The organism is Cobetia sp. Ld8 (assembly GCF_045066615.1).
GTDB classification, from domain to species: domain Bacteria; phylum Pseudomonadota; class Gammaproteobacteria; order Pseudomonadales; family Halomonadaceae; genus Cobetia; species Cobetia amphilecti.
Map to the genome: position 1 here is coordinate 745178 of NZ_JBISHF010000008.1, position 57671 is coordinate 802848.

Here is a 57671-nt window from a genome sequence, read left to right on the forward strand (position 1 = left end):
GGACAGCCCCAGGGAGGCAAACGCCGGGACGGAATTGGCAGTAGTCTCAGTCATCAATATCTCTTCGGCTGACCGGCCACGTGCTGGTCGATCATTAAGGAATGGCGCCTGGCCGGGCACGTGCCGGGAGAGGGAGCGAGGCGTATCAGGCGCAGAGAAGAAAGAGTCGGTCAGAGGGACCTCATCAGGCTGCTGCCAGTCGCTCGCGTCAGGCGATGGCCCAGTCTACCATCTTCCGCCGTCGCCTGCAGAAACGCGCATCCGATGGGCTCAATGCCAGTGCAGCGGATAGCGACGATGACGCGCCAGATTGTTGATCAACACCGCCAGCACCAGCATCGCCAAGCAGCCAAGCCCCACCGGCAACAGGGCGTACCAGTAGCCCAGCTCGTGCAGCGGCTGACCGCCGATCACCGCGATCAAGGCCGTGGCGCCACCCGGCGGGTGCAGGGTGTGCGTCAGCTGCATGACCAACAGTGCCACCGAGACCGCCATGGCCGCCGCCAGCCAGCCATCGCCCAGCCAGTGATAGCAGGCGACACCGACCAGTGCCGACAGCATGTTGCCGCCCAGCACATTGCGCGGCTGAGCCAGCGGACTGTGCGGCGCGCCGTAGAGCAGCACCGAGGTCGCGCCGAAGGACCCCACCAGCAACAGCGAGCTGACCGCCAGGTAGTGCGAGGACAGCCAGCCGATCAGCGCCATGCCCAGAAAGGCCCCGAGCCACGACCACAGGGCATCGGCAACATGCGGCCTGCCCCGCTTCAGGGGGCCACCACGCATCTTGGCTACGTAAGGCTTGAGCATCGTGCGAACCATCTCCGGCGTTGTCCTGTCAGTGTCGAGCGCTGCACCCTAGGCGATCTCCACACGAGGAACAACTCTCATATGGCAATAAGCTGATGCCGACGCTGTCTTCATCATGACTCGCTGCGCGAGGCCACGATGGTGCGCGAGATCACGATCACCGGCAGGATGCCGACCACCACGATCACCAGCGCCGGCAACGCCGCCTGCTCGAGCATTTCATCCGAGGCGTACTGATAGACGTGGGTGGCGAGCGTGTCGAAGTTGAAGGGCCGCAGCAGCAAGGTGGCCGGCAGCTCCTTCATGGCATCGACGAACACCACCAGCGCCGCGGTCAGCAAGCCGGGGCGGATCAAGGGCAGGTGCACCCGGCGCAGTGTCGAGAAGGTGTTCTCGCCCAGCGAGCGCGCCGCCATGTCCATCGAGGGCGTGACCTTGTCGAGGCTCGATTCGATGGAACCCGCGGCGATGGCGAGGAAGCGCACCACGTAGGCGATGATGATCGCGCCCATCGTCCCCGTCAGCAGCAGGCCGCTGGAGAACCCGAAGTTGGCGCGCAGGAAGCTGTCCAGCGCGTTGTCGAAACCGGACAGCGGCACCAGCACGCCCAGCCCCAGCACGGCGCCCGGCATGGCATAACCGAGACTCGAGAGCTTGAGCGCCTGCTGTACGCTGGCGGTGCGATCCAGCCGCTTGGCGTAGGCCAGCAGCACCCCGATGATCAGCGTCAACACGGCAGCACTCACCGACAGCATCAGGCTATTGAGCGCGTAACCGGCGAAGTCCGGCGTCCACGACTCCTCGAAGTAGCGAATGGCATGCCGCGTCAGCAGGCCTACCGGCAACAGGAAGCCGAACAGCAGCGGCAGCAGGCAGGCCAGTGTCGCCAGTCCGGCGCGCCAGCCATGCAGGGTCGGGCGACGATAGCGACGATAGCGATCGCCCTTGCCGAACTGACGCTGCCGGCGCCGGGCATGCCGCTCCAGCCAGATCAGCGTGACCACGAAGATCATCAGGCACAGCGCGATCTGGGCCGCACCGCGCAGGCTGCCCATGTTGAGCCACACATTGAAGATGCCGGCGGTCAGCGAACGCACCGCGAAGTAATCGACGGTGCCGAAGTCGTTGAGCGCCTCCATCATCGCCAGCGCCAGTCCGACGGCGATCGCCGGGCGTGCACTGGGCAGCGCCACGCGCCAGAAGCTCTGCCAGCCATTGCAGCCCAGGGTGCGGCTGGCATCGCGCAATGACGGCGATTGATCGAGAAATGCCGAGCGCGCCAGCATGAAGACATACGGAAACAGCACCAGCGACAGCATCAGGATGGCGCCGCCCAGACTGCGTATCTCGGGGAAGTAGTAATCCTGCGGCGAGTCCCAGCCGAACAGCGCACGCAGCGCGCCCTGGAAGGGCCCGGCATACTCGAAGACATCGGTGTAGATGTAGGCGATGACGTTGGCGGGAATCGCGAACGGCAGCAGCAACGACCACTCGAAGGTACGCCGCAGCGGGAACTGATACATGGTGGTCAGCCACGCCGACACCACGCCCATGCTGCCGCTGAGCACCGCCACGCCGGCCACCAGCGCCAGACTCGTCATGACGTAGTCAGGCAGCACGGTGGAGACGAGGTGCGGCCAGATGCCGTCACCGGCCTGATCACTGCCATCATCGCCGAACAACGCCAGCCAGATGACGGCCAGCACCGGCATCACCACCAGCGCGGCGACCCCCCAGGCCGTCGCGAACCACCCCATGTGCGTGCCCAGGCGCCGCTGACGGCGTCTTATCGCCGCGTCTTCGGCGACTGACGTGCTGTGAGTCGCGCGCTCCAGGGCGAGCTCCGTCGCGCTGGTTGCCGTGCAGGCTTCCTCTTCAAGGCTCGCACCTCGCTTTGCCAACAGCCGCTTGCCTTGCGTCATCTGTTCTTCCTCACTGACCTGCCAACTGCAATTGCGTCTATTTTACATTGTTCACTCAAACGAAGAGGGGCTGTCGCATCGCGACAGCCCCTCTTCGTTCATGACATCCCACCCGATGGCTTACGCCAGCGGTGAGTGCCGTTACTGGTTGAAGCCGACTTCATTGACCATCTGAGCAGCACGCTTGCGGTATTTGGCGACCTCGGTCAGCGAGAGGTCATCCTGCTTGAACTCGCCCCAGGACGTCAGCAGCTCCGAGCTTTCGGCAGCCGGGTTGGCCGGGTACTCGAAATTGACCTCGGCATACATGTGCTGGGCGGTCTTCTCGGTCAAGAAGCGCATCAGCTTGAGCGCATTCTCTTCGTGCGGCGCGTACTTGGTCATCGCCATGCCGGAGATGTTCATGTGCGTGCCGACACCGTTCTGGTCCGGGAATTCGATGCGTGCCTTCTCGGCCCACGGACGCTGCTCGTCGTTGTCGAGCATCTTGCCGTAGTAGTAGCTGTTGCCGATGGCCACGTCACAGACGTTGTCACGAATCGCCTTGATCTGATCGCGGTCCCCGCCCTGCGGCTTGCGCGCCAGGTTGTCCTTGAAGCCTTCCAGCCATTCGCGGGTCGCTTCCTCGCCGTTGTGGGCGATACGCGAGGCGATCAATGCCACGTTGTAGGGGTGATCACCGGCACGCGAACAGACACGGCCCTTGAGGCTCGGGTCCGCCAGGTCGTCATAGCTTGCGACCTGACCGGCCTCGAGGCGCTCGACGCTGGTGTAGAGCACGCGGGCACGGGTGGTGATACCGAACCACTGGTTGTCAGGACCGTGATACTGCTCGGGCAGGTTGGCTTCGATGACGTCGTCATTGACGCTCTTGACCAGCTCTTCGTCGACCAGCTCCTGCAGGCGACCGATATCCACCGTCAGCAGGACGTCAGCCGGCGTGTTGCGACCCTCACGCTTGAGACGCTCGGCCAGACCCTGCTTGGCGAATACCACGTTGACCTTGACGCCGGTCTCCTCGGTGAACTCCTTGAGGAACGGCTCGATCAGATAGGCCTGACGATAGGAGTAGACGTTCACCTCTTCCTGGGCTTGCGCCGGCATGGCCGTGACAGCCGTCACGCCGACCAGCGCACTCAACAACAGCTTGCGAGCGGAGGATGCAGAAATCATGGATACAGCAGTCATCGAATACCCCTGTTCAAGGTGTCCTGTCCTGACGAGGACTGCCATGAGCAGACCTGCAGGCCAGTAAAAGCGGAACCATTGTGTCAATGCGAATCATTCTAATCACAAAGCCCTGACACCTGCAACGTGAGTGCAACGCTGATTTGCAGATAATGCAATCCCGCTCAGGTAGGCGAGTTCCGGGAGGCAACCCCAGCGGGCGACATCACTACCGCCCGGCATGCTCAGGAAGGCATCACGCCAGTCGGCCGTCCTCCCCCACCGCAGGCAACAGGGGCCTGGCATGGGCGATGGCCTGCTCAAGCGGCATCCCCTGCTGCCAGACACCGGCGAGTGCGTGGCGGAAGGCAGCAGCGCGGGCGGGCAGGCCGCGCTGCTCGACATCGGCAGCGCGCTGCATCACACGTTGCGCGAAGGCGTCTCGATCCACCTCCAGCTCAAGATTGTCGACGCTGACATGAAACGGCTTGCCCACCGCCCGGTGAAACAGCAGCTCCAGCGCTTGCGGCGCGACCTCGACACTCTCGAAGGCGCGCTGCTGCTCGGCGTCGCGGCCATCCGGTGCATACCAGTAGCCGTAATCTTCCTCGAGCCGCCGTCTGGCGCCTGCGATGCACCAATGGCTGATCTCATGCAGCGCGCTGGAAAAGAAGCCACGTGCCAGATAGATGCGGTGATAGCCAAGCTCTGATTCCGGGACATGCCTGCCTTCCCCCTGCATGCCGGCCGGAAGATACAGTGGCTCTTCGGGATCACAGCGCAGCAAGGTGTTGAAGGTGTCGCCGAACAGGCCGTCGAACAATGCCATCAAGGTGGCGAGGTCATGCGCACGACGGGGACTCCCGCTGGCGGAATCAGAGCAATGGACGGCAGGTAGGGACTCATGGGACGACACGGCAATTCTCGGCAAGCGCTGGCAGTGTGTGGGCATTCGATGGCGGCAGGAAAACCTGCTCTGTCGGATGGCTCATTGTACGTGGCTAGCGTATAGCGCGTCATTTCAGCTGACAGTGTCGCTTACAGCCGTGATAATTCATCAGCTTGCGTTCATGAAACCTGCTTATCTGCTAGGATGGCGCGCCAAGCAAGAATGATTCTCGATTACTAGCAGGAGCCTGCCGTGCCCCCCGCCGATTCATCCACCCCCTCCAAGCCTCAGACGGCCCCCGGTTCTCCGCCTCCGCCACTGATTCCCCGCGTCAGAGCGGAAACCTCACGCCTGCTGACCCTGGCGCTGCCGATCTGTGGCGCGCAGCTGGCTCAGGCAGGCATGAGTGCCGTGGACGTGTTGATGACGGGACGCTCCTCGGCCACGGACCTGGCAGCCGTGTCGGTGGGCTCAAGCCTGTGGGTGCCCCTGCTGCTGCTGATGGCGGGCACCCTGATGGGTCTGACGCCGGTGGTCGCGCAATTGATGGGGGGCAATCGCAGCGGTGAGGTGCGTGGCAACGTGCATCAATCGCTGTGGATCTCGCTGGTGCTCGGCAGCCTGTCCGGGCTTGCGCTGTGGTATCTGGCCGCGCCGATCTTCACCCTGATGGAGGTGCCTGAGGCCGTGGCCGAGCAGGCGACCCTCTATCTGATGGCCATCGCCTGGGGCATGCCGGGTGCCGCCTTCTATCAGGTCCTGCGCGCCTACTCGGACGGCATGAACCATACCCGCCCAGCACTGATCATCAGCCTGATCGGCCTGATATCGAACATCCCGCTCAATTACGTGCTGATCTACGGGTCTGCAGGCGTGGATGACCTGCTGGGGATCACCTTGCCGGGACTGTTGGGCGACATTCCGGCCATGGGCGCCGCCGGCTGCGGTATCGCCACCGGCCTTGCGATGTGGATCATGTGCCTGAGCATGTTCGCCTACACGCGTTACAGCAGCGCGTATCGCGCCGTGGCGCTGTGGTGCCAGCCCAGCGCCCCCCACTTCAAGCAGATGGGCGAACTGCTCAAGGTCGGCCTGCCGATCGGGATCGCGATCTTCTTCGAGGTCACGCTGTTCACGGTCATCGCCCTGTTCGTGGCCAGCTTCGGCGAGATCAAGGTCGCGGCCCACCAGGTCGCGCTCAACTTCACCTCGCTGCTGTTCATGCTGCCGCTGTCGATGGCGATGGCCCTGACCGTGCGCGTCGGCCACACCATCGGCCGCGGCGACATGCGCGAAGCACGTTTCGTGGCCTGGAATGGCGTGGCCTTCTCGCTGGTGGTGGCGCTGGTGAATGACATCGTGATCTGGGTACTGGCCGAGCCGGCCGTGGCGCTCTACACCAGCAACCTCAAGGTCCAGGCCCTGGCCATGTCGCTGATCACCCTGGCGATGCTCTATCAGGTCTCGGATTCCCTGCAGGTCGCGATGGCAGGCGCACTGCGCGGCTTCAAGGACACGCGCATCATCATGCTGATCACCATGTTCGCCTACTGGGTGGTCGGGCTGGGAGGCGGACACCTGCTGGGTGTCGGCAGTGAGGCCTTCCCGATCTCGCCCTGGTCCATCGAGCAGATGGGCGTCTATGGCTACTGGATCGGCATGGTGGCCGGTCTGACCGTGGCGGCGCTGCTGCTCGGCTGGCGCCTGTGGATCATCGCGCGCCGTGGCGTTCGTGACGAGGCATTGGCGAGCCAGTAATGCCTGGCGGATAGCGCCTGCATCTCAGCCTGCACTCCAACAGGAAGCTCGGCCTGGATGCTGGGCTGACAGCTGCCTGAAACGCCTTGATGAGCAAGCCCCGCGACACCCGACAGGGTGACGCGGGGCTTTTGCGTTTAAACACGAAAAAGCTGATAGACGGTCATTTCGTCCAAGGAGGGGTTACCGTCAGGGCTCTGGCTGTGCTAATGGTTATTCAAGGCAGTGCTCTCTCGCTGACGACACACATGGCAGAAGCGAGAGAACGCACCAGCACACGCCGAGGACGATCGACAAGCTGCTGAGGAGGGTTCGTCATGGGCGTACCAGTATCTTCCCCCCGCTCCGCCAAGGTCATCGACCTGAGTGTCATGCGTGACAGGATGCGTGCACGACGTCGTATTCTCCGGCTGGCGCCGGAACACGACGGGTTGGAAATGCTCTATCAGCTCGACAGCGATCCGGACAGCTATTACAGCATTCCGGTACTGGCCTGGGGGCTGCGCGAGGATGGTGAAGTCGTCGGCATGGTGCCGTGGATGGAGGGGCTGATGCCCTGCCACGAGCTGGAAGACCCCCAGCAGGGGCATTTCGTCGGCTATCGCGACCCGGAAACCGACGAAGTCTTCATGCTGGCGCCTGACCACAAGGTGTTCGAGCTCGAACATGCCGCGGCCTATTACGACTATGAAGTCTCGGACAAGACGACGCTACTCCAGCAACTGCCGGACACGCTGGGTACCCACGCGCTGTGCATGACCAACGGCGAGACACAGTGGCAGCTCAAGCAGGTCTTCGGCTGGCGCCTCTACAGCGATGGCAACATTGAGGCCTTGCTGGTCGATGAGGCTCGCGTCACCCAGACACCCGTGCTGGCCGGCGACGACTGCCTGTACCCGGGGCGCAGCCGGCATGATGTGGTCTATTTCTTCCAGCGCGCCATCGCCAATCAGATTCGCGAGCAGGACCCGGCGACGCTGGAGGCTCTCGCGCTGATGATGACTGGCGAGAGCGACCAGGTCTGCGTCGAGGTCCATGACCGCGAAGCCTGAGGGCCAGTCATGGCCAATGACTCAGCGGCTGCGGATGGCGCTCAACTGATGCGGATGTAATACAGGAACTGTTCCGGCGTCTCGTGGCTCAGCTCCAGGGTGTGGCCGAGAAAGGCGCAGAACTTGGGCACATCACGGGTGGTGGCAGGGTCGGTCGCCACCACCCGCAACAGATCACCCGAGGCAAGCTCACGCACCTTGTTGTGCAGCATCATGATGGGTTCCGGGCAATACAGGCCACTGGTTTCCAGTTCGGCATCGGCCTCGGGCAATGTGATATCGGTCATCGAAGACTCCTGACAATCCTGCCGCCCTGGCTGGCGGCACGTACAAAAAAGGGGAGACAGGCATGATCAAGGTTCTGATCGAACGGCATATCATGCCGGGACTGGAACAGGATTACGAACAGGCCTCGCGTGAAGTCGTACGCGAGGCTACGCATGTCCCGGGCTTCATCTCGGGCGAGAACCTAATGGAAACCGGCCGCGCGGGTCACCGCATCCTGATCACCTCATGGCGCGATGCGCGAGCGTGGCAGGAATGGTCGGTCAGTCCGGCCAGAGATCGCATGATGGCGCGCCTGGCGCCCATGCTATCCCAACCGGAGCGGATAATCCTGCTGGAGCATACCTGAGCGCATCTCTCCGGCGAGCGGAGGCATCAGGCGCCCCATACAAGAACCCCACGACCTGTCCAGGCCGTGGGGTTCTTGTATGGGGCATGTGCCACTCGTGCATGCTGATTGAGCAACAGCCAATCAGTGCGTGATGCGCACGTGCACAGTGACCTCTTCACGGTCGTGATACAGATGACGACAGCGAATCTCGGCACCGACGTTGGAACGCTCGAGACTGGCGGCCAGATAGTCGAGGCAGCGAGAGACTTCCTTCCAGCGCTGTTTCATCGGCAGCTTGAGATTGAAGACGGCCTCGTTGCACCAGCGCTTCTTCAGCCAGCGCTCGACCATCTCGGTCACACGAATCGGCTTGTCGACGATATCGCAGACCAGCCAATCCAGGCGCAGCGGTGGCTCCCAGGTGAAGCCATCTTCCTTGAGATGCTCGACCTGTCCTGTCGCCATCAGGTCCTTGTTCATCGGGCCATTGTCGATCGCGAACACGAACATGCCCTTCTCGACCAGCTGGAAGGTCCAGCCACCCGGGGCGGCACCAAGATCCGCTGCCTGCATGCCAGTGGCGATGCGACGCTCCCACTGATCGCGCGGCACGAATTCGTGCCACGCCTCTTCCAGCTTGAGCGTGGAGCGGCTGGGCGCACGACTCGGCGAACGCAGGTGACGAATGCCATTGGCATATTCGCTGCGGTTGCCCGGGAAGCTCATGCCCAGCTGGACTTCATCGCCATCCGTCCAGAAGACATGCAACGCCCGACCACCGGCCTTGCGGCGCAGGGCGCCCCGCTTCTTGAGCGCGGACTCCAGCGGGCGACCGACGGCCTTGCCCAGCCCCGACAGCGCCTTGCCATCATTGGTATCCGGCATCTCGTGGCGGATCTCCTCGAAGCTCCAGCCGGCGTCGACCACCTGCTGCAGAATCGGCGAGACACGATTCTCCCGCGACATGCCCACCAGCGGCTCCAGTGCCACCAGGGTCTGACGAGCGAAGACCAACGCCTGTAGCGGCATGTCACGATGCAGGGCGTTGGCGGGCTCATCTCCCGTCACCACATAACGCACGAAGCCACTGTCGCGTGCCGCAATCGGATAACCCGGCGTGCCGATATACGCCGCTTTCTCGCTGACTTCTGCGGCCAGGTCGGCCTCGAAGCCAGGGCGGCAATACAGCAACAGTTCTTGAGGTTGCATCATCATCTCCAATACAGAAGGCTGGGGAGTCTAGCTTCTCGCCGCTGCCTTCTACAAGCGTGCATGTACGTGATGGGGCTGTGACAACGCTCAGGCCGTCGTCATGGGCGCAGCAGACGCCTCACGAAGCGCGTACGTCTCTTGCTTTGCGCAACTTTTCTCACCACAAAGAGAACCGCCCCTGCAGCAAGGCTGCAGGGGCGGTTCGGTATAAGTGCCTGACGATGACCTACTCTCACATGGAGAAACTCCACACTACCATCGGCGCTAAGCGGTTTCACTTCCGAGTTCGGCATGGGATCGGGTGGTTCACGCTCGCTATGGTCGTCAGGCGAGTGAGAGGCTTGCTCCGATATTTGGTGACCTTGTCACCACTCATCGGCAAGCGCTCACACGAATTACCTGATCAAATTTTTAAAGAGCGTCGCTGTTAAGCGAGGAGGCATATTCTACCCGGAACGCTTGAGAAGTCAAGCACTTGATGATGAGTCAGTCGACTGCCTCTAAGCATCATCAAGCGGTGAGGAGCGTTGCTCGATCACCTGTTCCGTAAGGAGTGCGGCGTATTCTAGCGAATCGCCCGGGATTGTCAATCGATGAATTCGAAGCGGGCTTCAAAAACATCAAGCAAAACAATCACCTGCAAACCTCTTCCACCGCTGGTAACGCCATGCGTCCCCGGCAGCGGATGCGTACTTTACGCAGGAATCGGTTTGATGGCAAGGGCTTTGACGCAGAAAACAGCCACTCGCCTGATCAATACTCAGATCGCCTTGCCGTCCGCGGGCCGAGATACTGGGCGCGCCTGCCAGCCACCACGCGAATGCGACTGTGTCTCAAGCGCCGCCTCCAGGCGCGCCTCCGGCAGCTGCATGACGCGAGCCAACAGTGTCAGCAGGGCCACCTCTTCATCGGCCAGCGTCTGGTCGGCATGCACCACCTGGGCTAGCGCCGTGAACCAGCGCTGCTTGTCCATCGGGCGCAGGTGAGCCAGCTGCGTGAGATGGCGGCAGCGCAGCGCAGGGTTATCCCCATCCAGCTGCGACTGCGGATACGCAAGCGCCAGACCAAGTTCCGCACTGGCGTCCAGGAAGATGTTCTCGCGCAGCGCTTCATCGTCGATGAGTCCGACCATCAGCATGAGCCAATGCTGACAGGCCGGCTGGCACTGCTGCAGGGCCAGCGAGTCGCTCTTGCGATCGATTCGCGGGTCCAGTGACTCCAGCAGCAACTGCCACAGACACCAGATGAACATGTCCTGCGGAGGTGTCTGCGCCTTGAGCATGCGATGCGCGCGCTCATCCGCTTCCCGCCAGCGCGGTATCAACCGGTTGAGCAAGGGGATCCACTCGACCCGCGGCAAGGACTCGAGCTTGCGCCGCGCCTCGCGCACGCGCTTGCCATCCAGCCAGTCATGCTGACGCTCAAGCTCGGTGAGCCAGACCCCACGCCGGGTGAGCTCCGAGGGCGCGATCATCGCCACCACCAGCTGCGGGCAGAGAAAGCGCGACAGCGTCAGGTTCTCGAGCTCACCCCGGGAACGCGACAGCTCGCCGATGACGGCCGCGCCGGCGATACCCGCCATGACCCCGCCAAGCACTTCTGCCCCGATGGGCCCCTGCTGCTCGAAGGTATGCACCGGTTGCTGGCGCGCGCTCAGATATTGCCTGTCCCAACGGGGTTCCAGGCGCTTGATGCGTTCATCCAGCGGCGGATGCGAGTCGAACCAGCCCGTCAGCCATGGCGGACGCGCTTCGACGAAGAAGAGATGGTTGTAGGTCATGGCGCGTGGATGCTGGATACGCCCCTGCCAACCCATGCCACCGATACGCTTGAGGGCCGAGGCGATGCCATCCGGGAAACGCGTCAGGCGCACTGCACTGGCATCGGCGAGATATTCGCGTGAGCGCGCGACCCCGCGCTGCAACAGCCTGCCGCCCAGCCCGCCGAGACTGCCGAGCAACCACAGCGCCACACCGACCAGCATCAGCTGTGGCATGCCGCCTTTCCTGTCGGAACCGGAGGAGCGCGCCCTGCCCAACACGAAGCCGATGCGCCCCGCCCCCATCAGGAAGCGCCCCGCCTCGGAGAGAAACACCAGGCCGTGAACCGCACTCGCCAGACGCAGGTTGAGGCGAATATCGCCATTGGCGATATGGGCGAACTCGTGAGCGACCACGCCCTGCAGCTCGTTGCGATCCAGCTGCTCCAACGCCCCGCGACTCAGCGCGATCACCGCATCATGTGGCCGATAGCCCGCCGCGAAGGCATTGATCATCGCCTCATGCGGCAGCAGGAACAGCTGCGGCGTGGGCAGATTGGCGGCGATCGCCATCTCTTCCACGACATTCAGCGCCCGCCGCTCATTCGAGTCCTGGGTCTCGACATCCACCAGCTTGCCACCCAGGCGTGCGGCCACGACCGCGCCGCCCTGCTGCAGACGCCGCAGCTCGCGCGCCGCGACCAGGGCATTGCACAGGAAGATGATGCTCGCCACTGGCCAGACATATTCAAACGTCGTGGCGGCCGGGCGCCCAAGGAAACTGCTGATCGCGACATGCACCACGGCGCCGGCGGCAAGAGACACCACCAGCGACATGGCCGTGAAGGCCAGCAGTAATAGCCGCGTTCGACGCCGCGCACTGTCCTGCTCATGATAGAAATTCATTCGCGCTCGCCATCTACCCAGTCAGGATCACAGCGCAAGGCCGCTGCGAGAGAAGCATCAACCGGTCGACTCACGAGAAGCTGACATCCGGGGCCTGGCGGATCTTCACGCTGTCATCGAAGGCCAGCAGGCCTGCATCACTGCGATGACCAAAGGTCGGCGCGAACACCACCTGCGGGAAGCTCTGGCGATAGACGTTGTAGTCGGTGACGGCATCGTTGTAGGCCTGACGCGCGAAGGCGACGCGGTTCTCGGTGGCGGTGAGCTCTTCCATCAGGTCGCTCATGGTCTGGTCCGCCTTGAGCTCCGGATAAGCCTCGACCACCACATCCAGCTTGCCCAGACTCGCCGCCAGCCCCTGCTCGGCACCGGCCAGACTGGCCAGCTTGTCCATGCTGCCGGGATGCGCCGCTGCGGCATTCAAGGCGGCCATCGCCTTGTTGCGGGCATTGATCACTTCTTCCAGGGTGCCACGCTCATGGCTCAGATAGCCCTTGGCCGTCTCGACCAGATTGGGAATCAGGTCATAGCGCCGCTTGAGCTGTACCTCTATCTGCGCGAAGGCATTCTCGAAGCGCGCCTTGAGGCTGACCAGCTTGTTGTAGATCGAGATCACGTAGATGACGATCAGCGCGATGGCGCCCAGCAGCAGAAATGTTTTCATGATGAGTCCCTTGTGATGATGCCTTTGCAATGAAGGCCCGGCAGGCGTTGCCCCGCTCTCCGGCGAGTCTTTGCAAGCGCCCCTGTCGATCTTCCTGTGCAATCCGCTTCCAGTTTACCCATACCGGATGACGGCACCAGTCAATTGGATGACTGATTGCCAACGGGGCATCATGCGGCCGGCAACCTCACGGCACCCAATGCGCCATGAACTCGTGCACCGGCAGTGCTTCGAGTCGCTCGCGATCGCCCAACAACGCCATCAAGGTGTCGCACCGCGAAGGCGGGAAGCAGGTGGCCAGATTGGCCCGACACTTGTCCTCGAGCGGGGCGAGCGACTCTTCACGCCGCCGACGATGGCCCAGCGGGTATTCCACCGTCACCTGCTCGGTGGCACTGCCATCGCAAAAGATTACCCGCAGGGCATTGGCGATCGAGCGCTTGTCGGCTTCCAGATACTCGCGGGTGAAGCGCGCCTCTTCCTTGACGACCATTCTGTCACGCAGCCGGTCGATCTCCGGGTGAGCGGCATGGAAGCCATCTTCATAGTGGTCCGCGTTCAACTCGCCGAAGATCAGCGGCACCGCGACCATGTATTGCAGGCAGTGATCGCGGTCCGCCGCATTGGCGAGCGCACCCTGCTTGGAGATGATGCGGATCGCCGATTCGTGGGTGGTGATCTCGATGCGCTCGATCTCCTCGAGGCGGTCGCGCACCTCGGGATGGAGCTGGACGGCCGCCTCGGCGGCGGTCTGGGCATGGAATTCAGCCGGGAAGGAGACCTTGAAGAGCACGTTCTCCATCACATAGCTGCCCAGAGGGCGCGCCAGCGTCAGGTGCCGTTCGTCTTCAGGCTTGAGCGCAAGATCGCTATTGCCGTGACTGAAGGAAACATCATTGAAGCCCCACTGCGGCGCGCTGAGAACACTTGGGACGCCCATCTCGCCACGCAGGGCGATGTCCGCCAGCCGCACGCCGCGTGAAGTGGCGTCCCCCGCCGCCCAGCTCTTGCGCGAGCCCGCATTGGGCGCATGACGATAGGTGCGCAGGCTCTGGCCATCGACGAAGGCGTGCGACAGCGCCGACAGCAACTGCTCGCGATTCGCCCCCATCAAGCGCGCCGTCACGGCGGTGGTCGCGACCTTGACCAGCATGACATGGTCGAGCCCGACGCGATTGAAGCTGTTGTCCAGCGCCAGCACACCCTGGATCTCGTGGGCCATCACCATGCTCTCCAGCACATCGCGCATCACCAGGGGCGGCTTGCCCAGCGCGACACGCTGGCGCGAGAGGTGATCCGCCACCGCCAGAATGCCGCCGAGATTGTCCGAGGGATGCCCCCACTCCGCCGCCAGCCAGGTGTCGTTGTAATCCAGCCAGCGGATGGTGCAGCCGATGTCCCACGCCGCCTTGACGGGATCGAGACTGAAGGCGGTGCCGGGCACCCGCGCACCATGCGGCACCACGGTCTCGGCCACCAGCGGGCCGAGATGCTTGGTACATTCCGGGAAGCGCAGCGCCAGGATGCCGCAGCCGAGGGTATCCATCAGACACAGGCGAGCGGTGTCCATCGCCTCTGCCGAGGGACCTGAGCGCACGCTCTTGCCGGCCAGGCCATCCGCATCCGTATCCGCGATACGAAGATCGTCGCAATACCCCAGCACATAGTCGGCGATCTGCTGCAGCTCCGGGTCATAGTCCGGGCGCTGGTTGGCGCTGGCCTGGTTGGTACTGACCTGACTTGTACTGGCTTGAGTGGCACTGAGACGGCTTTCGCCCGTCTGATCAGAGGATGGCGTGCTCATGTGTGACCTCCTGTCGTGGATCGTCTTTGCTCGCATGCATCTCCCGCGATACCGGCACATCCCCCGAAATACCCGAGTCCGCACCACAGACATACGAAAGCCGACCCTCTGCACATGCATGCCAGGCCGGCTTTCATCGAGATGCCGCAGGAGGGATATCAAGAGGGATATATTGACAATAGACCATCGCCTGCCAATACCGGCGCTAGCGCATCAAGGTCTCCGCCGGCACCCGTACCCAGCCTTCCATCAGGATACGCGCGCTGCGACTCATCACGGCCTCACTGACGGTCCATTCGCCCTCGCCTTGCTGGCCGTCACTGACCTGACCCGAGGGTGACTGACGATGGGCACTCGCGCCGACCCTGAGCGTGCCGGAGGGATGTCCGAAGCACACCGAGTCACGCGCGGTGCCATTCTGCCCAGATTCGGCCTCGGCCCCGCCAGCGGCGGCAAGATTGACCAGCGTGCCGGGTACCGCAGCCGCCGCGGCGATGGCGACGGCCGCGGTGCCCATCATGGCGTGGTGCAGCTTGCCCATCGATACGGCGCGAATCAGCACGTCGATCTCGTCGGCCTTGATCTCGCGACCACTGGAGACGACGTGATCCACCGGCGGCGCCACGAAGGCGACCTTGGGGGTGTGCTGACGTCTGGCGGCCTCGCCCAGCTCCTGGATCAGTCCCATGCGCAGTGCGCCGTGGGCGCGCAATGTCTCGAGGCGCGCGAGGGCCTCGCCATCCGCGTTGATCGCCTCCTGCAGCTCGGTGCCCTGATAGCCGAGATCGCGGGCAGCGACGAAGATGGTCGGGATGCCGGCATTGATCAGGGTCGCCTGGATTCGCCCGCCCACGACCACCGATTCCGGCACTTCCAGCGTATCGACCACATTGCCGGTGGGGAACATGCTGCCCTCGCCGGCGGCGGGGTCGCGGAAGGCGACCGCAACTTCGGCGGCCGGGAAGGTCACGCCATCCAGGGCGAAGTCGCCGGTTTCCTGGACGCGCCCCTCGCACATCGGCACCCGCGCGATGATGGTCTTGGCGATGTTGGCCTGCCAGATACGCACCTCGGCGATGCCATCACGCGGCAGGCGCTCGGCCGGCACCAGGCCCTTCTCGATGGCGAAGGGCCCGACCGCCGCCGAGAGATTGCCGCAGTTGCCGCTCCAATCGACGAAGGGCGAGTCGATGGAGACCTGACCGAACAGATAGTCGACGTCGTGGTCCGGCTGTTCGCTGCGACTGATGATCACCGTCTTGCTGGTGCTGGAGGTCGCGCCCCCCATGCCGTCGATCTGCTTGGCGTAGGGGTCGGGGCTGCCGATCACGCGCAGCAGCAGGGCATCACGCGCCGGGCCCGGCACCTGCGCCGCTTCCGGCAGCTCATCGCGCAGGAAGAACACGCCCTTGCTGGTGCCGCCACGCAGATAGGTGGCGGGGATCCTGAGCTGTGCCTGCTGGCTCATGCCGTCACCTCCGCCGCCGGCTCGCCCGGTACCTGGGAGCTCAAAAAGTCTTCGGCGAAGCGCTGCAGAACACCGCCCGCCGAGTAGATGGAGACTTCCTCACGGGTATCGAGGCGGCAGGTGACCGGCACGCGCTCGAGCTTGCCTGCCTTGTCACCGGCGGTGCGCTCGATCACCAGCGTGAGTTCTGCCCCCGGTGCCGGCTCGCCTTCGACGGCGTAGATCTCGCTGCCATCCAGCGCCAGCGTCTTGCGCGTGGTACCGGCGGCGAACTGCAGCGGCATCACGCCCATGCCGACCAGATTGGTGCGGTGGATACGCTCGAAACCTTCCGCGACGATGGCCTCGACGCCCGCCAGCCGCACGCCCTTGGCCGCCCAGTCACGCGACGAGCCCTGGCCGTAATCCGCGCCCGCGATGATGATCAACGGCTGCTTGCGCTGCATGTAGGCCTCGATGGCCTCCCACATGCGCACCACTTTGCCTTCCGGCTCCAGGCGCGTGAGCGAGCCCTGCTTGACCTCGCGCTTGCCGCCCGCCCCTTCCACCACGGCCATCTCGTTGATCAGCTTGGGATTGGCGAAGGTGGCCCGCTGCGCGGTGAGATGATCGCCGCGGTGAGTGGCGTAGGAATTGAAGTCCTCCTCCGGCAGGCCCATCGCGGCCAGATACTCACCCGCCGCACTGCTGGCCATGATGGCATTGGAGGGCGACAGGTGATCGGTGGTGATGTTGTCCCCCAGCACCGCCAGTGCCCGCATGCCCTTGAGCGTCGGTGCGCTGGCCAGGCCGCCTTCCCAGTACGGCGGACGACGGATGTAGGTGCTCATCTCGCGCCAGTCGTAGAGCGGGCTGGTCGTGTCGTCGCGATCCTGGCGGGCCTCGAACATCGGGATATAGACCTGACGGAAGTGGTCCGGCTTGACGCTGGAGCCGACGATGGCATCGATCTCCTCGTCGCTCGGCCACAGGTCCTTGAGCATGATCGGCGAGCCGTCCGGCGCATGTCCGAGAACATCCTTCTCGATGTCGAAGCGGATGGTGCCGGCGATGGCGTAGGCGACCACCAGCGGCGGCGAGGCCAGGAAGGCCTGCTTGGCGTAGGGGTGGATACGGCCATCGAAGTTGCGGTTGCCGGACAGCACCGCGGTGGAATAGAGATCACGCTCGACGATTTCCTGCTGGATCGCCGGGTCCAGCGCACCGCTCATGCCATTGCAGGTGGTGCAGGCGAAGCCGACGATGCCGAAGCCGAGCTGTTCGAGTTCCGGCAGCAGTTCCGCCTCTTCCAGATACAGCTGCACGGCCTTGGAGCCCGGCGCCAGCGAGGTCTTGACCCACGGCTTGCGCGTCAGGCCCAGCGCATTGGCGCGTCTGGCCAGCAGGCCGGCGGCGATGACGTTGCGCGGATTCGAGGTGTTGGTGCAGCTGGTGATGGCGGCGATGATCACCGCGCCATCCGGCATCAGGTCGCGCCCGTCCTCGTCCTGCTCATGCTCGATCACCCCGGAGATGCCACGCGCGGCCAGCTCGCTGGTCGGCACGCGACTGTGCGGATTGGAGGGGCCCGCCAGGGTGCGCACCACCGAGGACAGGTCGAAGGTCAGCTCGCGCTCATATTCCACCGCGCCTTCGATATGGCCGCTCTCGTCGGCCCAAAGCCCGGTCTCACGCGCGTAGCGCTCGACCAGCGCGATGTTATCCGGCTCACGCCCGGTCAGCGTCAGATAGTCCAGCGTCTGCTGGTCGATGTAGAACATCGCCGCCGTGGCGCCGTACTCCGGCGTCATGTTGGAGATGGTGGCGCGATCGCCCAGGGTCAGGCTGGCCGCGCCTTCGCCGAAGAATTCCAGATAGGAGGAGACGACCTTCTCGGCGCGCAGGAATTCGGTCAACGCCAGCACGATGTCGGTGGCGGTGATGCCCGGCTGCGGACGCCCGGTGAGGCGCACGCCGATGATGTCCGGCAGACGCATGTAGGAGGCACGCCCCAGCATCACGCTCTCGGCCTCGAGCCCACCGACGCCGACGGCGATCACGCCCAGCGCATCGACATGCGGTGTGTGGCTGTCGGTGCCCACCAGGGTATCCGGGAAGGCGACCTGATGGCCCTTCTCATCGGCGCGCGACTCGATCACCGGCGACATCCGCTCCAGATTGATCTGGTGCATGATGCCGTTGCCCGGCGGAATCACGTCGATGTTCTCGAAGGCCTGACGCGTCCAGTCGATGAAGTGGAAGCGGTCCTCGTTGCGACGCTCCTCGATGGCGCGGTTCTTGGCGAAGGCGTCCTTGTCGAAGCCGGCGTGCTCCACCGCCAGCGAGTGGTCGACGATCAACTGGGTCGGCACCACCGGATTGACCTTGGCCGGGTCTCCGCCGCGCTCGGCGATGGCATCGCGCAGGCCGGCCAGGTCGACCAGCGCGGTCTGACCGAGGATGTCATGGCACACGACACGCGCGGGATACCACGGAAAATCGAGATCACGCCGCCGTTCGATCAATTGCACGAGGCTGTCACGCAGCTGATCCGGCGGGCAGCGACGCACCAGGTTCTCGGCCAGTACGCGTGAGGTATAGGGCAGACCGGCGTAGGCGCCGGGGGCGATGTCTTCCACGGCGGCACGCGCATCGAAGTAGTCGACCGGGGTACCCGGTGACGCCGTGCCAGGCAGGGGTTTGCGATACTCGGTATTCATGGGCATCCGGACTCATCAGGCGGTCAAGAAAACGATCGGCCAGCACGCTGACTGGCCGAGGAAAGGGTCAGTCGCGCTGCTCGATGGGCAGCCAGTCGCAATGCTCCGGGCCGGTGTAATCGGCGCTCGGGCGGATGATGCGATTGTTGGCGCGTTGCTCGAAGACATGCGCCGCCCAGCCGGTCAGGCGTGAACAGACGAAGATCGGCGTGAACAACTTGGTGGGAATGCCCATGAAGTGATAGGCGCTGGCGTGGAAGAAGTCGGCATTGCAGAACAGCTTCTTCTCGCGCCACATCACGGCTTCGACGCGCTCGGAAACGGCGTAGAGCTGAGTGTCGCCCACATCCTCGGACAGCTTGCGTGACCACTCCTTGATGATGGCGTTGCGCGGGTCACGTTCACGGTAGATGGCGTGGCCGAAGCCCATGATCTTCTCGCGACGTTCCAGCATGCCGAGAATCTCGCGCTCGGCTTCCTCCGGTGAGCGCCAGTGCTCGATCATCGCCATCGCCGCCTCGTTGGCACCGCCATGCAGCGGTCCGCGCAGCGAGCCGATGGCCCCGGTCACGCAGGAATGCAGATCGGAGAGCGTCGAGGCGCAGACACGCGCGGTGAAGGTCGAGGCATTGAATTCGTGCTCGGCATAGAGGATCAGCGAGGTATTCATCACCGCGGCATGCAGCTCACTGGGGGCCTCACCGTGCAAAAGGTGCAGGAAGTGCGCGCCGATGGAGTCGTCATCGGTCTCGGTGTCGATGCGCACGCCATCATGGCTGAAGCGATACCAGTAATTGATGATCGACGGGAACACGGCCAGCATGCGGTCGGCCTGGTCGGACTGCTCATCGAAGCTCTCTTCGGTCTCCAGATTGCCGAGCATCGAGCAACCGGTGCGCATCACGTCCATCGGGTGGGCACTGGCCGGAATCTGCTCCAGTACCGCCTTCAGGGCATCCGGCAGGCCACGCAGGCCCTTGAGGCGCGTGATGTAGGCGTCCAGCTCCGAACGATTGGGCAGCTTGCCCTTGAGCAGCAGATAGGCGACTTCTTCAAAGCTTGCGTGGGCGGCGAGATCCTCCAGATCGTAGCCGCGATAGCGAAGGCCGGAGCCGGTCTGGCCGACGGTGCACAGGGCGGTCTCGCCGGCACTCTGGCCGCGCAGGCCGCTGGAGGCACTAGGGCTCGGGGTAGCGGTGGTATCTGACATGGCGCGATCTCCTTGGCAGTGACGTCATTGAGTTGTTCTTTTTCTTGTAGGGCATAAAGCGTCAAGCCCCTCGCCGGCCAGGCGTTTGCCAGCGAGGGAGAAACGGTCGGGCCGGAAGTGCCGGCCCGTGAAGCCAGTGGCCTCCTGATACGAGACATGGCGCCCGTCTCGAGCGTCTGGCATCAATCCTTGCGGCTTTCGGCCTCGAACAGGGTGTCCAGCTTCTGCTCGAAGGTGTGGTAATCGAGGAAGTCGTAGAGCTCCATGCGGGTCTGCATGTCGTCGACCACGTCCTTCTGGTCACCCTTGTCGTGGATATTCTGGTAGACCTTGAGGGCGGCGGCGTTCATGGCGCGGAAGGCGGACAGCGGATAGAGCACCATCCGGCAGCCGACATCGCCCAGCTCGCGCTGATTGAACAGCGGCGTGGCGCCGAATTCGGTGATGTTGGCCAGAATCGGCGCGTCGACGCCCTCGCAGAAGGCACGGTAGTCCTCGAGGGTATGCACCGCCTCGGCGAAGATGGCGTCCGCCCCGGCCTCGACACAGGCATTGGCACGCGCCACGGCGGCCTCGAGCCCTTCCTTCTGGAAGGCATCGGTACGCGCGATCAGATAGAAGTCGTCATCACGACGGGCATCGGCGGCCGCCTTGATGCGGTCGACCATTTCCTGGCTGGAGACGATGGCCTTGTTGGGACGATGTCCGCAGCGCTTCTGGGCGACCTGGTCTTCCAGGTGCACGGCAGCCACGCCGGCACGCTCCATCTCCTGAATGGTGCGCGCGATGTTGAAGGCGCCGCCCCAGCCGGTGTCGATGTCCACCAGCAGCGGCAGCTCGCTGGCGGCGGTGATGCGACGCGCGTCTTCCAGCACGTCATTCATGCTGGTCATGCCCAGGTCCGGCAGCCCGTAGGAGGCGTTGGCCACGCCGCCACCGGACAGGTAGATCGCCTGATGCCCGACGCGCTCGGCCATGATGGCGGTATAGGCATTGATGGTGCCGACGATGGGCAGCGGACGATTGGCTTCCAGCGCCGCGCGGAAGCGGGCGCCGGGGCTTGGCAAGGCGGTGGAACTCAGATGGCGTGACATGACATCTCCCGGGCTGGGCCCATGACGGGGTTGGAATTGTTGGTGGTGATCCGGTCGCAAGCGGTGTGGCAGTTCACTCCTCGCCCTGCTCTTCCTTGAGCGTGGCGGCATAGCGGCGGGCGACGTTCTCCCGCGAGGCGCTGACGTGGCGCCGCATCAGCAGCTCCGCCAGCTCCTCGTCGCCGGCCTCGATGGCATCGACGATACGGTGGTGCTCGACGAAGGCCTTCTGCGGACGCGAGCCACTGGCGCTGAACTGGGTGCGATACATGCGCACCAGGTAGTAGAGGTCGTCGCAGAGAATCGTCATCAACATGTGGTTATGGCTGCCGAGGACGATCTGATAGTGGAAGTCGAGATCGCCTTCCTTCTGGAAGTAGGCGGTGCCGGTCTTGAGGTCCGACTGCTGCTCGTGGGTCTTGAGCACGCTGCGCAGCCGCGTGACCTCCTCCTGCGTCATGTGCCGCGCCGCCAGACGCGCGGCCATGCTCTCCAGCGCCTCACGTACGTCGAACAGCTCCAGCAGCTCGGTCATCGAGAGCTTGACCACCCGCGCACCGACGTGGGGCACGCGCTCGATCAGGCGATGGACCTCGAGGCGACGCATCGCCTCGCGCAGCGGGCCACGCGAGATGCCATAGGCCTGCGCCAACCCCGGCTCGGTGATCTTGCTGCCCGGTGCCAGCTCGCCGCGCACGATGGCGTCCTGCAGCTGGTGGAAGACGCGCTCGGCCAGGGTGCGCACCTCAGGCGTCGGAGCACTGGCGGAGGCGGTGTGGCCTGCCTGCTCGGCAGTGGCGCCGCGCGCGAGGCTTCGAGCGGTGGTGGCATTGTGAAAGGCATCGGTGGTCATGGCGGTCAGGCAATCCGGCTGGGCAAGGGGCTGAGACAGGACAATGGCGATGAGGGACTTTCAGCACCATTGTCGACAATCATTCAATGACTGCCAGACTAGCCAGCGAGCCTGAGTGGGTCAAGATGCAATCCGCCAAATCCTCTACACCTTTGGCGTAAGAGAGCTGGCATGCGCTGGATAAACGGCTGCCAGAACAAGGACGAACCGCCTGAGACGCCGCCATGCCAGTCTTCCCGCGTCACCAGGACAGAGGCACGCCAGCCGGTAGCGGCCGAGACGAAAGACGCCCCGCCAGCACAGGCTGACGGGGCGTCTTGAGTCTCAATGCCAGACCGCTCATCGGTCGGCTTGTCGACAATCACGCGTTTTATGCGAAGCTGAGCTCCGCGCCGATGCGGCGGGGTTTCTGGAAAGGCAGCGAATGATCGGTGCCGGGGATTTCCAGCGATTGCCAGCCCGCATGACGCTCGGCCAGCAGGCTGTGATAGTCGCGCAGGGTCTGCGGGCTCTTGCCGCCGACCAGGCTGCGCACCTCGCTGCCTGAGGCCAGCACGTCGGCCAGCAGCGCCTCGCGGTCGATCTCGCGCACGGCATGCGTGACACAGTCCAGCGCATTGGCGAAGCCCAGATGGCGATGCGCCAGTCGCGCTACCATCATGCGCTCGGCGCGCGGGTTGCGCGTGCGATGCGGCGAGATGAGGTCGAGGAAGGCGGTGATGCCCGCCTCGGGGCTTGAGGCTTCGCGCATGGCGCGCGCCGCCTCGGCATAGCCGTCACGCACCTTGAGCATGGTGGCGTGGCATTCGCGCTCCAGCAGTGCCGGCTCCAGCAGACTGATGTCGCCGACCTTCACCTCCGGGCGCTCGGCGCGCAGACGCTGGACGAGACGCATGGCGACCAGTCCGCCGAAGCTGTAGCCGATCAGGTCGAAATGCGTGATGCGCTGGGTCTCGATCAACGCCATCACGTCCTCGACCACCTGCTCGAGGGTGAAAGGAGGCTCGCCACCCTGCGGCGCCAGCGTCTGCCCCATGCCACGCAGGTCCGGGATGATCAGCTCATCATGGGCCGTGAGATGCCCGACCAGCGGTGCCCAGGTCAGCGTGCCGGCCACGCCCGCGCCGTGCAGCATCAGCAGTCGACGCCCGCCCTGGGCGTCATGCCGCTTGAGACGCTGCCAGAAGATGTTCTGATCGGGACGTGACAGCAGATGTTGGCCATGTTCGAACTCGGGATGCATGCAGGGGCTCCGGTGGGGTGCCAGGGGCTGGGCAAGAGACTGGGCAAGAGGGCTGGGCGAACGTCAGCACGCGCGTCATGGCAGTCATCGATGACGGCGCAGGGCGTTCAGAGGCAGGCACCTTAATCAGCGCACGGGAGAACGGCAAGCCGACAAGGCCAGCCCCTCACCGGAATCCGCACGCATGGGCGGACAAAACGCCTTCGGATGCCTAGAATGCCCTGTCCGCCAACGGAAGCTGTCATGACCATCTCGCTCGAAATCAACGCCCTGCCCTACGCCCTCGCCGCCGAGGATGAAGCCTCCACGCTGTCGCGCTTCGCACGCCTGCGCTCACGTCCCGACGCCGTGCTGCTCGACAGCGGCCAGCCGTCGCTGGCCGGTGGCCGCTTCGACATCATCAGCAGCGACCCGCTGGCCGTGCTGGAGCAAGGCCCACACGGCGGCAAGCTCACTGGCCCGCTGCCGGAGTCGATGCGTGACCTGAGCCAGTTCAGTGAAGCGCTGGAGCGCCTCGCCCGCCTGCCGGTGATCGAGGCCCAGCGCCAGCTGCTGACCCTGCTGCCGCAGACGCTGGCAGGCGAAGAGCTCGCCCGGCATGACCTGAGCGCCGAGGACCTGCCGTTCATCGCCGGCCTGCTGGGCTACTGGAGCTACGACTTCGGGCGCGCGCTGGAAGACCTGCCCGCCACGACAGAGGACGACATCACGCTGCCCTGGGCGCGTCTCGGTCTGTATGACTGGGCATTGATCAGTGACCATCAGCGCCAGCAGAGCTGGCTGATCGCCTCGCCCCAACGGCGCCGACAGGTGCTTGAGTGGCTGGAGCAACCGGCGCCGCGCAGCGCCGACTTCGCCCTCGACACCCCCTTCGCGCCGCTGCTGGACCGCGCGGGCTACGGCGAACGCTTCCGCCAGGTGATGGAGTATCTGCATGCCGGTGACTGCTATCAGATCAACCTGACCCAGCGCTTCTCCGCCGACTGCAGTGGCGACAGCTGGGATGCCTACCTGCGCCTGCGTCAAGCCACGCCGACACCCTACGCCGGCTATCTGAGCTGGCAGGACGCCAAGGGCGAGGAGATGGCGATCGTCTCCGTCTCGCCGGAGCGCTTCGTCGAGGTCAATCATCGCGCGGTCGAAACCAAGCCGATCAAGGGCACCCGCGCACGTGGCGCGACGCCGGAAGAGGACGCCCGGCTTGCCGCCGAGCTGCTGGAAAGCCCCAAGGACCGCGCCGAAAACGTGATGATCGTCGACCTGCTGCGCAACGACCTGGGCCGCGTCTCCGCGCCCGGCAGCGTCAAGGTGCCCTCACTGTGCGCGCTGGAGAGCTACGCCAACGTGCACCATTCCGTCAGCACCATCACCAGCACCCTGGATGAAGGACGCGATGCGCTGGATCTGCTCGGCGCCGCCTTCCCCGGCGGCTCCATCACCGGCGCGCCCAAGATCCGCGCCATGCAGATCATCGAGGAGCTGGAGCCGGTGCGCCGCAGCGCCTATTGCGGCAGCCTCGGCTATCTGGATATCCGCGGCCACATGGATACCTCCATCGCGATCCGCACGGCGGTGATCGCCGAGGGCCAGGTGCATCTGTGGGGCGGCGGCGGTCTGGTCGCCGATTCCGAGGAAGAGGCCGAATACCGCGAGAGCCTGGCCAAGATTCAGCGCCTGATGGAAGCGCTTGGCTGACAGGCGGCGTTATAAGGCGTCATGAGCGCCATAACTCGATGGCATATAACGTTCGAACGAATTCGTATTGGGGAAGCAGTGCCTGCCTTTGATAGGGTAGGCGCATTCCTGCACGTCTCCTTGAGCGCTACCCGCCTCTGCTGATGGTCTTTGCTGGCCATTGATCAGCCCTGCGCCCCGCTCCATCGGACGTGCCCTCGTTCTGGAGACTCCTCATGTCCGATACCTTCGATCTCGCCCGCATCAATGCCGAATTCGGCAACGACCCGGAAGCCCTGACCCGCTGGGCCCTGTCGCTGGACAAGCACGCCATCTGCACCACGAATTTCCGTCCCTTCGAGGCGGTGATCCTGCACATGGTGACGCGCTTCCGTCCTGACATCCCGATCGTGTGGATGGACAACGGCTACAACACCGATGCCACCTATCGCTTCGCCGATGAGGTGACGCGCAAGCTGAACCTGAACCGCATCATCTATCTGCCGCAGCGCACGCGTGCCCACCGTGAAGCCGTCGATGGCCTCACCCCGCATATCGATGACCCGCGCCACGAAGCCTTCACCCATGAAGTGAAGCTCGAACCGTTCGAACGTGCGCTGCGCGAGCTGAACCCCGAGATGTGGTTCACCGCCGTGCGCGCCAGTGACACCGCCTTCCGTGCCGGCATGCAGCCGGTCTCGCTGAACGGCGATGGCCTGATCAAGGTCGCCCCGGTACTCAACTGGTCATCCAAGCAGATGCACGAGTACCTGGTCGCCCACGACCTGCCCAACGAGTTCGACTACGTCGACCCGACCAAGGCGGAAGACAACCGCGAGTGTGGCCTGCACCTGGCACACTGAGCCCTGTGGTTGACGCTGTGCGCTCGGGCCGCCCAGCCAGCAAAAAGCCCGCCTCTCAGGAGGCGGGCTTTTTCATCTGCGCTATGACAGATCAGGCGAGCGGGACTTAGTTCACCGGGGCTGTCCACCGACACTCAGCCAACCGGCACTCAGTCCACCGACACTCAGCCAACCGGCACTCAGCGCACCGGCAGCTCGATGTCGTGGAAGATCTCGTGCTCGTGGCGCGGGCCGGCGGCCAGTGCCGCTTCGACACGCTCGCGCGTCAGGTGCGGCGCGAAGCGCTCGACGAATTCGAACATGTAGCTGCGCATGAAGGTGCCGCGACGGATGCCGATCTTGGTCGTGGAGCTCTCGAACAGATGCGTGGCGTCCAGCGCGACCAGGTCCTCGTCGGCCACCTCGTCCACCGCCATGTGCGCGACGATGCCGATGCCCATGCCGAGACGCACATAGGTCTTGATGACATCGGCGTCCGAGGCGGTCAACACCACGTTGGGCGCCAGGCCGTGGGACTTGAAGGCATCGTCCAGCTGGCTGCGGCCGGTGAAGCCGTAGGTGTAGGTGACCAGCGCATAACTGGCCAGCGACTCGAGGGTCAGTTCCTCGCCATTGGCCAGCGGGTGATCCTTGGGCACCAGCACACAGCGGTTCCAGCGATAGCACGGCAGCAGGATGAGGTCGTTGAACAGCTCCAGCGACTCGGTGCAGATGGCGAAGTCGGCCTGCCCCTCACTGACCATGTTGGCGATCTGCTTCGGCGTGCCCTGCTGCATGTGCAGCGCGACATCCGGGTACTTGCGCGTGAAATCGGCGATCACCGGCGGCAAGGCATAACGCGCCTGGGTGTGCGTGGTGGCGATCGACAGGCTGCCGCGACGGTCGTCACTGTGCTCCTGGGCGACGTGCTTGATGTTCTCCACCGTTCGCAGCACCTGGCTTGCCAGCTCGACGATGGACTCGCCGGCCGGGGTCACTCGCGTCAGGTGCTTGCCACTGCGTGCGAAGATTTCGACGCCAAGCTCATCTTCCAGCAGACGAATCTGCTTGGAAATGCCCGGCTGGGAGGTATACAGACTTTGCGCGGTGGCGGACACGTTCAGGTTGTGGCGGGTGACTTCCCAGATATAACGCAACTGCTGGAGTTTCATGCGGCTTCACTCTCCTGAGAAGCACCATCGACGCGACGCGGCGTGACAGTGGCCCGGACATGGCCGGTCACCTTGCTAAGATGATCGGGCGATAAAATCATGAACAATGATTCCTTTCGGGAATATACGCTCAAGAGTAGATTGGCGACAGTAACCTGACAAGGGGGTAGGTAGGGATGGAAGTCACACAACTGCTGCTATACGTGCTGGCAGGCGCCGGAGTGGGTTTCGCGGTCGGTGTCACTGGCGTGGGCGGCGGCTCGCTGATGACGCCCCTATTGTTGATGTTCGGCTTCCCGCCGCACATCGCCGTGGGCACCGACCTGCTCTATGCCTCCATTACCAAGGCGGGCGGCGCCTTCGCGCACCATCGCCAGGGCCATGTGGACTGGACCATCGCCCGACGCCTGGCCATCGGCTCGCTGCCGGCGGCGCTGTTGACGATTGCGGTCCTGCATACCTTCTTCACTGACCCCACCGCCTACGCGGGCCTGATCAAGGGCATGCTGGGCGTGATGTTGATCCTCACCGCCGGCGTGCTGCTGTTCAAGAAGCGCCTGCTGGGGCTGATCAGCCCGGAAAGCTTCATCGTACGCCACGCGGCACCGCTGACCGTACTGTCAGGCATCGTGCTCGGTGTGTGCGTCACCCTATCCTCCGTGGGGGCCGGCGCCTTCGGTGCTGCCGTGCTGATCATGCTGTTCCCGCTGTTGAGCACCGCGCGCATCGTCGGCACCGATATCGCTCATGCGGTACCGCTGACCCTGGTCGCGGGACTGGGCCACCTGTGGTTGGGCAACGTCGACTTCCTGTTGCTCGGCGCATTGCTGGTCGGCTCACTGCCCGCCATCAGCCTGGGCGCACGCCTGACACGCCACATGCCCAGCGGCCTGCTGCAGGGCCTGCTGACGACACTGCTGCTGGGGCTTGGCATCCGTTACGCCTTCTTCTGAGCTCTCCTTGCTGCGGGATCCTTCACACAGGCAATACCAAAGTCGGGGCAGGCAATCCACATTGCCTGCCCCGTTGCTATTCCCTCAAACCAATAAAACAGCTATAAAAACACTAGCGATCATAACCCCGTGCTATTGAGCCGATGGACAATGCCCATTTGTCAGTGATGCAAAGTGGCGCTACCATCGGACGCAGCCTGCATGTCCGGCAATGCCGCAGACAGCGAAACGAATCCCCTGGAGAAACAAGATGTCCAATCACGTCGATGTCACCGGCGCCAACTTCGAACAGGAAGTTCTCAACGCTGAAGCCCCGGTCCTGCTGAAGTTCTGGGCCCCGTGGTGTGGTCCGTGCAAGATGATGGCGCCGGTCGTCGAAGAAGTCGCCAACGAGAAAGGCGAAGGCCTGAAGATCGTCAACGTCAATGTCGATGACGCGCCGGAAATCGCTGCCGAGCAAGGCGTGCGTGGCGTGCCGACCGTGATCCTGTTCAAGTCCGGCGCCAAGGTCGCCTCTCTGGTCGGTGCCCAGTCCAAGGGTCAGCTGAGCCAGTTCATCGAGCAGAACCTCTGAGTCGACTTGCTGACAGGTGACTGCCCCGCCAGTCACCGCGCACTGATTCGATAACCAAAGGCCCCGTCACGCACAGCGTGACGGGGCCTTTGGCATTCAGGCAATGGGTCATCCACGCAGAGCTGGCCCGCGGGTCATTCCTCCGCCATGCGTCGACGACGGCGTATCCTGCGCACGGAGGGGCCCAGCAGGCGCGCCGCCCAGCGCGTGCCCGGATGCGAGTCGAAGGCGATCTTGAGCGTCATGGTGATCGGCACCGACAACAGCATGCCCACCGGCCCGAACACCCAGCCCCACACCACCAGCGACAGGAAGGCGGCCAGCGTCGACAGCCCCAGGGTGCGCCCCATCACGCGCGGTTCGATCAAGTTGCCGAGAATGAAGTTGATCGCCAGGTAACAGCCGCCCAGCATCAACGCCTTGACCGCGCCACCCTCCGGCATCACCAGCGTCAGCAACACCGCAGGCACCGCGGCCAGCGCCGAGCCGATGTTGGGGATGTAGTTGAGGCAGAAGGCCAGCGTGGCCCACAGGAAGGCGAACTCCACATCGAGCACCAGACAGCTGATCGCGACCAGTCCCCCGGTCACGAGGCTGATCAAGGTCTTGACCGCCAGATAGCGGCGCAGCGTCAGCGAGAACAGCGTGAAGCGGCGCAGACTGACATGCGGGCTGCGCAGCGTGCTGACCAGCTTGTCGCGCAGTGACAATGCCTCATAGAGCAGGAAGGTGGCCGTCAGCACGATGATGACGCTCGAGGACAGAAGCCCCCCCAGCCCGGTCAGCAGGTTCGGCACCCACTGGGTCAACGAGGCCGGATCGACCAGCTCGCTGAAACGGGCCGGCGCGATGGATACGCCGCTGTCCGCCAGCCATTCCAGCATGCTCTGATACTGTTCGCGCAAGCTCTCCTCAAGCTTGGGCATCTCATCGCTGAACAGGGTGAAGCGCGAGACCAGCAGCGCCGTCAGCGACGAGAACAGCACACAGACCGTCAGGATGACGATCGGCACCCCGAAGCGTTGCCCGATACCGTGACGGGCCAGCCAGCGCACCGGCGCGTCGCAGACCGCAGCGACAAACACCGCCAGCAGCAGCGGGACTACCAGGTCCGCCGCCAGCTTGAGGCCGCCGATGATGATGACCACCGCGGCCATGCCGACCAGCAAGGGGTGAATCTCCAGCGCGCGGCGCACGTTGGGCGCGTGGCGAGAACCTCCGGAGCGTTCGAGCGCCTCCTGCTGACGCTCGTCGCGTGGCACCTGCATGCGTGTCACGGCCTCCTCGATGGAAGTGCCCTCACTGACGCTACGTGGCTCGCCAACGCTATCGTCAGGCGCTTGCGCGTCAGCCATCTGCGTCTCGGGCGGCACTTCCTCGTGTCGCGATCTTTCGTCAGGCGTATCGTTCGCGTGCATCCTGCGCCACCTATCCTGTCAGTGCTTGCCATCAGTACTTGCCATCAGTACATGCCATAAGTACTTGCGCGTCGTTGCCCCGCGGGTTGCTCGGGACAGACTTCGATGCGCCTATCTTGGGCGCATGCCTGTCACAAGCCAAGACTGAAACGAGATTGATTGCTCGTGTCGGGGAAAACCTGCGCCTCCCTCAAGACGCACAAAAAATGGGGAGACCGAAGTCTCCCCAAGGGTACCGAGTCAGAGCGCACTGACTGGAGGCATAAGACACGACTGTTGCCGATACATCGAACTGCTGAGCCTTGAAGCTGCTGTCAGGCTTGAAACTGCTGTCAGGCTTGAAACGTCATCAGATCTCGAAGCCGCTGCCGAAGCCTTCCACCGTCGGCGCCATCAGCGTCTCGCCACCGGCGCGAATCATCGCGGCATGGCCTTGCGTGCGCGGCAGGATGCGCTGGAAGTAGAAGCGCGCGGTATCCAGCTTGGCCTGATAGAAGGCAGCGTCCCCTTCGCCGGCCGCCAGCGCGGCCCTGGCCGTCTCACCGGCCCGCGCCCACAGGTAGCCCAGCGTGACGTAGCCGGCATACATCAGATAATCGACACTGGCCGCGCCGACCGCTTCGCGGTCCTGCATCGCGCCCATGCCTACCGCCATGGTCAGCTCGCCCCATTCGCGGTTGAGCTCGGCGAGCGGATTGGCAAACTCGCTGCCTTCGCTGGCCTGACAGAACTTGTGGATCTCCTTGGTGAAGACCTTGAGCGATTCGCCCTGGCTCATCAGGATCTTGCGGCCCAGCAGGTCCAGCGCCTGGATACCGGTGGTGCCTTCATAGAGCAGGGTGATGCGCGCATCGCGCACGAACTGCTCCATGCCCCATTCCTGAATGAAGCCGTGGCCGCCATAGACCTGCACGCCGTGATTGGTCGCCTCGAAGCCGGTCTCGGTCAGGAAGGCCTTGACGATGGGCGTCAGCAGGCCGAGCAAGGTATCGGCACGCGCCTTGTCTTCACTGTCCGGGGCGTTCTCGACGATGTCATTGAACTGGGCGGCGTACATCACCAGCATGCGCCCACCCTCGGCGATGGCCTTCTGGGTCAGCAGCATGCGGCGCACGTCCGGATGCACGATGATCGGGTCGGCTGCCTTCTCAGGCGCCTTGGCGCCAGACAGGGCACGCATCTGCAGACGGTCACGCGCATAGCTCAGCGCATTCTGGAAGCTTGCCTCGGCCAGCGCCACGCCCTGGATCCCCACCCCGAGACGTGCGGCATTCATCATGGTGAACATGCAGGCCAGCCCCTTGTGCGGCGGGCCGACCAGATAGCCTGTGGCGGAGTCGAAGTTCATCACGCAGGTCGCGTTGCCGTGAATGCCCATCTTGTGCTCGATGGAGCCACAGCTGACGCCGTTGCGCTCACCGGCCTCGCCATTGGCGTCGGGCAGGAACTTGGGCACCACGAACAGCGAGATGCCACGCGAGCCTTCCGGAGCATCCGGCAGCTTGGCCAGCACCAGGTGCACGATGTTCTCGGAAAGATCGTGCTCACCGGCCGAGATGAAGATCTTGGTGCCGCTGATGCGGTAGCCCTTGCTGCCATCGCTGTCATCCAGCGGCACGGCGCGGGTCTTGATCAGGCCCAGGTCCGTGCCGCAATGCGGTTCGGTCAGGCACATGGTGCCGGTCCAGCTGCCTTCGACCAGCTTGGTCAGATAGGTCTGCTTGAGCACCTCGCTGCCGTGATGCTCGAGTGCATTCATCGCGCCATGCGACAGGCCCGGATACATGCCCCACGACAGGTTGGCGGAAGCGACCATTTCCGAGAGCACCATCGCCAGTGACGGCGGCAGCCCCTGACCACCATGCTCCGGTGAGGCAGCCAGACTCGGCCAGCCACCCTCGACATACTGCTGATAGGCAGCCTTGAAGCCGCTCGGCGCCTTGACCTCGCCGCCCTCGAAGGTACAGCCCTCGCGATCGCCCGACTGGTTCAGCGGCGTCAGCACCTCGTGCGCGAAGCGTGCGCCCTCCTCGAGGATGGCAGTCACGATATCGTCGCTGGCCTCATCGCCACCCGGCAGGCTGGCATAGTGCGCGGGATAGTCGAGCAGCTCATTCATCACGAAGCGGATGTCGCGCAACGGCGCCTGATAGTCCGGCATGCTTTACTCCTTGAGCCGTCGCGACGCGGCGGCGCTGACCTGAACAACGACAGGTGGCGGCAGGACGCTTGTCAGGCGGCGCAACACTCACTCGAGCAATGAAGAAGCGAGTCGCTGGCGGCGAACAGGTCTGACGCAACACTATCAAACATGTGTTTGAAACTAACGCCTCCTTCGCCATACCGTCAAGCGGTCGTTTGATTTCTGGCCTGCGACATTGGTGGCAAGCCCTGTCTCCAGGCCGCCCTCGCGCACGGCAGACACAAAAAACAGACACAAAAAACAGACACAAAAAAGCCCGACCGCAGCCGCGGTCGAGCAATATCTCCCCCAGAGATAACCTGTCCTGCAAGATTCCTTGTGTACCGTGCTCTCTCCCCAGAGCCGATCCAGAGAGCCCGATCCAGACGATAAAGGCCTTACCCGCCAGCCTCAGGCCATGCGAATGCTGCCATCGAGGCGGATCACCTCCCCGTTGAGCATGCTGTTGGTGATGATGTGCTCGGCCAGACGCGCGAACTCATCGGGCTTGCCCAGACGCTTGGGAAACGGCACAGCCTCGCACAGCGCCTCGCGAGCCGGCTCCGGGATGCCGGCCATCATCGGTGTCTCGAACACGCCGGGCGCGATCGCCATCACGCGAATGCCATGGCGTGCCAGCTCGCGCGCCATCGGCAGCGTCATGCCGGCGACCCCGGCCTTGGAGGCGCTATAGGCACACTGCCCCACCTGGCCATCGAAGGCCGCGACCGAGGCGGTATTGAGAATGATGCCCCGCTCGCCGTCCTCGCCCTCGGCGGCATTGCGCGCCATGCGTGCCGCCGTCAGGCGCGCCACGTTGAAGGTGCCGCTCAGGTTGATCGCCAGCGTCTTCTCGAAGCCCTCAAGCGGAGCAGGCTCGCCGTCACGGTCCACCAGCTTGGCGACGCTCACCACGCCGGCACAGTGGATCACCCCATGAATGGCACCGAAGGTCTGCTCCGCGACATCCAGCGCGGCCTCGACACTGGCACTGTCGGTGATGTCGCAATGACAGAAGCGTGCCGCCTCCCCCAGTGAATCGGCCTGTTCACGTGCGGCCTCGGCAAGGTCCGCCAGCACCACCTGGCCGCCGGCCGCGACGATACGTGAGGCCGTGGCGGCCCCGAGGCCGGATGCTGCGCCGGTGATCAGAAAGCAGTGGTCGGCGATCTTCATGAAACGAGTCTCCCGAAAGGTGATGGCAGGAAAGATGATGAGAGGCAGGTGGCGACACACAAGCCCCGTCGGATAGCCGACCATGCCTGAGAGCCGTATGTATGGCTCGGTGTTCAGCTCGCGCGCGCCTGTGCCCGCAGCAGGAAACGCTGGATCTTGCCCGACGGCGTCTTGGGCAGGCTGTCGACGAAGTCGATCTCGCGGGGATAGCTATGCGCCGAGAGTCGCTGACGTACGCTGGCGCGAATTTCCTCCGCCAGCTCGTCACTGCCGACATGGCCATCGCGCAGCACCACATAGGCCTTGATGATCTCGCCACGCAGCGCATCCGGCTTGCCGACCGCCGCCGATTCCGCCACCGCCGGATGCACCAGCACAGCGTTCTCGACATCCGCCGGGCCGACGCGATAGCCCGCGGTGGTGATGATGTCGTCATCACGCCCGGCGAAGGTGAAGCGGCCATCGGGCTCTGCCACCACCACATCTCCAGTCAGGTAATAACCCTCGACGCAGGGCTGCTTCTCCTGCCAGGTGTAGCCGGCGAAGAAGTGCGCGGGAGAGCGGGCGATATCCACCGCCAGCACACCCGGCTCGCCCGGCGGCAGCTCACGATACTCGGCGTCGAGCACGGCGAGTCGATAGCCGGGCAGCGGGAAGCCGACACTGCCGACCACGACCTCATGGGCCAGCGCGTGATGATTGCAGCAGGTCATGCCGGTCTCGGTCTGGCCGTAATGGTCCATCACCGCACAGCCCAGCTCCCGCGCGACCCAGCTCACCACCTCGGTGTTGAGGGGCTCGCCGGCGGAGCTTGCGACCCGCAGGTTCAGGCGCTCGAAGGCGCCTTCGCCAAGCCCGGAGGCCTTGAGCATGCGATAGGCCGTGGGCGCGGCCGCGAAATTGTCGATGCGGTGACGCTCCATGAAGGCCAGCCCGCCTTCTGCACTGAACGGCGCCTGCATGAAGTAGGTGGTGGCACCCAGCAACAGCGGGCCGGTGATGGCGTAGTAGAGGCCGTAGGCCCAGCCGGGGTCGGCCATGTTCCAGAAGCGCTCGCCGGGGCGCAGGTCCACCGCCAGGCGTTGATAGAGCCAGAAGGCAGGCAGCGCATTCAGCGCCACCGCCACGCCCTTGGGCTTGCCGACCGTGCCGGAGGTGAACATCTGCAGGAAGGGCGCCTCCGCCGGAAGCCACACCGGCGGCTCGGTCAGTGGCTCGCTCTGCATCAATGTCTGCCAGTCGAGATCGCCCGCCTCCAGCGCGTCTCCCTCACCGCGCACGCAGATGATCACGGGATGGCGAGCAAGCTCAGTGAACTTGCTGCGCTGGCTCGTCTCGGTGATCACGATCTGCGTCTCGGCGCGCGACAGGCGATAGTCGAGCGCATCGGTGCCGAAGGCGGTGAACAGCGGCTGATAGACGGCGCCCAGCCGCCAGGTCGCGGCCAGCGTGATCATCAGCTCCGGTGTACGCGACAGCATGCAGGCGACCCGCTGCCCCGCCATCACGCCCTGTGCCTTCAAGGCAGCCGCCATCCGCGCGCTCTGCTCATCGAGCTGTGCGTAACTCAGCTCACGCACCCGGCCCTGTTCGTCTTCGTGGACCAGCGCGATACGATCGCCCTGCCCGGCGCGCAGATGACGCCCGACGCACGCCTCATAGGCATTGCCGAGCTCGCCCTCGCCGTCGAGCGGCGTAGTGAACAATTCATCGCGCAGTGCCTGGATATCGAAGGCGGCCAGATAATCGCTCAGCGTCTGGCTGGCGGCGGGTTGCATGGCGGGTGAATTCGCAGATGCAGCAGAGGCGGCGCGTGACGTGCGGTTTGTTGTTGTATCGCTTGGCGTCATGGCGTGACTGGCTCCTGAGTGGTGCTCCGGGGCGAAGTGAGATGACTGGGCGCCAGCCATCTACAGTTAACGTAAACGTCAAGTTAGCGACAAGCCTGTCGGGCGGCAAGCATTGTGACGCTCGACTGGCCAAAAGTTGCAGACGCTGCGTAGCAGAGGCCGTGTAGCAGACGCCGTGTAACCCACGTTCGCTCAGGGCAGACGACACAGGCTGTCGACCAGCGCCTCGGCCAGCTCATCGGGGGAACGCTCTCCCTCGGGGCGATACCAGCGTACCGTCCAGTTGAGCGCGCCGAGCATGAACTGGCGCAGCAGCGCGGCATCGCCCTTGAGCAGCCCTGCGGCCACGGCGGAGGCGATGGCGTCACGCCACAGGTCTTCGTAGTCATCGCGCAGCTGGACGAGATGCTCGCGCGCCGGGCCCTCCAGCCGCCGCCACTCATAGAGCGCGACCACATGGGCATTGCGGTCGGTGAGCAGCGTGTCCAGATGTGCACGCGCCAGGGCCAGCAGTCGCTCACGCGCCTGCTGCTGCGACGCCGCCGAGGCGGTCACTTCGCTTGCCTGGCACGGCTCGCAGCGCGCCAGATGCTCACGGGCGATGGCCAGCGCACTGAACATGCCCTCTTCGATCACGGCGCACAGAATTTCCTGCTTGTCGGCGAAGTGATGGAAGAGACTGCCGGACTTGATGCCCATTTCCTGGGCCAGCATGCGGACGGTGGTGCGATCGAAACCCTCCTCGACGAACAGGCGGGCAGCGATACGGACCAGCTCCTTGCGACGGGGTGAGGCGGTGGCTACATTCATCGTATAACTAGCGCTTGCTTGGTTTATGGGATTGAATGGATCAAAGCATAGCCACGCAGTGATCACAACGCCGACTGCACGACTCGATCTTCCAATAACAAGACACAGGAGACCGTCATGACGACCGCTTCCCGCATTACGCCAAGCCCCGCCGCCAGCGCCGATGACATCGTGATTCTCGCCGGTGCCCGCACGCCGATGGGTGGCCTCAAGGGCTCACTCTCGACGCTGAGCGCACCCCAGCTCGCCGCCGTGGCCATCAAGGCGGCCATCGAACGCGCTGGCCTCACGCCTGCCGATGTCGACGAGGGCATCTTCGGCTGCGTGCTGCCCGCCGGCGTCAAGCAGGGCCCGGCGCGGCAGGCCATGCGTCAGGCCGGCGTGCCGGACAGTATCGGCGCCACCACCATCAACAAGCTATGCGGTTCCGGCATGAAGGCCACCATGCTGGCGCATGACCTGATTCGCGCAGGTACCAACCGCATCATGCTGGCCGGCGGGATGGAATCGATGTCCAACGCCCCGCATCTGCTCACCCAGGCGCGGGGCGGCTATCGCCTCGGCCATGGCGAGCTGAAGGACCACATGTTCTTCGATGGGCTGGAAGACGCCGAGACCGGCAAGCTGATGGGTGTGTTCGCCCAGGAAGTGGCCGATGCCCGCGGCTACGATCGCCAGCGCATGGACGACTTCGCCATCGAATCGCTCAGGCGCGCCATGACGGCGACCGAGTCGGGTGACATCGCGCCGGAAATCGCCGCCGTCACGGTCAAGAGTCGCAAGGGCGAGAGCGTGGTCGAGCAGGATGAGCAGCCCTTCCAGGCCAATCTCGACAAGATTCCCACCCTGCGCCCGGCCTTCGCCAAGGACGGCACCATCACCGCCGCCAATGCCAGCTCCATCTCCGATGGCGCCTCGGCACTGGTGCTGACGCGCCGTGATGAAGCCGAACGGCGCGGGCTGGCCGTCAAGGCGCGTATCCTCGGTCACAGCACCCACTCCCAGCACCCCAGCGAATTCACGCTGGCGCCCATCGGGGCCATCGACACGCTGATGAAGCGCCTGGAGTGGACCACGGAAGACGTCGACCTGTTCGAGATCAACGAGGCCTTCGCGGTGGTCACCCTGTTGGCGATGGATGCCCACGACATCCCGCATGACAAGGTCAATGTCTTCGGTGGCGCCTGCGCCCAGGGGCACCCGGTGGGCTCCACCGGCTCGCGCATCATCGTCACCCTGATCAACGCGCTGGAACGCCGCGGCAAGAAGCGCGGCATCGCGGCGCTGTGCATCGGCGGCGGTGAGGCCACCGCGATCGCCGTCGAACTGGAAGGCTGATCCGCCAGCAGACACTGAGCCAACCTGATGCTTGAAACGACACGAGGCCCGGATCATTGATCCGGGCCTCGTGTCGTCGTGCGGCCTGCAATGCTCTCAGGAAGCGATCAGGGGCTCAGCCTTCCGAGCCCTGACACTGACGCCGCTTAGCCATAGCGACCGGTGATGTAGTCCTCGGCCTTCTTGGTATTCGGGTTGGAGAACATGGTCTTGGTGTCGTTGTACTCCACCAGCTCACCCATGTGGAAGAAGGCGGTGTAATCGGCGACACGTGCCGCCTGCTGCATGTTGTGCGTCACGGTGACGATGGAGAACTGGGTCTTCAGCTTGTCCATCAGGTCTTCGATTGTCGCGGTGGAGATCGGGTCGAGTGCCGAGGTCGGCTCATCCATCAGGATGACGTCCGGCTTGACCGCGATGGCACGCGCGATGCACAGACGCTGCTGCTGACCACCGGACAGCGAGGTGCCCGGCTGGTCGAGAATGTCCTTCACTTCTTCCCACAGACCCGCATCACGCAGCGCGCTCTCGACCAGATCATCCTTGTCGGCGCGACGGCTGACCAGGTCGTGCATGGTCGGCGCGTAGGCGATGTTGTCGTAGATGGACTTGGGGAACGGGTTCGGCTTCTGGAACACCATGCCGACGCGACGACGCAATGCCACTTCATCCATGTTGCGCGCGTTGACGTCACGGCCATCCATCTCGACCAGACCTTCGATGCGCACGCTGCGGATCAAGTCATTCATGCGGTTCAGGCAGCGCAGGAAGGTCGACTTGCCACAACCGGACGGGCCGATCAGGGCGGTGACGTTCTTCTGGAAGACATCAATGTTGATGTTCTTCAACGCCTGCTTCTCGCCGTACCACAGGTTGAGGTCTTCCACGCGAATGGCCAGCTCGTGGTTGGCATCTTCGTTGATGACGACCGGGCTACCGGGACGAGTGGCGGCGGCAGGCTTGGCGGGAGTGGCGACGGTGCTGTTCATGTCTCGTATTCCTTGATGAGTCGTGGGCCAGGGCTAAGGGTGGAAGGCGACCGGCCAATCGGCGGGCCGCCTCGCAACTGCCTACCAGCGACGCTCGAATTTCTTGCGCAGCATCACGGCTGCGGCATTGAGTAGGATCAGCACTGACAGCAGCACCAGGATGCCCGCCGCAGTACGTTCAACATAGGCCTGCTCCGGCTCGCCCGCCCAGGTGAATATCTGGGCCGGCAGCACGGTGGCAGCCTGGGTGATGGCGGTCGGCGCATCCGGAATGAAGGCCACCATGCCGACGATGATCAACGGCGCGGTCTCGCCCATCGCCTGTGCCAGGCCGATGATGGAACCGGTCAGGATCCCCGGCAGTGACAGCGGCAGTACGTGGTCACGCACCACCTGCCAGCGGGAGCAGCCGACGCCGAAGGCGGCCTGACGAATGGTGTCCGGTACGCTGCGCAGCGCCGAGCGCGTGGTGATGATGATCACCGGCAAGGTCATCAGACCCAGCGTCAGACCACCGACCAGCGGGGAGGAACGCGGCATGCCGAAGAAGTTGATGAAGATCGCCAGACCCAGCAGACCGAACAGGATCGACGGCACCGCCGCCAGGTTGTTGATGTTGATCTCGATAGCCTGGGTGAAGCGGTTGTCCGGAGCGAACTCCTCCAGATAGACCGCCGTCAGCACGCCGACCGGGAAGGCGAAGGCCAGCGTGACCAGCAGTGTCAGGATCGTACCCATCGCGGCCGACCAGATACCGGCGTATTCCGGCAGCTTCGAGTCACCGGTGGTGAAGAAGTTGATGTTGAACTTTAGCTCGGCCGTGCCGTTCTCGATCATGCGGTCCAGCACGGCGGTCTGCTTGGGCTTCAGGTGTGACTTGTGGCCCTTGAGGTACTGATCGACCTGATCATCGGCGATCACCCAACGGTCGATCGTCTGACCCATCAGGCTGGCGTCAGCGGCCATGTCGCGTGGCAGCTGGCGCAGCCAGCCGCGGCTGACCAGGTCACGCACGTCTTCTTCCACCGCTGCCAGCGGGATTTCCTGCGACTGCTCGCTGTAGGTGACCGGCACGTGCAGTTCTGCCTGCTGGAAGGCCGGATAGCCGCGCATGACCATGTCGCCGATGAAGACCACCAGGAAGGTGGCGGCCAGGGCGAGTGCGCCCATGGACATGAATTTCAGGCGCTTGGTGCGGCGATGACGGCCCTTCAGCTGGGCCGAGATATCGTCGAATGAATGGCTCATGTCTAGTCTCGGCCTCAGAGGTTGTTGGCGCTGTACTTCTCACGGAAGCGGCGGATCAGGACCACCGAGACCATGTTCAGCAGCAGAGTGACAACGAACAGCACCAGACCCAGCGCGAAGGCCGACAGTGTCTCGGCACTCGCGAATTCCTGGTCGCCGGTCAACGCGGCAACGATGCGCACCGTGACGGTGGTCATGTCTTCCAGCGGGTTGGCGGTCAGGTTCGGACGCATGCCCGCCGCCATCACCACGATCATCGTCTCGCCGAGGGCGCGTGACATGGCCAGCAGAGACGCGGAGATGATGCCCGGCAGCGCGGCCGGCAGGATGACGTTGCGGATGGTCTCGCCGTGGGTCATGCCCAGCGCCAGAGAGCCCTGACGCATGGTGTCCGGCACGGAGGTGATGACGTCATCGGACAATGAGGAAATGAACGGAATGATCATGATGCCCATGACCAGACCCGGCGCCAGCGCGTTGTTGTAGGACGCCTCGATGCCCAGCGGCGAGAAGATGTCGACGATCAGCGGCGCGACGGTGATGGCGGCGAAGAAGCCGTAGACCACGGTCGGGATACCGGCGAGCACTTCCAGCACCGGCTTGGCGACGGTACGCACGCTCTCGGGGGCGAACTCCGCCATGTAGACCGCGGCGAGCAGGCCGATGGGAATGGCCACCAGCATCGCGATCAGGGTGATCATGAAGGTACCGGCGAACAGCGGTACGGCACCGAAGTTGGCGGTGCTCTCGACACCTTCACCACGGCCGGCGGCCATCTGGAAGCTGTTGCCCGGATCCCAGGTGGTGCCGGTGATGAAGGTCCAGAAGCTTTCCATCTGGAAGAAGCGGATGGCCTCGAAGATGATCGAGACCAGAATGCCGAACGTCGTGACGATGGAGATCATCGCCGCGCCGATCAACACATAACGAATGAGGGTCTCGATGGCATTGCGCGCATGGAAATCCGGCTTCACCAGGGCGAGGCCGATGACCAGGCCGACGGCTGCGACGACCAGACTGGCGATCAGCAGCTGCATGCCTTCGATATCGATATCTGCGGTGGCAATCGCAACGACGGCTGCCAGACCGACCAGCAGAGCAGGCCCTGCGCTGGAGATTGCCGTGAACCAGCCGTACTGATCCGGCTGGGCGTACATTTCAGCACCGCTGGCACGTACACGCTGTGCCTTGCTGCGGCCGCTGAAGAAGGCCACCAGGCCAGCCAGCGCCACGATGCCTATGAAGAAAAGAAAGATCTGCTGAGTCTGCATCTTTCGGGTCCCGGAGTCGCGTTGTTCACAGGGGGAAGGCTTCATGCCTTGCGAAACCCTGCGACCAGTCAAGCAAACGGGCCGGCTGCCAAGGGCAACCGGCCGCGTCAGAGGGTCAGCTGCGTTGCTTACTTCTGGAGATCGGCCAGAGTCAGCTTGGTGCGCTCAGCGACCTGCTCGCGAAGCGTGGCGCGCTCTTCCTTCGGCAGCGGGATCAGACCGATGCCCTTCAGGTAGCCCAGCTCACCGATCATCTTCTCGCTCATGAACAGGTCGTTGTAGGCCTGCTGAGCCGGCACGTCATCCTTGTGCTGGTTCTTCACGTAGTAGAACAGGGAGCGGGAGACCGGGTACTCGCCAGAGGAGATGGCATCGGCTTCCGGCTGCACGCCATCGATGGAAGCACCGACGACCTTGTCAGCATTCTCTTCGAGGAAGGAGTAGCCGAAGATACCGAAGGCTTCGGTGTTCTCGACCAGCTTCTGGATGATCAGGTTGTCATTCTCGCCGGCAGCGATGTAGTGACCGTCCTGACGGATGTTGGTGTAACCCTCACCGCCGTAGCCTTCCATCTCTTCGGTGGAGACTTCCATCACCAGCTCTTCGAAGGCGTCACGGGTACCGGAAGTGGAAGGCGGCCCGTAGACGGTGATCTTGCGGTCCGGCAGGGAGGAGTCGATCTCGGACCACTTGGTGTAGGGGTTGTCGACCAGCTTGCCGTCGACCGGCACCTGAGCGGCGACCGCCAGGGTGATCTGCTCACGGGTCAGGTCGATGCTGCCATCGCGGACAGACTGGGCGAAGGCGATACCGTCGAAGCCGATCATGGCTTCGGTGATATCGGTCACGCCGTTCTCTTCACAGCGCTCGAATTCAGACGTCTTCATGCGACGAGAGGCGTTGGTGATGTCCGGAGTGCTGTCACCGACACCTTCACAGAACAGCTTCATGCCGCCGCCGGAACCGGTGGATTCGATGACCGGAGTCGGGAAATCGCTGGTGGCACCCAGCTCTTCAGCGACGTAGCTGGAGAACGGATAGACCGTGGAAGAACCCACGATGCGCAGCTGTTCACGGGCTTCTGCAGCACCAACTGATGCAGCGATGACAGCCACTGCGAGACCGGACTTGAGGAACGCCTTCATGCCTGAAACTCCTTGCGATAGGAATGAGCCAGTGAGGTGGCTTCTTGTCTACAGGGAGTACCTTGCCAAGCATTCATGACAACTGTGTGACAGTCGCCGGCTCAAGCCTTTCTCAGTCGGACGGCGTCTCATGGCGCGCCAGGGCGCGGCGCCCTGCCAGCACCCGCAGCAGAATATTGCTGACCAGCGCCGTGCCCAGCATGCCGAGAATCATCGGCCACAGGCTGTCCATCGCCAGACCTGCGATCAGCATGCCGATCACGGCGCCACTGGCAAACTGCATGCTGCCGATCAGCGCATTGGCCGTGGCGCTGATGCGCGGGAAATACTCCAGCGCCGAGGAGATCGCGTTGGGCGCCACCATGCCGTTGGCCCCGACGAACACCATCAGCAGCGGCGCGATGACGTAGAGCAGGTCCAGCCCCAGTGCCAACGCCGATACCACCAGGATGGCGGCAGACAGCTGGATACCGATGCCGATGCGCAGCAGACGCGGCGGCGACAGACGTGACAGCAGGCGCACGTTGAGACGGTTGGCGGTGAACATGAACAGGATGTTGGCGCCGAACAGCACCGGGTACCAGGCCGCCGTCACTCCGAAATGCTGCATATAGACGTAGGGCGACGCGGTGATGAAGGCGAACATGCCGCCGAAGCCCATCGCCTGCGTCAGCGCATAGCCCATCGCCGGCCCGTGGCGCAGCACGCTGGCATAGTCACGCGCGACCTGCAGGAGGCTGGCCGGCGGCTCGTCCGCCTCACGCTTGCGCCGGGTCTCGGGCAAGCGCAGCGGCAGCACCACCAGCAGGAAGGCGGCATAGGCGGCCAGGAAGGCGAAGATCAGCCACCAGCCCGCCATGCCCAGCAGCAGACTGCCGATGGCAGGCGCGATCAAGGGCGCCAGCATCATGATCACCGCGACGGTGGACAGCACCTTGGCCGCCTCGCGGCCACTGAAGCAATCGCGCACGATCGCCGAGGAATTGACCACCGAGGCGCCGCCGCCCAGCGCTTGCAGGAAGCGCAGCGCATAGAGCCCCTCGAGGCTCTCGACCTGGGTGATGGCCAGACTCGCCAGCAGGAAGACGAAGATGCCTGACAGCAGGACCGGCTTGCGCCCGATACGGTCTGACAGCGGGCCGAAGATCAGCTGCCCCAGCGAGAAGCCGAGCAGGAAGACCGACAGCGACAGCTCCGTATGGTGCACCGTGGTCGCCAGGTCTTCCGCCATGGCCGGCAATGCCGGCAGATAGGCATCGATGGCCAATGGAGCCAGGGCCGTATTGGCCGCGACCAGCAAGGCCAGCTGACGGGTTTGACGCTTGTCCACATCCCCTCCTGCAATCGTTTGTCGATGGTATGTCCACGTGCCGAAAACGCCACGCCCTTGCCGTCAGATGACGACAGTGGGCGCGCCGCCGCACAATTGATACAGTTGACCTACACAGGTGACGAATGTCACATCACGCTGATGAAATCCCCGCGGATCATCCACTTGGGGCGATCGGCCCGAGATGCCTTCACAGCCGGCAGGCGTGGGTGCACACTCGGTGGCAGCGCTCGCTCCGGCGGCCCCTGCCCTTCACCTCTTGCCTTATTCATGAGGGCCACTCACCCCTTCGGGTGGCTCACGCTCAGTACAGGAAACTCTTGCATGGCACAGGACAAGCTCTCCCAACTCAAGGAAATGACCACCGTCGTCGCCGACACCGGTGACCTCGAGGCCATTCGTCGCTTCGCGCCCACTGATGCTACCACCAACCCGTCACTGATCCTGCAGGCCGCTCAGGACCCGTCACGTCGCGAGCGCCTGACCGAAGTCGCGCGCAAGGCCACCGACATCGATGATGCCGTCGACGCCGTGGCCGTGGATATCGGTACCGAGATCGCCGGCCTGGTGCCGGGTTATGTCTCCACCGAGGTCAGCGCCCGCCTGTCCTTCGATGCCGACGAGACCATCCGTCGCGCGCATCGCATCATCGAGCGCTACGCCGCCAATGGCGTCGGTCAGGAACGCATCCTGATCAAGACCGCCTCCACCTGGGAAGGCATTCGCGCCGCCGAGAAGCTCGAGCGCGAAGGCATCCGCACCAACCTGACGCTGCTGTTCAGCTTCGCCCAGGCCCAGGCCTGTGCCGATGCCGGCGTGACGCTGATCTCGCCCTTCGTCGGTCGTATTCTCGACTGGCACAAGGCCAATCAGCCGGATGCCGACTTCAGCGGCGACAACGATCCGGGCGTGAAGTCGGTCAAGGCCATCTACGAGCACTACAAGGGTCACGGCTACAAGACCATCGTGATGGGCGCCAGCTTCCGCAACACCGGCGAGATCGAAGCGCTGGCCGGCTGTGACCGCCTGACCATCTCGCCGGCACTGCTGGGTGAGCTGGCCGAGAGCACCGGCCCGCTGGAACGTCGCCTGCTGGCCGCCGATGCCGAGCAGAACGTGCCGGAAGTGCTGACCGAGTCCAACTTCCGCTGGGACATGAACGAAGACGCCATGGCCACCGAGAAGATGGGCGAAGGTATCCGAAAGTTCATGGCCGATCAGCGCAAGCTCGAGACTCTGCTGGCCGAACTGCGCAGCCACTGAGCCAACGGAGCATAGCGCCGATGATGAGCTCTTGTTAAGCAAGAGCTCATTGAATGGCCAAGGCAACAAAAAGCGCCTGCCGTATTTCACGGCAGGCGCTTTTGCATTGTGCTGTCAGGTTCGTGCTTTCAGCAGCGTGCTGTCAGGCTCAACGTCCCAGCGCGCGCCTTCAGTGCGGCTGGCGATGCTCCTCACTTTCCAGCAGCTCGATCAGCGGCTGGAACTCCAGGCGGTTGTGGCCGTTCAGGCACATCAACAGCCGGTGAGCCTCGAGAATGCGTCCGCGCAGCTCCTGTTCCTGCTGGGGCGAGGCATCGGCGTCATCCTGAGACTCGTTCAGCGCTGGCGCGTTGCAGCAGGAAGCCCCGTCCAGATCGGCCTGGTCCGCCTCCGGCAGGCTGCCGGCGTCCACGACACTGGCCACCTCGTCGAACCCCATCACCTTGAGCATGGTCAGCACATCGGGATGGGCAGCCACCACCTGCGCCGGCATCACCAGCCGGTCGCGGACCGCCAGCGCCAGCTTGGCCAGAAAGCCCAGTGCGGTGGAATCGACATTGGTCGCTTCGCGCAGATCGATGATCACGCTTTCCAGTCCCTCAACCGCAGCCACGCGCTGTACCTGCTGATCCAGCGTGGCACACAGCGTCAGGCGTACATCACCGGATAGCTTGAGCACGAACAGGCCGTCTTCGAACACGGCCTGGATACGTCCTTCATCCATCATGGAATCCTGTCAGCGTCATCAAGGTAAGGTCATCCGGCAGCTCGCCATCCAGCGCCAGTCCACGACGCAATCCTTGCACATCCTCACTGCTCAGAATCCGTTGATGCAGTGCTCGAGTCCTGTCCTCCAGCGCCTCGCCCGGCAGGCATTCCAGTACACCATCACTGGCCAGCCACAGACGGAAGCGCTCAGGAAGCGCCACACGATACGCTGGATAGCGGGTGTCTGGGAAGAGCCCCACCGGCCGACCGCTGCCTTCCAGCTCACGCAGTTCGCCGTCAGGCGTGACCAGTACCGGCATCGGCAGCTGGGCGCCCAGGGTGTAATGCAGCGTGCGCGTGTCACGGTCCATCACACCACACATCACCGTGGCATGCTTGCCGATACCACTGTCGATCAGTTCACGGTTGAGCAGTGCCAGCCACTCGGGGCCGAAGGTTTCCGGCGTATGTTCCTCCCAGTGGCGGATCGCGCGTGCGAACAACAACTTGAGCAACACGGTCACGAAGGCCGACGAGGCGCCATGCCCGGAGACATCCGCAAAGTAGAACAGGCTGAAGCGTTCGTCGATCGCCTGATACTCGAGGAAGTCACCCGACAGATACAGCGACGGCGACAGGCAGTACTCATAGCTGACGCCATTGATGTGCTGCCCGCTCTGGGGCAGCAGACGTTGCTGGATCTGGCCACCGGCCTGCTGGTCCTGACGCAGCAGCGCCAGATGCGTCTCCAGGTGCTCGTTGAGCTCCTCGAGGCGCGCGCGTGCCTTGGCGTGCTCATGGGCCAGCTGGTGATGCTCCGCCGCCCGCTTGAGCAGACTGCGCAATACCGAGCCATGCTCGCGCGGCGAGATGAGGTAATCGACCAGCCCGGCCTCCACCGCCGGCAGCAGGCATTCATCGCCACGGCTCTCGGCCACCACCACCGTCGGCAGGCGCTCGGCCAGACGCGCCCACTCATGACTGGAAACGGCCTCGACATGCGCGACCACCACCGCCACCCCGCTGGGCAGTGTCGCGATGCCATCACAGGCCGCCACCGCACAGCGTTCATCCGTCAACAGGTTCGCCAGCGCATCACGCCGCGAGCCGGGAAGATCAATCAGACCGATCAACAGACGCTTGCCTTGCTCATCCGCCATGCCAACCCCTCATTCCCGTCCTTACTGCCATCCACTCGCAGTCTTGATGCTGCTTGCCCTCGCGACCGGCACCACTGACCCATTCACGGTGCCGGTCGCCTGCTGCGGGTGACGCGTTACTGGCTGTCGTCTTCCGGTGCGAAGGCACCGTCGAGATCGGCATCATCGAAGCTGTCGCTGGCGAAGGGATCATCGCCCAGCTTGCCATCGTTGATCTCGAAGTTGCGGCGCTGCAGGTAGGCATCACGAATGAAGCTGTAGCGATCGCCCTGGATCAGCTTCTCCTGCTCGAGCAGACCGGCACGGGTATCGACCAGATCCAGCGCCTTCAGGCCGTAACGCACCTTGTCGTCTTCGACGTAGTTGACGGGATCAGCGAAGTAATCCACCGGCATGCCCGCGGTATCACGCACGGTACTCGGACCGAACAGCGGCAGCACGAGATACGGCCCCTGCCCTGCGCCCCAGACGGCGAGGGTCTGACCGAAGTCTTCCTCGTCCACTGTCCAGCCAAGTTCGCTGGCCGGATCGAACAGGCCGCCGATGCCGACGGTGGAGTTGAGCAGCAGACGGCCGGTGGAGACACCGGCATTGGCCCACTTCCACTGCAGCACCGAGTTGAACATGGTGCGGACCTCTCCCAGATTGGAGAAGAAGTTGCCCACGCCATCCTGTACCAGCTCCGGCGTCACATAGTCATAGCCCTGCGCGACCGGCTTGAGGGCATAGCGATCCAGGGTGTCATTGAAGGTATAGACGTTACGGTTGAAGCCCTCCCAGGGGTCCTGAGGGTTCGGCTCGCTGTCTCCGGTGCTGGCGCAACCCGCCAGCAGGGACATGGCCAGCAGTGCCGGCAGGGAAGTCTTGATCGTGTGCATCTCGTCACCTGTAAGTCTATTGGATTCCTGCAGCGGTCCTTGCCACATCCCTGGCTGTCAGGTCCGGTCTTCTTTATACGTTCCGCGCCCGCCAAGAGCCAGCACAGGCCACGTGGATTCGCGCAATGTCCTGCTTCAACCGCAGCGTTTCAGCAGCACGCTGCCGGCACTGTAGCCTGCCCCGAAAGAACACAATACCCCGAGGCTCCCCGGCGCCAGATCAGCGTGATGGAGGTGGAAGGCGATCACCGAGCCCGCGGAGCTGGTATTGGCGTAGCGATCGAGAATGATCGGCGCTTCCTCGCTCGACGGGTCACGCCCGAGCACGCGACGCGCGATCATGTCGTTCATGTGGCGGTTGGCCTGGTGCAGCCACATGCGATCAAGATCACCGCCGTCTGCCTCGATCTCGCCCAGATGGGTGGTGATCAGCTCGGCCACCATCGGACAGACCTCGCGGAAGACGCGCCGTCCTTCCTGGATGAACAGCTTGTCATCGGCCTTTACACGATGGCTTGCGCTGTCGAGTGTCATCGCGGATGCCACATCGTCCTCAAGCACTGCCGTGCGATTGAGGAAGCCGAAATTGTTGCGTATCGCATTGGAGAAGCGCGTCACCAGGCGCGTGCCGAGCACCTCGAAGCCATCGGTGCGCGTGGCGACATCCGCCGCCTCCAGCACCACGGCCGTGCAAGCATCCCCGAAGATGAAGTGGCTGTCACGGTCGCGGAAGTTGAGATGCGCACTGCAGATCTCCGGATTGACCATCAGCACACGCCTGGCACTGCCGCTGCGAATCGCGTTGGCGGCGGTCTCGATGCCGAAGGTGGCGGAGCTGCACGCCACGTTCATGTCGAAGGCATAGCCACCGGCCTCGAGCGCGGCCTGCAGTTCCACCGCCACCGCCGGATAGGGGCGCTCGAGGTTGGAACAGGCCACGATGACCAGATCCAGGTCCGCGGCGTTGACGCCCGCCGCCGCCAGCGCTTCACGCGCGGCCGCCACGCCCATCTCGCACTGCACCGAGGGCTGGTCATTGGCGCGCGCCGGCAGACGTGGGCGCATGCGCTCCGGGTCGAGAATGCCCTCGGCATCCAGCACGTAGCGGCTGTGGATACCCGAGGCCTTGACGATGAATTCGGCGCTGGACTCGGTGCGCGCCTCACGCTCACCACGTGCGATGGCGTCGGCGTTGGCGGCATTGTCCGCCGCCACCCAGGCATTGAAGGACGCCACCAATGCCTCGTTGCTGATGGCATTGGGCGGCGTGTAGAGCCCGCTGCCGGTGATCAGTACGCGATGATTGCCGCTGGCGCTCATGGACTGACCGGCGTTGGCGTGTTGCGTCTCGGCAGCGTGATCATTGTCATTGTTTGGCATGCATCCACTCCTGACAGTGCTATCCCGCGGGATATCACCAGAATTGAGCGGGGCACGACCCGGCGCCGCGTCGTCATGCCCCATGTTCAGTGTACGCTGTCTCGGCGATTCCAGACGCCCGAGTCAGCATTTGTCGGGCGATCACAGTGAATGCTTAAACAGCAATTCCTGTCTGCAGCTTGGGCCATCCCGCCGCGGCACGCCTCCACGTACCGGTCACGCAAGCCCCTGATGCCACGCACAGCGCCCTGGAATGGCCCCAGACAAGGCAGAGCTTCAGCCAGGACAGAGCTTCACAAGGCAGAGCTTCAGCCAGGACAGAGCCCAGCCTCAGGACATCAGCGGCGCGCCATCAGCTCCTGCCAGCGCTTCTCGAGGCGCTTGGCGGAGACGGTCTCCAGGGTGCCGAGCTGCTGGGCAAACAGCGAGACGCGCAGTTCCTGCAGCCACCAGCCGAACTCTTCCAGCTCCGCATCCGGCAGCCCCTGCTCGCGCGCCTTGCTCAGACGGGCATCAAGGCGGGATTCGAAGCCCTTGACCTCCTCCATGTCACGCTGGTCGCGCATGCGCTCACGCGGCGCCTTGTCGAGACGGATCAGCATCGCCTCCACATAGCGCGGCAGCTGATGCAGCCATTCACCGGAGGCCTGGATGAAGCCCGGTGTGATCAGGCGCGCCTGCTGGGCCTTGAGATCAGCCACCACCAGCGCCATCGAGAAGTCGATCTTGCCCTTGAGGCGCTTGGAAAGCTCCAGATGCTGCTTGAGTGCGGCTTCCAGCGGCTTGAGCAGCGCCTCGGCGTGCGGCACCAGCTCGGCCCGCCTGTCATCGAGACGCGCCTGCAGCTCGCTGCGCGAACGCGGCAGCGGCTCGACGGCCATCACCTGCTCGAAGACGCTGTAGATGAAGTCATCCGCCAGCTGGCGACGCGTGCCGACCTTGGCGAACAGCAGCGCACAGCGCTCCAGCGCCTTGAGGTCACGGTCCAGATAGCGCACCTGGTCCGGCAGGCGTGCCATCGCCAGACGCGTGATGCCATCGCGGTGCGCGGCGGCGGCCTTGGCCGGATGATCGAACAGCTCCACGCTCAGATTCTGCTCGACCTGAGCCGTCGCGCTGGCAGGCGCATGACTGGACGGCGCGCTGTTCTTGCCGGTCTTGCGCGCCAGCTTGCGCTGCTTGGCGCTCATGCTGCTGTCGGCAGGCGCCGCCGCCTTCACCACCAGTGCCGGATAGGCCTCGACGCGAATGCCCGCCTGGGTGGTGCTGTGCGAGGTGGCGATCGGCGCCTCCGGCAGATCTTCCAGCACTTCGCTGTCGGCTTCACGGCTGCGGCTGGCCATCGCCCGTGCGGCGGCCGCGGCCGAGTCCTTGAAGCGCGCTTCCAGCGCCTCGATATCACGCCCTTCGCCCAGCACCTTGCTGTCCTGATCGACGATGCGCAGATTCATCTTCAGGTGCGGTTCCAGCGTTTCGGGCGCCCAGGCATCCTGCGGCAGGCGCAGGCCAGTCTTGACGCGCATGAACTCGGCCAGCGCATCGGTCAGCGGCACGTCGTCCGGGGTCAGCGCCTCAAGTGCGGCATCGACCCAGTTGGGAATCGGCACCACCTGCTTGCGGTACTGCTTGGGCAGCGACTTCATCAGCGCGATGGCCTTGTCACGCAACAGCCCCGGCACCAGCCATTCGATGCGATAGCGCGGCAGCTGCGAGAGCATCGCCGCCGGCACGATCATCGTCACGCCGTCATCCACCGCACCGGGCGCGAAGTGATAGCTCAGCGGGTAGGCGACGCTGTTGTGGTGCAGCTGTTCGGGGTAGCGCGCGACGGTGACTTCCTCGGCGTCGCGCGCCATCAGGTCGTCGAGATTCAGATGCAGGACATCGGGGTTGTCGCGCTCGGCCTCCTTGCGCCACTTGTCGAAGCTGCGCCCGTTGTAGATGCCTTCCGGAATCCGCTCGGCGTAGAAGGCGAACAGCGTCTCTTCGTCGACGAGGATGTCCCGCTTGCGCGCGCGGTCCTCAAGCTCACCGACCTCATCCATCAGGCCGCGATTGTGGGCGAAGAACGGCGCACGGGTCTGGAATTCGCCCTCGACCAGCGCACGGCGAATGAACAGCTCGCGAGACTCTTCCGGCGCCAGCGGGCCGTAATGCACCTTGCGCGCGGTGACGATGGGCAGCCCGAACAGGGTCACCTGCTCACTGGCGACCACCTGGGCACGCTTCATCTCCCAGTGCGGCTCGCTGTAGCTGCGCTTGACCAGATGCTCGGCCAGCGGCTCGACCCACTCGGGCTTGATCGCCGCGACCTGACGCGCGTAGAGCTTGGTGGTCTCGACCATCTCGGCCGCCATTACCCACTTGGGCGACTTCTTGGCCACGCCGGAGCCCGGGTGAACGAAGAAGCGTCGGTTGCGCGCGCCGAGATACTCGCGATTTTCCTGCTTGAGGCCAAGATTGGAGAGCAGCCCGGTCAACAGCGCGCGATGCAGTGATTCGTGATCGATGGCCACCGACGGGCGGCGGCCCTGCCCCGGTGAGGCCAGTACCCGCGCGGTGACCTCGGCCTGCGCCTCGGCGTCGCGCTCATGCTGGGCGCTGGTCATCTCCAGCCCCAGGTCGCGCGTCAGCTGCTTGAGCTGGCGGAAGGTGTCATGCCACTCGCGCAGGCGCAGATAGTTGAGGAAGCGCGCCTTGCACCAGCGGCGTAGCGGGTTGGCCCCCAGCGCATCCCGCGCCAGTTCGAAGCCTTCCCACAGATTCAGCCAGCTGACGAAGTCGGAGTTGTCGTCATCCCACTCGTGGTGGATCTGATCGGCCTGCTGGCGCTTGTCGGCAGGGCGCTCGCGCGGGTCCTGGATCGACAGCGCACTGACGATGATCAGCACTTCACGCAGACAGCCGCGCGTGGCGCCCTCAAGCACCATGCGCGCCAGACGCGGGTCGATGGGCAGGCGCGCCAGGGTGCGGCCATCACGGCTCAGACGGTTGTGTTCATCCACCGCGCCCAGTTCGCGCAGCAGACGGAAGCCATCGGTGACGAAGCGCGAATCCGGCGCATCGACGAAGGGAAACTTCTCGATATCGCCCAGCTTGAGCGACAGCATCGACAGGATCACCGAGGCCAGGTTGGTGCGCTGGATTTCCGGCTCGGTGTATTCCGGGCGCGCGAGGAAGTCCTCCTCGTTGTAGAGGCGGATGCACAGGCCTTCGGCGATACGCCCGCAGCGGCCCTTGCGCTGATTGGCGCTGGCCTGGCTGATCGGTTCCACCGGCAGACGCTGGATCTTGGAGCGATAGCTGTAGCGGCTGATGCGCACCAGGCCCGGGTCGATCACGTAGCGGATGCCCGGCACGGTCAGCGAGGTCTCGGCGACATTGGTGGCCAGCACGATGCGGCGACCACGATGCGGCTGGAAGACGCGGTTCTGCTCTTCGTTGGAGAGGCGCGCGTACAGCGGCAGTACCTCGGTATCGCGCAGCTGGGCGCGACGCAGGGTGTCCGCGGTGGCGCGGATCTCGCGCTCGCCGGGCAGGAAGATCAGCACGTCACGCGGGCCCCGCATCCAGCCCTTGTCGCGCTCGATCACCGACAGCTCTTCCACCGCGCGCAGGATACCCTCCTGCAGGCTGAGGTCTTCCTCATCCTCGGCATCGCGCACCAGCGGCAGGTACTGGGTCTCGACCGGGAAGTTGCGCCCGCTGACCGAGACGATGGGCGCCGGCGTGCCATCCTGGGCCGCGAAGTGCTGACTGAAGCGCTCCACGTCGATGGTCGCCGAGGTGATGATGATCTTGAGGTCCGGACGGCGTGCGGTGAGACGCTTGAGGTAACCGAGCAGGAAGTCGATGTTCAGACTGCGCTCGTGGGCCTCATCGATGATGATCGCCTCGTAGCGGCTCAGGTCCGGGTCATGCTGGGTTTCCGCCAGCAGGATACCGTCGGTCATCAGCTTGATCAGCGTCGACGGGCCGGTGGTGTCGTTGAAGCGCACCTGATACCCGACCGTCTCGCCGAGTGTCGTCTCGAGCTCCTCGGCCAGACGCGCCGCCACCGAGCGCGCCGCCAGACGGCGTGGCTGGGTGTGGCCGATCAGGCCGTTGCGCCCCAGCCCCATCTCCAGACACAGCTTGGGCAGCTGGGTGGTCTTGCCCGAGCCGGTCTCACCGGCGACCACCACGATCTGATGTTCGGCAAGCGCGGCGAGGATATCTTCGCGACGCTCCACCACCGGCAGTTCCGGCGGATAGTTGAGCGCGGCGGGTGTCTGCCAGCGTGCCAGTGTCGTCTCGCGCGCAGCGCGCTGGGCGATACTCGCCTCCAGGCGGCTCTCGATGTCGTTGATGGCACGATCGACCGGCTTGCCTTCCTTGAGACGCCGCCGCAGGCCAGCCAGGCGCTTGCCCAGCTCGCGCTGATCACGGCTCAGGGCGCGTTCAAGGCGAGCCGCGAGGGCTTCAAGACGCGCATGTTCGGACGGTGCGGTAGCGGTGTCGCTCAAGGACTGCCTCTTCTCAACCAGCGACCACACGCCACGCGCGCAGCCGGAAACTCTCGGGAATTCAGCCTCACGCTCGCCTGCACGAGGCAGCAAGCCATGACGCCTGAATGACAAAACGGCCCGTCAACAAGTGACGGGCCGTCCATTGTAGCCCTGCGCGTAGCCGCGCCCAACCTTGGTGGCGCTTGTTCCCTGCCATGCCACCGGCTCAGCGCTGCCCTCAGTGCTCGCGTAGCGGCGTATTGCCACCGCTCTCTTCGCTGTCGCGCAGCTCACGGCGCAGCACCTTGCCGACGTTGGTCTTGGGCAGTTCATCGCGGAATTCGACGAAACGCGGCACCTTGTAGCCGGTCAACTGCTCCTTGCACCAGCTGCGCAGGCTGTCGCGATCCAGATCCGGGTTGCTTGAGACCACGAACAGCTTGATCGCCTCGCCGCTCTGCTCGTCCGGCACGCCCACTGCCGCCGCCTCGACGATATCCGGATGGCCGCTGACCACGTCCTCGATCTCGTTGGGGAACACATTGAAGCCGGAGACGATGATCATGTCCTTCTTGCGATCGACGATGCGCACGAAGTCATCTTGCTGGATGACCGCGATATCGCCGGTGCGGATGAAGCCTTCGTCATCCATCGCCTCACGCGTGGCGTCGTCACGCTGCCAGTAGCCCTTCATCACCTGGGGGCCGCGCACGCACAGCTCGCCCGGCGCATCGCGCCCCAGCGTCACTCCATCGGCGTCCACCACCTTGAGCTCGGTGCCCGGCACCGGCTTGCCGATGGTGCCCAGCTGCAGCTCGCGCGGCGGATTGAAGCTGACGATGGGCGAGGTCTCGGTCATGCCGTAGCCCTCAGCGATCGGGCAGCCGGTGACGGCTTCCCAGCGTTCGGCCGCGCTGCGCGTCAGCGCCATGCCGCCGGAGATGGTCAGCTTGAGACTCGAGAAGTCCAGCGCCTTGAAGTCATCACGCTGACATAGCGCCGAGAACAGCGTGTTGAGGCCGACGAAGGCGGTGAACGGTGTCTTGGCCAGTGTCTTGATGAAGCCATCGATATCGCGCGGATTGGTGATCAGCACGCTGTGGTTGCCGCTCTCCATGCTGTAGAGGCAATTCACCGTGAAGGTATAGATGTGATAGACCGGCAGCGGCGCGATCAGCACCTCCTGGCCTTCATTGAGCACATCACTGATCACGCCACGCGCCTGCAGCATGTTGGCGACCAGATTGCGGTGGGTCAGCATGGTGCCCTTGGCGACGCCGGTGGTACCGCCGGTGTACTGCAGCGCGGCGATGTCCTCGGGCTGGCGCGTGACACGCGTGTGCGAGAGCCCCGCCCCGCGCTTGAGCACGTCACGTAGGCCGTGTGCGTCGGGCAGGTGGTACTTCGGCACCATCTTCTTGACGTAGCGCACCGCCAGGTTGATCAGCGGACGCTTGGGGAAGTCATGCAGGTCACCGATCTCGGTGATGATGACCTCCTCGATGTCGGTGCGCTTGAGCACCTTCTCGAGCTTGTCCGCCATGTTGGCCAGAATCACGATGGCGCGGGCGCCGGAGTCATGGAACTGGTGCTGCATCTCTCGCTCGGTGTAGAGCGGGTTGGTGTTGACCACCACCAGACCGGCGCGCAGCGCGCCGAATACCGCCACCGGGAACTGCAGCAGATTCGGCAGCTGGATGGCGATGCGATCACCGGGCTCAAGGCCGGTCTCGTGTTCCAGCCAGGCGGCGAAATTGCGCGACAGGCGGTCCACATCGGCGTAGCTGAGCGTCTTGTCCATGCAGCTGAAGGCCGGACGCTCGGCATAGTTGGCGCAGCTGGCCTCGAAGACCTCGAGAATCGAGGGGTAATCCTCGAGACCGGACAACGGCTCACCGCTGACGATCAGGTTGGCATCCCCGGTCACGGGGCCAGCGTGATCAGACGCCTTGTCGGCTTCCGGGTCTGCCGGGGCGTTGGCAGGATTGGCATCATGCATGGCTTGGGCTCCATGACTGCATTCGTCTGCTGGATCGTGGCCGGGCGCGGAGTCTTTCACTGGCAGCCACAGGCGAGAATTCAGCACTTGTTGTTATCAGGGCGTCACGCCCACATGTGAACAATGACATGAATGACGGCGTGATGGGGAAAAGGACGGCGCGACAACGCGCGCGCAGGTGCCGGCAACGCACCGACGACACCCCGGCAAGAACCTCCAGGGCCGCCGCGCTTCACCTTAACCAGTCAGGCCAATGATGTAAAACGACCGATTGAAACCATCGTTCACATCCGAAAAAGTGTCGTTAAATCAAACCACTACTCTTGTACGACCTTGGTCAGAGACTAGCCGCGACTGCCAACCTTGCCATGTCGTTATGCGCTTCAGGCCTTTGAGTCGCGCTCGGCTAGCCCTTAACCTTATGCTCATACAGTCGCGACAGCCGTTGCTGAGCATCATCACTTCACTCAAGCAGCGGGCATGCTCGCTGTCTAGCCGCCAGATACCCAGAGGACCTCGCATGGCCAAGATCTATCAGGACAACTCGCAAGCCATCGGCAATACGCCGCTGGTCAAGATCAACCGCCTCAGCAGCCATCCACGCCTGTACGCCAAGGTGGAAGCCCGCAACCCGGCGTTCTCGGTCAAGTGCCGTATCGGTGCCAGCATGGTGTGGGACGCCGAGGAACGCGGCGTGCTCAAGCCGGGCATGGAAATCATCGAGCCGACCTCCGGCAACACCGGCATCGCGCTGGCCTTCGTCGGGGCGGCGCGTGGCTACCCCGTCACCCTGACCATGCCCTCCTCCATGAGCATGGAACGCCGCAAGGTGCTGAAATCCCTCGGCGCCAACCTGGTGCTGACCGACCCGGCCAAGGGCATGCAGGGCGCCATTGACAAGGCCTGCGAGCTGCAGAAGGCCGAGCCGGAACGCTACTTCCTGCCGCAGCAGTTCTCCAACCCGGCCAACCCGCGCATCCACGAAGAGACCACCGGCCCGGAGCTGTGGGACGCGCTGGATGGCGAGATGGACGTGCTGGTGGCGGGCGTCGGTACCGGCGGCACCATCAGCGGCATCGCCCGCTACTTCAAGACGGTGCGCGGCCAGTCACTCGAAGCCGTGGCGGTGGAGCCGGCGGAATCCGCCATCATCACCCAGCGCATGCAGGGCGAGTCGATCACGCCGGCCCCGCACAAGATCCAGGGCATCGGTGCCAACTTCATTCCCGACAACCTGGACCTGGCGCTGATCGACCGCGTCGAGCCGGTCGCCAGTGAAGACGCCATGGCCATGGCGCGTCGCATCATGCAGGAAGAAGGCATCATGTGCGGCATCTCCTGCGGGGCGGCGATGACCGCGGCGCTGCGTCTGGCGGAAGACCCCGCCTACGCCGACAAGTCCATCGTCGTCATCCTGCCGGACAGCGGCGAGCGCTACCTGTCCTCGCCGATGTTCGCCGGCATGTTCGACGACGTCGAAGGCTGAGCCTCACGCGTTGACCAGGCAAAAGCCGCAAACACGAAGGGCCGCGATTGCGGCCCTTCGTGTGTCTGGCGTTCACGCTCTTTCTGCGTCGCTCAGCGTCAGCGACTCAGCCAAACGTCAGCGACTCAGCCAAACGTCAGCAGCTCAAGTCAGAAGCCAGCCAATCCGGCTTGCGGCGCGCGGTCGCGGTGCGATCGACCGCCCCGCTCTCGGCCTGCTCCTGCCCTGACTCTTCCTGGCTCAGCGGCAACTCGCCACCAAGACTGGCGACCAGCTCGCCTTCGCGGAACACGACCAACTGCCCCGGCAGCAGGCGCTGCCATTGCTCATTGTCGGTCAGCGGATCGGTGGCGATCACCGAGACCACATCGGCATCGGTGGTGTGCTGCTGGAAGTCGACGCTCATCTCGAAGTCGGTGAGGCTCGCCTGCCCGAAGGGCGCACGGCGCGTGATGTGCGCCAGCTTGGTGGAGCAGTAGGCGTAGAGATGCACGCCGTCGGAGAGCAGCAGATTGAAGACGCCAAGCCCGCGCAGACGCTCGCACTGGGCGTGCAGATGCCGCCACAGGTCTTCGCACCGCGCCGGCGGATTCGGGAAGGCACGCCGGATCTCGCCGAGCAGGAAGCAGGCAGCGTGCTCGCTGTCCGTGCTGCCCACCGGGCGATAGTACGGCAGGGGCAGTGCCTGCCAGTCCGCCAGCTGACCATTGTGGGCATAGCACCACTGCCGGCCCCACAGCTCGCGCGTGAACGGGTGGGTATTGGCCAGCGTCACCTGGCCGACATTGGCCTGACGGATATGACTGATGACCATCTGCGACTTGATCGGATAGTCGAGAATCATGCGCGCGATGGGCGAATCCACCGACGGATGCGGGTCACGGAATTCGCGATAACCGCCCTCTTCATAGAAGGCGATTCCCCAACCATCGCGGTGCGGACCAGTACCCCCGCCTCGCTGCAGAAAACCGGCGAAGCTGAAGCAGATATCGGTCGGCACATTGGCACTCATGCCGAGCAGTTCACACATGGGGTTCCTCCCGCTGAGTCGGCTTGCGCGTCATGCGACGCACCAACATGATCACTACCAGCAGGCCGATCACACCGGCCACGGCGTAAGCGATCATGCGGCTTTGCGGTGATTCTGCCTCACGCTGGGCAAAGTCCGAAGCTCCTTCGAACCACTGACTGATCAACGCAGGCACCTTGTCGATG

At 64.1% G+C, this 57671-nt stretch carries 44 protein-coding genes, 1 rRNA gene and 1 pseudogene (2 of these 46 running past the window's edge); 10 read left to right on the forward strand and 36 right to left on the reverse strand.

All coding sequences use genetic code 11. From position 1 onward, the window contains the following. The 5 genes and pseudogenes from ACJJV2_RS14160 to ACJJV2_RS14180 all read right to left on the reverse strand — a co-directional run. A pseudogene (locus ACJJV2_RS14160) lies at positions 1 to 54 on the reverse strand (DEAD/DEAH box helicase); its annotated part reaches 1314 nt to the left of the window's first position; the annotation flags it as partial. Positions 55 to 270: 216 nt separating this feature from the next. After that, complete coding sequence (locus ACJJV2_RS14165; protein WP_043335366.1) at positions 271 to 807, reverse strand: HPP family protein; 537 nt, start codon at positions 805 to 807, stop codon at positions 271 to 273. 113 nt (positions 808 to 920) lie between these two features. Continuing rightward, positions 921 to 2729: an iron ABC transporter permease gene (locus ACJJV2_RS14170; protein ID WP_284727430.1), complete on the reverse strand. Its 1809-nt coding sequence runs from the start codon at positions 2727 to 2729 to the stop codon at positions 921 to 923. A gap of 141 nt (positions 2730 to 2870) precedes the next feature. Continuing rightward, positions 2871 to 3917 carry a Fe(3+) ABC transporter substrate-binding protein gene (locus ACJJV2_RS14175; protein WP_225347558.1) on the reverse strand — a complete coding sequence of 349 codons (1047 nt, stop codon included), beginning with the start codon at positions 3915 to 3917 and terminating at the stop codon, positions 2871 to 2873. Positions 3918 to 4152: 235 nt separating this feature from the next. Continuing rightward, positions 4153 to 4725: an elongation factor P hydroxylase gene (locus ACJJV2_RS14180; RefSeq protein ID WP_107335481.1), complete on the reverse strand. Its 573-nt coding sequence runs from the start codon at positions 4723 to 4725 to the stop codon at positions 4153 to 4155. A 378-nt stretch (positions 4726 to 5103) separates the two neighbouring features. Here ACJJV2_RS14180 and ACJJV2_RS14185 point away from each other — a divergent pair, with 378 nt between their 5' ends. Beyond that, a complete protein-coding gene (locus tag ACJJV2_RS14185; protein ID WP_240548781.1) occupies positions 5104 to 6543 on the forward strand; it encodes an MATE family efflux transporter in 1440 nt (479 codons plus the stop codon). 317 nt (positions 6544 to 6860) lie between these two features. Beyond that, a complete protein-coding gene (locus ACJJV2_RS14190; RefSeq protein ID WP_052384769.1) occupies positions 6861 to 7595 on the forward strand; it encodes a hypothetical protein in 735 nt (244 codons plus the stop codon). 41 nt (positions 7596 to 7636) lie between these two features. On the opposite strand, the gene tusA is transcribed toward ACJJV2_RS14190, so the two are convergent. Continuing rightward, a complete protein-coding gene (tusA, locus tag ACJJV2_RS14195) occupies positions 7637 to 7882 on the reverse strand; it encodes a sulfurtransferase TusA (RefSeq protein ID WP_054555155.1) in 246 nt (81 codons plus the stop codon). A gap of 62 nt (positions 7883 to 7944) precedes the next feature. Between tusA and ACJJV2_RS14200 the strand changes: the two genes are divergently transcribed. Beyond that, positions 7945 to 8229 carry an antibiotic biosynthesis monooxygenase gene (locus ACJJV2_RS14200; protein ID WP_043335322.1) on the forward strand — a complete coding sequence of 95 codons (285 nt, stop codon included), beginning with the start codon at positions 7945 to 7947 and terminating at the stop codon, positions 8227 to 8229. A gap of 123 nt (positions 8230 to 8352) precedes the next feature. Here ACJJV2_RS14200 and rlmM read toward each other — a convergent pair whose 3' ends face one another. The 11 genes from rlmM to ACJJV2_RS14255 all read right to left on the reverse strand — a co-directional run bounded on the left by rlmM (position 8353) and on the right by ACJJV2_RS14255 (position 23123). Then, positions 8353 to 9426 carry a 23S rRNA (cytidine(2498)-2'-O)-methyltransferase RlmM gene (rlmM, locus tag ACJJV2_RS14205; protein ID WP_131431318.1) on the reverse strand — a complete coding sequence of 358 codons (1074 nt, stop codon included), beginning with the start codon at positions 9424 to 9426 and terminating at the stop codon, positions 8353 to 8355. A 210-nt stretch (positions 9427 to 9636) separates the two neighbouring features. Then, a 5S ribosomal RNA gene (gene rrf, locus ACJJV2_RS14210) occupies positions 9637 to 9752 on the reverse strand. A 431-nt stretch (positions 9753 to 10183) separates the two neighbouring features. Next, positions 10184 to 12088 carry a M48 family metallopeptidase gene (locus ACJJV2_RS14215; RefSeq protein ID WP_405281835.1) on the reverse strand — a complete coding sequence of 635 codons (1905 nt, stop codon included), beginning with the start codon at positions 12086 to 12088 and terminating at the stop codon, positions 10184 to 10186. A 70-nt stretch (positions 12089 to 12158) separates the two neighbouring features. After that, entirely contained in the window at positions 12159 to 12752 is a 594-nt protein-coding gene (locus ACJJV2_RS14220) for a LemA family protein (RefSeq protein WP_054555402.1), read from the reverse strand. Between the two features lie 187 nt (positions 12753 to 12939). Further along, the gene (locus ACJJV2_RS14225; RefSeq protein ID WP_405281839.1) at positions 12940 to 14556 is read right to left on the reverse strand and encodes a bifunctional 2-methylcitrate dehydratase/aconitate hydratase; all 1617 of its coding nucleotides are present in this window, start codon (positions 14554 to 14556) and stop codon (positions 12940 to 12942) included. Positions 14557 to 14761: 205 nt separating this feature from the next. Next, on the reverse strand, positions 14762 to 16024 hold the full coding sequence (prpF, locus tag ACJJV2_RS14230; protein WP_405281842.1) for a 2-methylaconitate cis-trans isomerase PrpF: 1263 nt from the start codon (positions 16022 to 16024) through the stop codon (positions 14762 to 14764). Beyond that, positions 16021 to 18723, reverse strand: a complete 2703-nt coding sequence (gene acnD / locus ACJJV2_RS14235) for a Fe/S-dependent 2-methylisocitrate dehydratase AcnD (RefSeq protein WP_405282234.1) — start codon at positions 18721 to 18723, stop codon at positions 16021 to 16023. Before acnD ends, prpF begins: the two co-directional genes overlap by 4 nt. 67 nt (positions 18724 to 18790) lie before the next feature. Continuing rightward, entirely contained in the window at positions 18791 to 19933 is a 1143-nt protein-coding gene (gene prpC, locus ACJJV2_RS14240) for a 2-methylcitrate synthase (protein ID WP_216060043.1), read from the reverse strand. A gap of 182 nt (positions 19934 to 20115) precedes the next feature. Further along, positions 20116 to 21027, reverse strand: a complete 912-nt coding sequence (gene prpB / locus ACJJV2_RS14245; protein ID WP_043333964.1) for a methylisocitrate lyase — start codon at positions 21025 to 21027, stop codon at positions 20116 to 20118. 73 nt (positions 21028 to 21100) lie between these two features. Then, positions 21101 to 21880: a GntR family transcriptional regulator gene (locus ACJJV2_RS14250; RefSeq protein ID WP_043333965.1), complete on the reverse strand. Its 780-nt coding sequence runs from the start codon at positions 21878 to 21880 to the stop codon at positions 21101 to 21103. Between the two features lie 370 nt (positions 21881 to 22250). Further along, positions 22251 to 23123: an alpha/beta fold hydrolase gene (locus ACJJV2_RS14255; RefSeq protein WP_405281847.1), complete on the reverse strand. Its 873-nt coding sequence runs from the start codon at positions 23121 to 23123 to the stop codon at positions 22251 to 22253. A 243-nt stretch (positions 23124 to 23366) separates the two neighbouring features. On the opposite strand from ACJJV2_RS14255, the gene pabB reads away from it, so the two are divergent. After that, positions 23367 to 24818, forward strand: coding sequence for an aminodeoxychorismate synthase component I (gene pabB / locus ACJJV2_RS14260; protein ID WP_405281850.1), 1452 nt, complete (start codon positions 23367 to 23369; stop codon positions 24816 to 24818). A gap of 215 nt (positions 24819 to 25033) precedes the next feature. After that, positions 25034 to 25660, forward strand: coding sequence for a phosphoadenosine phosphosulfate reductase family protein (locus ACJJV2_RS14265; protein WP_107335490.1), 627 nt, complete (start codon positions 25034 to 25036; stop codon positions 25658 to 25660). Positions 25661 to 25839: 179 nt separating this feature from the next. Here ACJJV2_RS14265 and cysB read toward each other — a convergent pair whose 3' ends face one another. Then, on the reverse strand, positions 25840 to 26811 hold the full coding sequence (cysB, locus tag ACJJV2_RS14270; RefSeq protein WP_043333969.1) for an HTH-type transcriptional regulator CysB: 972 nt from the start codon (positions 26809 to 26811) through the stop codon (positions 25840 to 25842). Positions 26812 to 26987: 176 nt separating this feature from the next. On the opposite strand from cysB, the gene ACJJV2_RS14275 reads away from it, so the two are divergent. Continuing rightward, on the forward strand, positions 26988 to 27764 hold the full coding sequence (locus tag ACJJV2_RS14275; protein WP_043333970.1) for a sulfite exporter TauE/SafE family protein: 777 nt from the start codon (positions 26988 to 26990) through the stop codon (positions 27762 to 27764). 250 nt (positions 27765 to 28014) lie between these two features. Continuing rightward, the gene (gene trxA / locus ACJJV2_RS14280; protein ID WP_043333971.1) at positions 28015 to 28338 is read left to right on the forward strand and encodes a thioredoxin; all 324 of its coding nucleotides are present in this window, start codon (positions 28015 to 28017) and stop codon (positions 28336 to 28338) included. A 134-nt stretch (positions 28339 to 28472) separates the two neighbouring features. Here trxA and ACJJV2_RS14285 read toward each other — a convergent pair whose 3' ends face one another. The 5 genes from ACJJV2_RS14285 to ACJJV2_RS14305 all read right to left on the reverse strand — a co-directional run bounded on the left by ACJJV2_RS14285 (position 28473) and on the right by ACJJV2_RS14305 (position 35774). Further along, entirely contained in the window at positions 28473 to 29693 is a 1221-nt protein-coding gene (locus ACJJV2_RS14285) for an AI-2E family transporter (protein WP_405281857.1), read from the reverse strand. A gap of 412 nt (positions 29694 to 30105) precedes the next feature. Then, positions 30106 to 31917, reverse strand: a complete 1812-nt coding sequence (locus ACJJV2_RS14290; protein WP_192838534.1) for an acyl-CoA dehydrogenase C-terminal domain-containing protein — start codon at positions 31915 to 31917, stop codon at positions 30106 to 30108. A gap of 432 nt (positions 31918 to 32349) precedes the next feature. Further along, positions 32350 to 33114, reverse strand: a complete 765-nt coding sequence (locus tag ACJJV2_RS14295) for an SDR family NAD(P)-dependent oxidoreductase (protein WP_043333973.1) — start codon at positions 33112 to 33114, stop codon at positions 32350 to 32352. Positions 33115 to 33227: 113 nt separating this feature from the next. Further along, on the reverse strand, positions 33228 to 34892 hold the full coding sequence (locus ACJJV2_RS14300) for an AMP-binding protein (protein ID WP_405282236.1): 1665 nt from the start codon (positions 34890 to 34892) through the stop codon (positions 33228 to 33230). A 264-nt stretch (positions 34893 to 35156) separates the two neighbouring features. Beyond that, positions 35157 to 35774: a TetR/AcrR family transcriptional regulator gene (locus ACJJV2_RS14305; protein WP_131431306.1), complete on the reverse strand. Its 618-nt coding sequence runs from the start codon at positions 35772 to 35774 to the stop codon at positions 35157 to 35159. A 117-nt stretch (positions 35775 to 35891) separates the two neighbouring features. Between ACJJV2_RS14305 and ACJJV2_RS14310 the strand changes: the two genes are divergently transcribed. Beyond that, positions 35892 to 37112 (forward strand): acetyl-CoA C-acyltransferase, encoded by a 1221-nt coding sequence (locus ACJJV2_RS14310; protein ID WP_405281861.1) that lies wholly within the window; start codon positions 35892 to 35894, stop codon positions 37110 to 37112. A gap of 146 nt (positions 37113 to 37258) precedes the next feature. Here ACJJV2_RS14310 and pstB read toward each other — a convergent pair whose 3' ends face one another. The 5 genes from pstB to ACJJV2_RS14335 all read right to left on the reverse strand — a co-directional run bounded on the left by pstB (position 37259) and on the right by ACJJV2_RS14335 (position 43095). Further along, positions 37259 to 38101: a phosphate ABC transporter ATP-binding protein PstB gene (gene pstB / locus ACJJV2_RS14315; RefSeq protein WP_153635115.1), complete on the reverse strand. Its 843-nt coding sequence runs from the start codon at positions 38099 to 38101 to the stop codon at positions 37259 to 37261. A gap of 81 nt (positions 38102 to 38182) precedes the next feature. After that, positions 38183 to 39349 carry a phosphate ABC transporter permease PstA gene (pstA, locus tag ACJJV2_RS14320; RefSeq protein ID WP_043333976.1) on the reverse strand — a complete coding sequence of 389 codons (1167 nt, stop codon included), beginning with the start codon at positions 39347 to 39349 and terminating at the stop codon, positions 38183 to 38185. Positions 39350 to 39363: 14 nt separating this feature from the next. Next, the gene (gene pstC / locus ACJJV2_RS14325; RefSeq protein ID WP_043333977.1) at positions 39364 to 40620 is read right to left on the reverse strand and encodes a phosphate ABC transporter permease subunit PstC; all 1257 of its coding nucleotides are present in this window, start codon (positions 40618 to 40620) and stop codon (positions 39364 to 39366) included. 128 nt (positions 40621 to 40748) lie between these two features. Next, positions 40749 to 41765 carry a substrate-binding domain-containing protein gene (locus ACJJV2_RS14330; RefSeq protein WP_043333978.1) on the reverse strand — a complete coding sequence of 339 codons (1017 nt, stop codon included), beginning with the start codon at positions 41763 to 41765 and terminating at the stop codon, positions 40749 to 40751. A 112-nt stretch (positions 41766 to 41877) separates the two neighbouring features. Then, on the reverse strand, positions 41878 to 43095 hold the full coding sequence (locus ACJJV2_RS14335) for a Bcr/CflA family multidrug efflux MFS transporter (protein ID WP_405281868.1): 1218 nt from the start codon (positions 43093 to 43095) through the stop codon (positions 41878 to 41880). A gap of 324 nt (positions 43096 to 43419) precedes the next feature. Between ACJJV2_RS14335 and tal the strand changes: the two genes are divergently transcribed. After that, entirely contained in the window at positions 43420 to 44358 is a 939-nt protein-coding gene (tal, locus tag ACJJV2_RS14340) for a transaldolase (RefSeq protein ID WP_043333980.1), read from the forward strand. 169 nt (positions 44359 to 44527) lie between these two features. On the opposite strand, the gene ACJJV2_RS14345 is transcribed toward tal, so the two are convergent. From ACJJV2_RS14345 to ACJJV2_RS14370, 6 genes are all read right to left on the reverse strand, one after another. Beyond that, positions 44528 to 45082 carry an STAS domain-containing protein gene (locus ACJJV2_RS14345; protein ID WP_043333981.1) on the reverse strand — a complete coding sequence of 185 codons (555 nt, stop codon included), beginning with the start codon at positions 45080 to 45082 and terminating at the stop codon, positions 44528 to 44530. Beyond that, entirely contained in the window at positions 45075 to 46226 is a 1152-nt protein-coding gene (locus ACJJV2_RS14350; RefSeq protein ID WP_043333982.1) for a PP2C family protein-serine/threonine phosphatase, read from the reverse strand. The genes ACJJV2_RS14345 and ACJJV2_RS14350 overlap by 8 nt, the downstream gene beginning before the upstream one ends. 116 nt (positions 46227 to 46342) lie before the next feature. Next, positions 46343 to 47104: a VacJ family lipoprotein gene (locus ACJJV2_RS14355; protein WP_107335497.1), complete on the reverse strand. Its 762-nt coding sequence runs from the start codon at positions 47102 to 47104 to the stop codon at positions 46343 to 46345. Positions 47105 to 47239: 135 nt separating this feature from the next. Continuing rightward, positions 47240 to 48424, reverse strand: coding sequence for a beta-ketoacyl-ACP synthase III (locus ACJJV2_RS14360; protein ID WP_054555452.1), 1185 nt, complete (start codon positions 48422 to 48424; stop codon positions 47240 to 47242). Positions 48425 to 48822: 398 nt separating this feature from the next. Next, positions 48823 to 52989: an ATP-dependent RNA helicase HrpA gene (gene hrpA / locus ACJJV2_RS14365; protein WP_405281872.1), complete on the reverse strand. Its 4167-nt coding sequence runs from the start codon at positions 52987 to 52989 to the stop codon at positions 48823 to 48825. Between the two features lie 220 nt (positions 52990 to 53209). Next, a complete protein-coding gene (locus ACJJV2_RS14370) occupies positions 53210 to 54970 on the reverse strand; it encodes an AMP-binding protein (protein ID WP_405281874.1) in 1761 nt (586 codons plus the stop codon). Between the two features lie 520 nt (positions 54971 to 55490). Here ACJJV2_RS14370 and cysK point away from each other — a divergent pair. Further along, positions 55491 to 56456: a cysteine synthase A gene (gene cysK / locus ACJJV2_RS14375; protein WP_043333985.1), complete on the forward strand. Its 966-nt coding sequence runs from the start codon at positions 55491 to 55493 to the stop codon at positions 56454 to 56456. A 136-nt stretch (positions 56457 to 56592) separates the two neighbouring features. Here cysK and ACJJV2_RS14380 read toward each other — a convergent pair whose 3' ends face one another. Then, positions 56593 to 57486 (reverse strand): class II glutamine amidotransferase, encoded by an 894-nt coding sequence (locus tag ACJJV2_RS14380; RefSeq protein ID WP_107335499.1) that lies wholly within the window; start codon positions 57484 to 57486, stop codon positions 56593 to 56595. Next, positions 57479 to 57671 carry the 3' portion of a VWA domain-containing protein gene (locus ACJJV2_RS14385; RefSeq protein ID WP_405281877.1) on the reverse strand. The gene runs 1967 nt beyond the window's last position, so 193 of the gene's 2160 nt are visible here — the last part of the coding sequence; its start codon lies beyond the right edge, outside the window — the gene reads right to left on this strand; it ends in the stop codon at positions 57479 to 57481. The genes ACJJV2_RS14380 and ACJJV2_RS14385 overlap by 8 nt, the downstream gene beginning before the upstream one ends.

Coding starts and splice junctions, on each gene's coding strand:
- ACJJV2_RS14165 (WP_043335366.1), bottom strand. CDS start 807: ATGCTCAAGCCTTACGTAGCCAAGATGCGTGGTGGCCCCCTGAAGCGG.
- ACJJV2_RS14170 (WP_284727430.1), bottom strand. CDS start 2,729: ATGACGCAAGGCAAGCGGCTGTTGGCAAAGCGAGGTGCGAGCCTTGAA.
- ACJJV2_RS14175 (WP_225347558.1), bottom strand. CDS start 3,917: ATGACTGCTGTATCCATGATTTCTGCATCCTCCGCTCGCAAGCTGTTG.
- ACJJV2_RS14180 (WP_107335481.1), bottom strand. CDS start 4,725: ATGGCATTGTTCGACGGCCTGTTCGGCGACACCTTCAACACCTTGCTG.
- ACJJV2_RS14190 (WP_052384769.1), top strand. CDS start 6,861: ATGGGCGTACCAGTATCTTCCCCCCGCTCCGCCAAGGTCATCGACCTG.
- tusA (WP_054555155.1), bottom strand. CDS start 7,882: ATGACCGATATCACATTGCCCGAGGCCGATGCCGAACTGGAAACCAGT.
- ACJJV2_RS14200 (WP_043335322.1), top strand. CDS start 7,945: ATGATCAAGGTTCTGATCGAACGGCATATCATGCCGGGACTGGAACAG.
- rlmM (WP_131431318.1), bottom strand. CDS start 9,426: ATGATGATGCAACCTCAAGAACTGTTGCTGTATTGCCGCCCTGGCTTC.
- ACJJV2_RS14215 (WP_405281835.1), bottom strand. CDS start 12,088: ATGAATTTCTATCATGAGCAGGACAGTGCGCGGCGTCGAACGCGGCTA.
- ACJJV2_RS14220 (WP_054555402.1), bottom strand. CDS start 12,752: ATGAAAACATTTCTGCTGCTGGGCGCCATCGCGCTGATCGTCATCTAC.
- ACJJV2_RS14225 (WP_405281839.1), bottom strand. CDS start 14,556: ATGAGCACGCCATCCTCTGATCAGACGGGCGAAAGCCGTCTCAGTGCC.
- prpF (WP_405281842.1), bottom strand. CDS start 16,024: ATGAGCCAGCAGGCACAGCTCAGGATCCCCGCCACCTATCTGCGTGGC.
- acnD (WP_405282234.1), bottom strand. CDS start 18,723: ATGAATACCGAGTATCGCAAACCCCTGCCTGGCACGGCGTCACCGGGT.
- prpC (WP_216060043.1), bottom strand. CDS start 19,933: ATGTCAGATACCACCGCTACCCCGAGCCCTAGTGCCTCCAGCGGCCTG.
- prpB (WP_043333964.1), bottom strand. CDS start 21,027: ATGTCACGCCATCTGAGTTCCACCGCCTTGCCAAGCCCCGGCGCCCGC.
- ACJJV2_RS14250 (WP_043333965.1), bottom strand. CDS start 21,880: ATGACCACCGATGCCTTTCACAATGCCACCACCGCTCGAAGCCTCGCG.
- ACJJV2_RS14255 (WP_405281847.1), bottom strand. CDS start 23,123: ATGCATCCCGAGTTCGAACATGGCCAACATCTGCTGTCACGTCCCGAT.
- pabB (WP_405281850.1), top strand. CDS start 23,367: ATGACCATCTCGCTCGAAATCAACGCCCTGCCCTACGCCCTCGCCGCC.
- ACJJV2_RS14265 (WP_107335490.1), top strand. CDS start 25,034: ATGTCCGATACCTTCGATCTCGCCCGCATCAATGCCGAATTCGGCAAC.
- cysB (WP_043333969.1), bottom strand. CDS start 26,811: ATGAAACTCCAGCAGTTGCGTTATATCTGGGAAGTCACCCGCCACAAC.
- ACJJV2_RS14275 (WP_043333970.1), top strand. CDS start 26,988: ATGGAAGTCACACAACTGCTGCTATACGTGCTGGCAGGCGCCGGAGTG.
- trxA (WP_043333971.1), top strand. CDS start 28,015: ATGTCCAATCACGTCGATGTCACCGGCGCCAACTTCGAACAGGAAGTT.
- ACJJV2_RS14285 (WP_405281857.1), bottom strand. CDS start 29,693: ATGGCTGACGCGCAAGCGCCTGACGATAGCGTTGGCGAGCCACGTAGC.
- ACJJV2_RS14290 (WP_192838534.1), bottom strand. CDS start 31,917: ATGCCGGACTATCAGGCGCCGTTGCGCGACATCCGCTTCGTGATGAAT.
- ACJJV2_RS14295 (WP_043333973.1), bottom strand. CDS start 33,114: ATGAAGATCGCCGACCACTGCTTTCTGATCACCGGCGCAGCATCCGGC.
- ACJJV2_RS14300 (WP_405282236.1), bottom strand. CDS start 34,892: ATGCAACCCGCCGCCAGCCAGACGCTGAGCGATTATCTGGCCGCCTTC.
- ACJJV2_RS14305 (WP_131431306.1), bottom strand. CDS start 35,774: ATGAATGTAGCCACCGCCTCACCCCGTCGCAAGGAGCTGGTCCGTATC.
- ACJJV2_RS14310 (WP_405281861.1), top strand. CDS start 35,892: ATGACGACCGCTTCCCGCATTACGCCAAGCCCCGCCGCCAGCGCCGAT.
- pstB (WP_153635115.1), bottom strand. CDS start 38,101: ATGAACAGCACCGTCGCCACTCCCGCCAAGCCTGCCGCCGCCACTCGT.
- pstA (WP_043333976.1), bottom strand. CDS start 39,349: ATGAGCCATTCATTCGACGATATCTCGGCCCAGCTGAAGGGCCGTCAT.
- pstC (WP_043333977.1), bottom strand. CDS start 40,620: ATGCAGACTCAGCAGATCTTTCTTTTCTTCATAGGCATCGTGGCGCTG.
- ACJJV2_RS14330 (WP_043333978.1), bottom strand. CDS start 41,765: ATGAAGGCGTTCCTCAAGTCCGGTCTCGCAGTGGCTGTCATCGCTGCA.
- tal (WP_043333980.1), top strand. CDS start 43,420: ATGGCACAGGACAAGCTCTCCCAACTCAAGGAAATGACCACCGTCGTC.
- ACJJV2_RS14345 (WP_043333981.1), bottom strand. CDS start 45,082: ATGGATGAAGGACGTATCCAGGCCGTGTTCGAAGACGGCCTGTTCGTG.
- ACJJV2_RS14350 (WP_043333982.1), bottom strand. CDS start 46,226: ATGGCGGATGAGCAAGGCAAGCGTCTGTTGATCGGTCTGATTGATCTT.
- ACJJV2_RS14355 (WP_107335497.1), bottom strand. CDS start 47,104: ATGCACACGATCAAGACTTCCCTGCCGGCACTGCTGGCCATGTCCCTG.
- ACJJV2_RS14360 (WP_054555452.1), bottom strand. CDS start 48,424: ATGAGCGCCAGCGGCAATCATCGCGTACTGATCACCGGCAGCGGGCTC.
- ACJJV2_RS14370 (WP_405281874.1), bottom strand. CDS start 54,970: ATGCATGATGCCAATCCTGCCAACGCCCCGGCAGACCCGGAAGCCGAC.
- cysK (WP_043333985.1), top strand. CDS start 55,491: ATGGCCAAGATCTATCAGGACAACTCGCAAGCCATCGGCAATACGCCG.
- ACJJV2_RS14380 (WP_107335499.1), bottom strand. CDS start 57,486: ATGTGTGAACTGCTCGGCATGAGTGCCAATGTGCCGACCGATATCTGC.